Raw genomic sequence first — 57,671 nt, 5'->3', positions numbered from 1 at the left:
CAGCAATAAAAAGTGACAAGCTTATTCAATACCGCTATTTTTTAACAAACACACCAAATGAGCGTCGTATTGCAAATGGAGCAGAAGGGTTAACAATTACGTCTACTACATACAATCACTTCAAAACAATTGATAACCAAGCACAATCAAGCACACATATTTATTATCCTAATGCGCATTCATCTGGCGAAATTTATCAATTAGATTTAGCTTCACTTACAGCAACACCATTAGCTATTGATCGTATAGATGCAACAACAGGAACAGGTCGAATCGTATATTACGAGCAAACTTCTGGTGACTCTGCAAATATTGAAACTGTAGGAAAATACCTTTACTTTATAAATGATAGTCAAGGAAAGTATTTATATCGTTATGATCTTGATTCATCAAAAAAACCTGAATTAGTGTTGAAGGAGCAGTTGCAGTCGATTAAGTTAGGTACAAATATTTTAACTTATACCCCAGTAGAGGGCTCTCCTGGCTTCTTACCATTGGCACGTATGAATGATTTAAACGAAGAGAAAGCAAATAAAGTTATTATTGAAATTCAAAAATTGATAGACACAGCAAATCAAACAACACCTTCGTTTAAAAATGCTGTAATGGTTGCACGCCAACATTATATGGAGTTAACTGAACAACAGCAATTACTAGTGACCAATTATTTTGAACTGCAAAAAATTGAGAAATCATTTTCGCTAGGAGATGTAAATAGCTCTGTAATTATTGATCTTATTAATGATTTAGATGAGATGAGTGCAGAGTATGTAAAAAAAGTAGATGATGCCTTAAGTGGTTATAACACTCTTAATAATAAAAGCGCTGTTTATAATTACCCTATACTTCAAGAGGCAGTAAAAAAAGTAGAGGCAGCTCGTAAACTGAAAAAGGATTTAGATACGAAAGTAGAAGGCGTGAAAAACGGTGATCCATTTGAGGAAATTCCAGAATTTATTGTATTTGTTGAAGATTTTTTAAAGAAATATGATGGCTACTTACCATCAATTCGTTTTGGTATTCAAGGGTTAGGAGATATTGAGGCGTACCGCCAACGTACAGAGGAACTTCGTGGAGAGGCCCAGGATTTCATTCATGCAGTAAAAATAATAGATGAAAGTGCCACAGACTTTCTAACAAGTATGAAGGATATCCAAATCCAGTACGATGATCTTTTAATCAGTCAAAAACACCTCATGAGCAGCACAGACGGAAATATAGTTAGAGATAAGCTAGCTTTAATGCAATCTATGAATAATCAAATCGAGCGCTTTAATCTATTAATGGATGATCTTACGACTTCCGAGCAGGTAACTGAAGAATTGGTTGAAAAAGTACGAGAAGCAAAAAAAGTCTATGATGAAATGAAGCAATCCCAAAAAGCCGCTATTTCAGTAGAAAATACTAATAAATTTACAACGCTTATAAACCGTTTAAACGGGCTTTCTGAAGACACAGCATTAAATGCATTAATAACGTCCATAACAAATCTTGATTTTGCCAATATGGGTTCATTAGACAGTTTGGTTAGTCAAATAACTTCCGCAGATTCAGTTAGTGTAGTGGCTACAAAATTAAATATTACAGTTGAACAAGTACTTGCTTTATTATCAGCAGAGGTTAGAGAGAAATTACTTGAATACCGTAAATTAAAAAACTTAGCTACTACGCTTGGTCAGCCACTATTAAAAGATATGGCAGCACTTCATAACGGATCTATGGCAGTGGTTATTCAAGAAATAAGACAGCGATATACGGATTTACTAGCTACAGATAACAGATTTGAGATGTTCTTTACCGAAGAACTAAAAAATTTAGTTGAACAAGAAGCGCGGATAATGGAAGATGGGTATGCTAAAGATGCTCAGACAGTTATCAATAAAATTAAGGAATTAACTGAACAGTCTTCCTATATGGAGGTGCAATCTGTTTATCAGGAGTATCAAGCCCTAACGGCAGAGGCTAAGAATCTTGTAAATAACAAAGAGGACTTAATTGCTTTATGGGAAAAGGTATCAAATGACGAAGCAGTCTTCCAAAAAGCTATTGATGATGTGAATAAAGCAATTGAAGCATTAAATAACCAATCCACTAAAGAGGACATTGAAAAGGTTCGGGAAGCTTATAATAGTCTTTCACAGGACCAACAAGAAAAAATTAACAATTACGGTAAACTTGATATCCTTTTATTCGCTTTAGAGGAGTTAGAAGTAGAACTTACAAACAAAGCAGCATCTGAAAGAGTAATCGAAATGATTCAAGTCCTAAATAATGAATCAACATCTGGAGAGATTAAAGCTGCTCGGGCTGCTTATGAAGCATTAACTGAAGAGGGTAAAAAGTTAATAAATGAACGAGTTTTACAAAATTTAGTGTATTTCGAGTCTTTATTAGCAACCCAAACAGAACAAGCCGAAAAAGAAGCAAAAACAGTAATGGATCGTATCAACCGTATCGACAAAACAAAATATACAGAAGCACAAATCAAAAGTATTCGTATGGCGTACAATGCGCTAAGCGATCTTGCAAAATCACTTGTCACAAACTTGTATCTATTAATTGATGCTGAAAACCAGGTAATTTATCAGAATACAGTTGTGAAGCAGGCTAAGCTTGATGCAAATGCATTTGATTTATATATGGATACGATTACCCGCAATTCAACAACGCAGGAAATTGCAAGAGCGCGTTCGCTATATAATAATTTAGCAGCCGAAGCGAAAAGACATGTCACAACTTTAGAAAAGCTTGTACGTCTTGAAACTATGTGGAATGACCCACAATATCTTGAACTTGTATACACATATTATCCAGATTATGTCCATGCAGTAAAACCAGGTGCGATTGTGGTCGAAAAACCAACATATGACCCACTCTACATTCCAGATGATTCTATCCGAACACCAAGTTCCATGGCAACAAAAGTTCCTAAAACAGCGAATTGGACACAATATGAAACAATGACGTATCAAAATGGTCGCTATACAACGCAAATTACGTCAACACAAGTGAAAAATATAGCCGATCGCAATATGCGCCTAAAAGCTGGCGATGTTGAAATTATTATTCCGACATCAGAAATTCAAGCATCTACTGCTGCAATAGGAGTAGCTTTAAATATTACTAATAATCAGTTAAACATTCAATTTACAGAAGGTAATCATGCAAAAACCTTCTCAAGCTATGTTGAAATTCGTGTTCCGATAAGCACATTAAAGGCGAACGCTTCTCAAATAATTGAGCGTGTTACAGCAACTGGTACGTCTCCTGCCTCATTTAAAGTAGATGGTTCGAATTTCATCATTCGTACAACATCGGGTGGTACTTTTAAGTCGACTACAAGCGATATTCGATATACAGATATTCAAAACACCGCACAAGGTAATGCAATTCGTGAATTGGCCAAGCGCGGTATTACATTCAATACGACAAACCGTCTTGTTGAAAGCTATAAACAAGTAAACAAGCTGGATGCTATGACAATGATTGCTTCGGCACTTGATTTATCAGGCAACTCAAAATCAGAATATCTAGACTTAGAAAATACAAAGCAATCACAGCTCGCACAAGGATTATTAGAGGCGGGAATTATGAGTGGAGCTACATCTTCACGCTTTAACCCAACTGCCCCTATTACAAAGCAGGAAGCTGCCATTATTATTGCAAACATATACCGCTATTTAAATCAAGATTTATCAAAGGGGTATAATGATTTAACATCAAATTATCGTGATATAGCAAACCTATCATTTGAAGCACGTCAAAGCATCTCTATTTTAGAGCAATTCGGTGTAGTGGATGGAACGGGTGCATTCAATCCAACACAAACACTATCACGTGGTGAATTTGCTGAGCTATTTTATAAAGCATTAAGCGCAATTGATTACTTATAAAAAGGAAACGTCTCTAATTTAAATTAGGGACGTTTTTAATTGGATTTTAATAGCCCTTTAACCTATCCTCATAAAAATGAGCTATAATAAAATACTAAAGTAACTAGACACAGAAGGAGTGCTCTCATGGTCTATTTATCGATGATTTTCTTCAAGATTGTCGCACCTATTTTAGTATTGCTTATCATCGGCGCTATCTTACAGCGCAAGTTTCAATTTAATTTAAAAGCATTATCACACCTTATTACATACTGCTTCATGCCCGCGGCCGTTTTTATCAATATATATGAAACTTCTATTGAAATGAGTGTTCTCGGGCAAATTACGATTTTCATTATTTTATTTATTGGCTCTCAAATGCTGCTTAGTCAGCTACTGGCAAGGCTATTAAAGCTCGATAAAAAAGAGTCTGCTGTTTTCAAAAATAGTGTGGTTCTTATTAACTCAGGTAACTACGGAATTCCAGTCGCTCAGATGATTTTTGCGACACAGCCAATCGGAGTAGCGATACAAGTCATTCTCGTAATTTTTCAAAATATGACGACGTATACTTACGGACTGTATAATCTAATTTCTTCTACAAAGTCAGGATTGGCAATTGTACGGGACTTTTTGAAAATGCCCATAGTGCACGCACTTATACTAGGTGCTGCATTGAATTATTTTAGTGTACCCATCCCAGAGACGTTCAGCATACCGCTCGAACATATTGCAGATGGCTTTGTAGCAGTGGCCCTTATTACGTTAGGAGCACAGCTTTCAACGATTGAAATGCGTACAATGTTCAATAAAACAATTTTTGTCAGCTGCTTCACAAGGTTAGTCATCGGCCCAGCCGTAGCATTACTCATTATTTTCGCATTAGGCTTAGACGGTGTTGTTGCACAGTCGCTCTTTATCGCCAGTGCGTTTCCGACATCCCGGAACAGTTCCAGCTTAGCGCTTGAATATGATATTGAGTCGGCAACAGCTGCGCAGACAGTCTTATTTTCAACCATTATTAGCTGTTTAACGGTAACCATTGTTATTTATATATCAACTATTTTATTTGTATAAAATTGTCCATGAAGAGAGATTTCTTTTCATGGTTTTTTTTATGGGTTGTGTGGGGGATGGATGTTCTAAAATGTGACCTGAATGTTCTAATAAAATGAAAGAAGTGCTAATAAAATTGTGACTTTCTAATATATCATTCAAGTCTTCTAAAATGAATGTTTAAGGTGCTAATATCCCCGTCGAAAGTGCTAAAATCACCCTCAAAGCTTCTAAAAAATCAAAAAATCTTCTAATAACTAAAAGCAGCTCAAAAAAACCGCAAGTATCTGAATAAGATACTTGCGGCCGTAAGCGATTATAGTTTGGATATCAATAACGCTTTCGTAATCTAGTAAAACTAAATCAATGAAAAGCTTTTGAATTTAGGACTCTGAGCAAGAAGCTAAATTCATAATTAACTATGCGAATGCATAACGTATGGATTAGACAGGTCCATACCATCTAATGAAAGACCCATTGCCTTCGCTACACCTTCACCATAAGCTGGATCAGCTAAGTAGCAGTGTAAAATGTGGCGGCGTTTGATGAATTCTTCAACACCGTTCATTTCAGCAGCAGTTGTTTCGAATAGACGTTGTTGTTGTTCCGGCGTTTGAAGACGGAATAACTTACCTGGTTGCTCGAAGTAGTTGTTGTCATCTTCACGGAAGTCGTAGATATCAGCTGGACCATCAAGAGCTAATGCAGGATCTTTGTATTGTGATTGACCTTGTAATGCACCGTAGCTATTTGGATAGTAAGTAATAGCTGCACCACGGTTTCCATCAGCACGACCTACGCCATCGCGGTGGTAAACCATGAATGGGCATTTTGGTGTGTTTACTGGAATTTGGTGGTGGTTAACGCCTAAACGGTAACGAGTTGCATCTTGGTATGCGAATAAACGAGCTTGTAACATGCGGTCTGGTGAGAATGAAATACCAGGTACTACGTTTGATGGAGCGAATGCAGCCTGCTCAACATCAGCAAAGTAGTTTTCCGGGTTACGGTTTAATTCGAATTCCCCAACTTCTATTAGTGGGTACTCAGATTTGTACCAAACTTTTGTTAAGTCGAATGGGTTGTCCTTAGAATTGCGTGCTTGCTCTTCTGTCATCACTTGGATGTACATTTTCCATTTCGGGAAATCGCCTTTTTCGATTGACTCGAATAGGTCACGCTGTGAAGATTCGCGGTCTTTACCGATAATTTCAGCAGCTTCTGCACCTGTTAAGTTTTCGATACCTTGTTGAGAACGGAAGTGGAATTTCACGTATACGCGTTCGCCACCTTCGTTAATCATTGAGTAAGTATGAGAACCGAATCCGTGCATTTTGCGGTAACCGTTTGGAATACCACGGTCAGACATTACGATTGTTACTTGGTGTAATGCTTCTGGTAATGAAGTCCAGAAATCCCAGTTTGAGTTACCGTTGTGCATGTTTGTTTTTGGATCACGCTTAACAACGTGGTTTAAGTCTGGGAAGTGTAAAGGATCACGGAAGAAGAATACAGGTGTGTTGTTACCAACCATATCCCAGTTACCTTCTTCAGTGTAGAATTTTAATGCAAAACCGCGAATATCACGTTCAGCATCAGCCGCACCACGCTCACCTGCTACAGTTGAGAATCGTGCGAACATTTCTGTTTTCTTACCAACTTCAGAGAAAATTTTTGCTTTTGTATATTTTGTGATGTCATGAGTTACAGTGAATGTACCGAATGCACCAGAACCTTTTGCGTGCATACGACGCTCAGGAATTACTTCACGGTTAAAGTTTGCTAATTTCTCAATTAGAAATACATCTTGTAATAAAATTGGACCACGACGACCAGCTGTTTGTGAATCATCGTTTGATACTACTGGAGCACCAGTAATTGTTGTTAAACGTTCGTTTGTCATGTGTAGTTCCCCCTAAAATGAATTTGAAAACTGCTTCTTTTATAATATAACAAATGTAAATCATAATTTCTACTAGATTATAATAATTCTTTTTAAGGAATCTTTATATTAAAATATTAATTATCCCTAAAGTAGGTACAGGGCACTTTTATTTGAAAATTCTAACTATAAATCTATATTTAAATTATAACGTACTTATAGGAAAAAATTACAAATATTGCATCATAATTCTCGTCAATATTGGCGTGATTTCACTTTAATGACAAAATTGAGGGTGGTTGTTAGTTTTTTTCTTATATAATGGGTGATAGTACAATTGGAAAGGAAAAGGTTATGCAACTCACGTTAACATTTATTATTTTGGCAGTTACAATCCTTTTATTTACGACAAATAGAATTCGTGCGGATCTAGTAGCAATGATGGCGTTATTGTCATTTGTTATTTTAAATATTTTGACTCCGGCTGAAGCACTCGCAGGTTTTTCAAATTCTGTAGTAATTATGATTGCAGGACTATTTGTTGTAGGTGCAGGGATTTTAAGAACCGGTCTTGCAGGAATGGCGGGGAACCTTCTATTGAAATGGTCCGGTGATAATGAGCTTCGTCTCTTTGTATTATTGCTCGTCATTGTAGCAATTGTAGGGGCATTTATGAGTAATACAGGGACAGTGGCGCTCATGCTACCGATTGTTGTCTCAATTGCGATTAGCATCAAGGTTAGTCCATCAAAGTTTTTAATGCCGCTTTCCTATATCGCAAGTATGTCGGGGTTAATGACACTCATTGCTTCGCCGACCAATTTAATAGCTTCCCAAACACTTGTGGACCATGGATTTGAAAAACTAGGCTTCTTTACAATCACACCAATTGGCATTATCGCGACAATTACCGTTATTATTTATTTAGTTCTCGTCCGCAATAAATTGCTACCAAATGAAAAAAGCCGTTCGCAATCAAGTGCAGGGTATAAATTATCTCCACAGAAAATTGCACAGGAATATGATCTACATGACAAGTTATTCCGGGTTGTAGTAAGTGAACAGTCAACAATCTTGGAGCAAAAACTGGTCGATTTAAAGCTCCCTGCAACCTATCAAATTTACATTATGAAAATTAAGCGCGGTGCTGCACAAGAAGGTATTAATTTACGCCCGATGACTTATCAAGAGCTAGCTGGTCCGACGAGTGTCATACATGCTGGCGATGAGCTTTATGTTCAAGGTTTATCGGATGATGTTGAGCGTTTTGCTCATGATTTTGCGTTAACCATTCAGCCTATTGAAGACAATGCCGAAGATCTCGTGTCAAAAAAAATAGGAGTAGCCGAAGTTTTATTGACGCCGCAATCTCGTTTAATTGGGGAAACAGTAAGTAAAATAGGTTTTCGTGAAAAGTATAATTTAAATATTTTAGGGATTAATCGGAAGGGTGACTACTTACTTAACAATATGGCGGATCAAAAGCTGCGGTTCGGGGATGCGATTTTAGTGCAGGGGACATGGGATGAGATTGAGCTCCTATCCCGTGAAACGCATGATGTTGTTATAGTAGGGCAGCCACGTGAGCAGGCAGGAACGATTGCCGCAAATGGTAAAGCACCTATTGCCGGAGCGATTATGTTGCTTATGATTGCATTGATGGTTTTTGAAGTGTTTGATGCCGTTATTGCAGTACTAATAGGCGCTGTCCTCATGATAATAACTGGCTGTCTACGCAATATGGATGATGCGTACAGTAAGATGAACTTCGAAAGTATCGTACTTGTTGCGGCGATGCTGCCAATGGCGACCGCACTTGAAAAAACAGGCGGGATGACTATATTGGCCGAAGGGATTATTAATGTTCTAGGTGATTTCGGTCCCTACGGTGTACTAATGGGTATTTATTTACTAACTGTTGTTTTTGGACAATTTGTCAGCAATACGGCCACTGCTGTATTGTTTTCTCCTATTGCCATTGCAGCAGCACTTGCCATGGATGCAAATCCGTATACATTCATGATTGCTGTGGCAACTGCTGCAAGTATGGCGTTTGCTACACCAATTGCCTCCCCAACGAACTCACTCGTTTTAACGGCGGGCGGCTATAAATTTATGGATTTTGTTCGAATCGGTGTACCTTTGCAGGTCATTATGTTTATTGTCATGATGATTGCCGTGCCTTTGCTGTTTCCGTTTTGACGGGTATAAAGTGATAAACAAGCTAAATAAATTTATTAACAGGCTGTGTTAAAAGGTAAATGGACTTTTAACTCAGCCCTTTTATTTGTAATAAATAGCGAAATAGATTCCGCCGTACACTTTCTTCATCTCGGTATTATGGATTTACGTTTCCATCCGTTTTCCTAACCTGCACCCGATAGCGGTAGGGCGTTAAATGATAATATTCACGAAATACTTTTGTGAAATAATTACTGTCCGTAAAGCCGACCATTTCTGCAACTGTTCCAATCTCCACGTTAGTCTCTATTAATAATTTTTCTGCCTGTTGGATTCGGTGCTGCTGCATAAACTTTCGAAACGGAATACCTCGTTTTTTTGAGAATATATTGCTTAAGTAGTTGGCACTTATATTTAACTCATTTGCAACGACTTGTAATGTGAGTTCAGGGTTTTTATAGTTGCGTTCAATCATTTCAACGGCTATTTCTGTATAATCCGCAATCTGTTGTTGTTGCATATTTTTTCTTGCTTCGATTAATAGCTGCGTAAACAAAATAAATTCCTGCACAATCGCATATAAAATCGGATGTTCTAAAATAAAATGGAACAACGCGCGATACTGTTCTTCCAATTTTGCCTGCTGTTGAAGGTGGTACTTCATCATGAACCGGCGAATTTGCGCTAAAATACTCGTTAAATGAATTCGGACATCATCCTGGTGATAATAGGATGAAGGATGTGTGAGTTTATATAAAAAAGCTTTGATCGCTTTCAAATCTCCATTTTCAAGACTGGTAATCCACAGATGCTGCTCCTCTGGTGTCAGTAGGGGTTCAAGCCTTTTCACATATAGCGTTTGCGAGCTTCTGAAAATATGGGAGTACCCTTTATAAAAACGCTGGGTTAATGTTTTTTTACATGCCCGGTACATCTTCAGAAGGGTTGTTTCCTTGCCATCATAAACAGCAATATTCAGCGCATCCCCACTGAATTTCTCCCATTCCTGGCTCATAATTCTAAGTTGTTTCAATAGCATGGGAAAATCATCCGTTTCAGTGATGCAAATAACCCGTTTCTGTAGCGGAAGGGCAATGAGATTCTGAAAAATGGGCAATTCAATTAGCCACTCGTATAGCATTAAATTGTCTTCGTAGTCGGCACATTCAATTAAAAAGAATCCCCGCCCCTTTAAAGTGAAAATATCCGGCTTATTTAAATATAAATCCGAATACAATGATGTTTCGATTGGAAAGGCACTGCTTGTAAGGGTCTTTTGCTTTGGTAAAGGAATTTGCAATAGGGTGGACTTTAGCTGCTCCAATGGAATTGGCTTCACAAAGAGGTCAATAGCCTTTAAGCGAATGGCCTTCATTGCTTGCTGGAAAATAGGCTCTGCTGTGACCCCGATAATGGGAATCTTCTGTTTACGCAAAAACTGTTCGACAGAAGATGACGCCAGTTCCATTTCCATTAAAAGTACATCTGGCTGAATACGTTGAAAATCCTCAATTATTTTACTGCTATCCATCATTCGAATTACTTCAATATCGCTCATAAAGTAGTTTTTTAAATACCATTCAATTCCTTTAATTTCTTCCATATCCCGCTCTACAATTAAAATTTTCACTGAACAAATCACCTTGCCTTATATAAATGCTATTTCTTATATAAATTCTACTTTTAAATTAGATTAATTTTATTTTATTTAAATTTTACTATAATGTAGTTTTTTATTCTATTTATTCAGAATATAAAGAGATTTATAGTTTGTATAACAAAGGGGTGGTGAAATGACAAAGTATCAACAAGAGCAGGAAATTCCAAAAACAAATCAGTTTGAATTAGGCATTTTTACTAAAATGATTATTTGTAGTTTAATCGGTATTTTCAGCTTTTTCGTGTCATTTGAATGGAATGGGAAATCATCGATATTAGTCGACCATGTAGTTAGTGCGCTTACTGCATATGCTCCTACACTGGTAAATGGATATGTGTTGATTCTTTTAGTGCTCGGCGCATTTTATCCATTTGTTACGAAAAAGTGGAAAACATCAAAAGTGAATATGGTGCTATCAGTTTTTAAACTAGGCGGATTAGTGGCAGGTGTCATGCTGATTTTTGGTTTTGGTCCTGCATGGTTATTTAACCCGGATATCGGTCCATTTTTATTAGAGAAACTTATTAAGCCAGTTGGTTTGGTCATTCCAATAGGATCAATTTTTTTAGCATTACTCGTTTGCTATGGTTTGCTTGAATTTATAGGGGTGTTCATGCAACCAATCATGAAGCCTGTTTTTAAAACACCGGGGAGGTCAGCGGTTGATGCGGTAGCTTCGTTTGTTGGTAGCTATTCAGTTGGCTTAATATTGACGAACCGTGTATATAGAGAAGGAAAGTATACAGCAAGAGAATCAGCCATCATTGCAACAGGGTTCTCAACGGTATCGGCTACATTTATGGTAATAGTGGCAAAAACATTGGATTTAATGGAATACTGGAACTTATTTTTCTGGGTGACATTAGTCGTGACATTCGTTGTAACAGCGATTACGGCGCGGATTTATCCACTAAATAAGATTAAGGATGAGTATTATGAAGGTTCTACTCCCCAGCCCGAAAAGATTGTAAAGAAGGATCGTCTTCAAGTGGCATGGGCGGAAGCAGTTGAAGCTACAAAGCAGAATCCTTCCTTACCGAAAAATTTATATATTCATTTAAAGGATGGCTTTATCATGGCGATGGGTGTCATACCGTCGATTTTATCAATCGGGTTATTAGGTATGGTACTGGCGATTTATACACCCTTATTTGATTGGTTGGCATACATCTTTGCGCCATTTACGTATTTACTGCAAATTCCAGACCCTATGCTGACGGCTAAAGCATTGTCCTTATCGATTGCCGAAATGTTTTTACCGGCAATGATTGTTACAGAAGCTGCAATGATAACGAAATTTATCGTGGCAGTTGTATCGATTTCGGCTATTTTATTCTTCTCAGCGGTAATTCCGGTTATTTTATCGACAGACATTCCGCTAACAATTCGCCAAATGATCATTATTTGGTTTGAGCGAGTTGTATTAACACTAATTTTAGTAACACCAATAGCATTTTTCTTCTTCTAAATAATATTAAAAATAAAGGGAGCGATTTTTTATGGTATTCAAAACAAATATTCGCGCACCACGTGGTTCGGAACTTTCATGTAAAGGGTGGACACAAGAAGCGGCAATGCGCATGCTTATGAACAATTTGGATCCGGAAGTGGCAGAGAATCCAGATGAGCTTGTAGTTTATGGTGGTATCGGAAAGGCAGCGCGTGATTGGGAAAGCTATGATAAATTAATCGCAACATTAAAGGAATTAGAAAATGATGAGACGATGATTGTGCAATCAGGAAAACCGGTTGCTGTTTTCAAAACACATGAAAATGCCCCGCGAGTATTGATTGCAAATTCCAACTTAGTTCCTGGATGGGCAAACTGGGACCACTTTTATGAATTGGAAGAACGCAATTTAATGATGTATGGACAGATGACAGCAGGATCTTGGATTTATATCGGGGCACAAGGAATTTTACAAGGAACGTACTTAAGTTTTGTTGAAGCGGGAAAAAAGAAGTTTGGAACAGCCGACCTTCGTGGTAAGTGGATATTAACTGGAGGTATGGGCGGCATGAGTGGTGCCCAGCCGCTAGCAGGAAAAATGGCGGGTGCGGTAATTTTAGTTGTTGAGGTAGATCGTGCACGTATCGAACGCAAAATAAACGAAGGCTACTGTGATTACCTTGTCGAGTCAGTGGATGAGGCAATGGAGCTAGTGAACAAATTAACTGCTGCTAACGAGCCTGCATCAATCGGTTTAGTAGGAAACTGTGCGGACGTGAACCGTGAACTGTTAAACCGTGGCATCATTCCGGATTTTGTGACAGACCAAACATCTGCTCATGACCCGGTAAATGGCTATGTTCCCAACGGCATGACTTTAGCTGAAGCGCTGCAATTACGTAAAACGGATGTCAAAACATATGAGCGTCGTGCAAAGGAAACAATGGCAGAACATGTACGGACAATGCTTGAATTCCAACAAGCGGGTGCAGAGACATTTGATTACGGTAATAATATCCGTGCCTATGCAAAGGAAATGGGTGTGGAAAATGCATTTGATTTCCCAGGGTTTGTACCAGCCTATATTCGTCCGTTATTCTGTGAAGGAAAAGGACCGTTCCGATGGGCGGCATTGTCAGGCGATCCTGAAGATATTTATAAAACAGATGCATTAGCAAAGGAAATGTTCGCAGAAGATGCGGCATTAGTAAACTGGATTAATATGGCGCAAAAAATGGTGAAATGGCAGGGCTTGCCGGCACGAATTTGCTGGTTAGGCTATGGAAATCGCCACCGCTTTGCACTACGCGTTAACGAAATGGTGGCCAACGGTGAATTAAAAGCACCAATCGTATTTGGCCGTGACCATTTAGATTCAGGCTCTGTGGCATCGCCAAACCGCGAAACAGAAGGTATGAAGGATGGATCGGATGCAGTATCCGACTGGCCATTGCTGAATGCATTAGTCAATACAGCAGGTGGCGCAAGCTGGGTAAGCTTACATCATGGTGGAGGCGTAGGTATGGGCTATTCACAGCATTCAGGTCAAGTATTGGTAGCAGACGGAACACAGCTCGCAGCAGATAAAATTAACCGCGTGCTTATTTCAGACCCGGGAATGGGTGTTGTACGTCATGCGGATGCAGGATATGACATTGCAATCAGCACAGCAAAACAAAAAGGTATTAACATGCCGATGCTAAAAGGATGATGAACTTTGGCTATTTTAATAAACAATGCAAATGAAGTATTAACATTGGCGAGCGAGGTAAAATTGCCTCGCCGCCGTGAACAGATGAGCGAGCTAGGTTTAAAAAAAGAAGTGAGTATTCTAATTGAGGGCGATCGTATCGCAATGATTGCCCCTCTTGAAGAGATTAAGAACGAGTTTCCGCATTTGGTAAATAACGCAGATGTCATTGATGCGCGCGGCAAAATTGTCATGCCAGGCCTAGTCGACTGCCACACACATTTAGTGCATGGTGGAACAAGGGAGCATGAACTCAATATGCGCCTTGCCGGCAAATCATATATGGATATTATGAATGCCGGGGGCGGTATTCATTACACGACGACAAAAACGCGTGAAGCGTCCTTTGACGAACTATATGATAAAACATATGAGCATTTAAATAATTTTTTACGTCATGGTATTACGACGGTGGAGGCTAAATCAGGTTACGGATTAGACATGGAGACCGAACTGAAGCAACTGTATGTAACGAAAAAAATACAGGAAAATCATCAAGTGGATGTTGTTTCGACCTTTATGGGTGCTCATGCCGTTCCAAAAGAATATAAGGGTAATGAGGATGAATTTGTGAAAATAATTATTGAGCAAATGATTCCAAAGGTGGCTGAGCTTGGACTTGCTGAATTTAATGATGTATTTTGCGAGAAAGGCGTATTCACGCCTGCACAGTCTCGCCTAATTTTAGAAGCAGGGAAAGCTTATGGGCTAACACCGAAAATTCACGCAGATGAAATTGAACCATACGAAGGAGCCGAGCTTGCTGCGGAAGTTGGTGCCATTTCAGCGGAACATTTACTTGTTGCATCTGATGAAGGGATTGCTGCTATGGCAAAAGCAGGAACGATTGCAGTGCTATTACCGGGAACAGCCTTTTTCTTGCGTGCCCCTTATGCAAGAGGGCGTCTGATGGTGGATAGCGGAGTGCCGGTAGCGATTTCCACAGACTTTAATCCGGGTTCATCTCCCACAATTAGCCTACCATTTATTCAAAATCTGGCATGTATGAACATGGGGATGACGATGGAAGAAGTGCTTTGTGCAACTACAATTAATGCGGCTCATGCAATTAATCGAGCTGATAATGTTGGGACGCTTGAAAAAGGGAAGCTGGCAGATGTCCTTATTTTGGACGTGCCAAACTATAAGCAACTTCAATATTTCTATGGTATGAATCATACGGATACCGTTATTAAAGCAGGGAAAGTAGTCGTGAAAGGTGGCAGCTTACTGTGAAATCGTTATTAGTAAGCCCAGCCACTACTTGGAATCGTACTGAGCATGAAGATATGAAGGTGAAGGACTGGATTGAACCAAGCTACGGGGAATGTTCAGATGATTATGATGTAGTCATAACAGGCGTTCCGTTATCTCGTTCTTCGATTAGTGCATCTGCAGCTTCGGAGTATCCCGATTATTTCCGTAAAAGCTGGAATTATTTCACGACATATTCAATTGATGAAAACGTTGACTTCCGAGCGCTCCGTGTTGCCGATTTAGGCGATGTAAAATTGCACGGGACAAATATTTTGCAGTGTCATGAAAATATTGAACAGGCGATGACGGATGTAATGGAAGGTTGCCCGAATAGCTTTTACGTGCAAATCGGCGGCGATCACTCGATTACAGCACCCATTGTCCGAGCATTTGCAAAGCATTCAGGGAAGCGTATTGGCATTTTGCAATTTGATACCCACCTTGATTTACGTGCAACGGATTCTGATGGCCCGACAAATGGTACACCGATTCGCCAGCTACTAGATGCGGGTGTTGTGCGTGGTGAAGATGTTTACAATATCGGACTGCACGGCTTTTACAATGCCTCAAGCCTTATCCGTGCTGCTGATCACTATGGGGTAAACCGTATTACATTAAAGGATTTCCGGCGTCATGGAGCGGCTACAGTTATAACGGATGTCATGCAGCAGCTTGCTGAAAAAGTGGATCTTGTTTACGTGACTGTCGATATGGATGTACTCGATATTGCATACGCACCCGGAGTACCTGCTTCAACACCAGGCGGAATGCGAACAGATGAGCTTTTTGATTTGCTGCATGAAGTAGGGAAGTACGAGATCGTCCGCGGTATGGACTTCGTATGTTTAGATCCGCACCGAGATACAAGTGAACTCCAAACAGTAAAAGCGGGAGCCTATGCATTTTTAACGATGATGGTCTCGCGGTTTGTGCATTTGAAATGAAGATTAACCGAATTTCCTTTCATAGATGGGGAAATTCGGTTTTTTGTATCCGCTGAACCGGAACAACTTTGGTTTTCTAATAAGTATGAGGAGTTTCTAAAAAACCTCTGAAACTTCTAATATCGCTCGATTTCTTAAATAAAAAAGCGTCCCAAATAGGAACGCTTCATTTCATGTATTTTGTACAACGCCACTTCGGATATGCTTTGTAACTTTCTTTTCAATTTTTGCCGAAAGAACTTCGATTAAAATGGAAATGACCCAATAAATAACCGCCGCCGCGATAAAGGCTTCCAAAAATTTTAAATTGCTTGCCGCAATAATATTGGCTGTACCTGTTATTTCAGTCACAGAAATTAAAAAGGCGATCGATGTGGCATGTAAAAATGCAGTACATATATTTGTTAAATTAGGGATCGCCGCAACAATTGCCTGTGGAAAAATGATACGTCTAAATGTTTGGCTCATCGTCATTCCAATGGATTGGGCTGCTTCAATCTGCCCCTTTGAAACACTTAAAATACCACTACGTATAATTTCAGATAAAAATGCTCCTGCATTTAAAGTTAACGCAATTAATACGAACACATAAAGAGGGATGCCATTAAGGGATACGTTGAGCACTTCCTGGGCCAAATTTGTAAAACCGAAATAAATAATGAAAATATGCATAATTACTGGGGTTCCACGGTAAAAGGAAACATAGAAGTTTGCACATGCTTTTATAATTTTTAAATCACTCATGCGAATAAAGGCAACGATTAGACCAATTACAAACCCTAAAATAATTGGGGTAAAGGCTAAAAACAATGTAAAAGGAATGACTTTGCTGAGTTCTTTTAGCGCATACATAATAAAATTGAAATCCAACTGCATCGTATTCCCCCTATATTGCCTCTTTTACAAGATAGCGATTTAAATAACGTTCAATAAATTTATAGCCGTACTCCAGCAGCAGAACAATAACATAATAAATAATAGCGAGTGCTACATATACTTCGAGCGCATTCATCGTAGCTGTAATGAGTGTATCGCCTCGCCCCATCATATCCATTACTCCGATTGAGAAGGCAAGCGAGGTATCTTTTAATGAGCTAATGGACGTGCTCGCAATGTTTGGGAAAGCTACGCGCAATGCTTGTGGAAACACAATACGCGAGAAAGTTTGCCAACTTGTCATACCGATTGATTGAGCAGCTTCAGCTTGCCCGTAATCAACCGATTGAATTGCTGCACGGAATATTTCTGCAAAAGCTGCTGCATTGCTGAGTGTATATGTAATAACGACAAAGATGAAAGCATCCATTCGCGTAATATCAATCCCGACCATCCCTACAATAAACGGTAGCCCATAAAAAATTAAAAATAATTGAATTAAAATTGGTGTCCCACGAATAAATGAAATATAAAGTGTAGCGATTTGTTTAAGGATAGGGATTTTATAAAGGCGTGGAACGGCAATGATGATGCCCAGAATGAGCCCAAAGAAAATCGATAACACTAATATTTCGATTGTTATGTGTAAATAGCTTAGTAGTTTTGGAATGGCTTCAAATACATAGCCAATATCGAAGAAGCTCGACATGCATCATTACCTCCTTTTTATAGTTCAACCGAGAAGTCGGCACCAAGCCATTTTTCACTTAATTCCTTAACAGTACCATCGTCAATCAACTCGACTAATACTTCATCGATATCTGCAGCTAATTGTTCATCTTGCTTATTTAGCATGAAGAAGATTTCAGAGAAGATTAGTGGCTCGCCAACTAATTTCAACTGTGCATCAGATTCACGGTTAAATATTTCCACTGAGAAGGGGAACTGGAAAATCGCCTGAATGCGATCTGTTTTTAATTGATTTAAAATATCCGGTGTAGATGTAATGTACGTTAGCTTAGTATCCATGTTGTTTTTCGCTACGTAATCTTCAACAAAGAGTGCCGCATTACTTGTTGGTGCAAGACCAACTGTTTTCCCGTTTAAATCATCAATTGATTGAATATCAGTATTTTTTTCATTAACAACGACATGAGTAGGTACTGCATTATATGGCTGTGAATTGAATAGGAACTTTTCCTCACGCTCAGGGTTTTTAGCCATATTATGTGCGATTACATCAATTTTCTTCGTCTCTAAACTAAGAAGTAAATTCGAGAAATCCATTACCTCAAAATCAAATTCATATTGTGGCAGGCGCTGATCGATTTCCTTTAACAATTCGATATCATATCCAGTTAAATTGCCATCCTCATCATAAAAACAAATATTAATAAACTGGGACCCAGTACCGATAACAACCTTTTTTGCATCCTCATTGTTATTTGCATTCGTTGAAGCTACATCCGAATCACTGCCACATGCTGATAGTAATGCTCCGGCCAATAAAATAGCAGATAGTAATCGTTTTTTCATTATGCTTTCACCTCTTCATATGCTTTCAATGCTTTTTCTAAATGCTCAATTCCAAGCTCTGTAACCCCTACATATGAATTATCCTGACCGATTTCAACAACCGGTACATAGCGAATACCATATTTAATATCTAAAATATCCCGGTAGGAATCATTATTTGTCACATCGACTACGCGATAGTCAATTTGGTTTTGCTGTAAATACGTTTTTACTTCCTCACAATAAGAACAACCATCTTTAGACCAAACAATTACTTGTGTCATTTCTTTTTCCTCCTATTTATACCGTCACTGCCGCAAGCAAATGTTTTGGACTAAGTAGCTCATAAGATGTGCGACGTGCTTCGTGATTTTTAATGGGTGTATGAAAAATGAATTCTGTTACACCTAATGCATAATATTGATCAAGTGTTTCTTTAATTTGTTCGGGTGTACCGCTTAAAATGTTTGCTTCATACCGTTTGACCTCATACGATTCACCGGATTGCTGCCCGAATTCTTCTGCAGCTTCTTTTGTATGAAGTGTGAGTGTACGGCCACTTGCTAAATGCACTTTATAAATTTCATGACCTTCTGCATAAGCGTGTGCAGTTGCCTCATTCTTCGCTGCAATAACAGCAAATGCGACGCCGAATTTCCCGTTTGGAGAATGCTTTTTATATGCAGCAATTGCATCAATAAGCACTTGCTTATCGCTATTAATAAATTGGGCAAACACATAAGTAAACCCTAACTGACCAGCATATTCGGCACTTGCAACACTACCACCCAGTAAAATGATCTCTGGAGCGACTTCACTAGTTGGCGTTACTTCCAGCTTTGCAAAAGGATCGTCCTCAGGAAGCTTGTTTTCAATAAAACCCTTTAGTAAACGTAGACGTTCATTGAAATCGTTACTTGCTTCAGCTACGCCATATTGTAAAGCTGCCGTAGCTAAAGGAAGTCCACCTGGTGCTTTCCCAACACCGAGGTCCACACGATCTCCTGCCAAGTTCGTTAAAACTTGAAAGTTCTCGGCCACTTTATAAGGGCTATAGTGAGAAAGCATTACACCACCAGAACCTACCCGAATCTTATTTGTTTTAGCAAGAATATAACTGACGAGCACTTCTGGAGAGGAGCTCGCTACTTCATGTGAATGATGATGTTCAGAAACCCAAAATCGTTTATACCCTAGCTGTTCTGCAAGCTGGGCAAGCTCTACTGTTCGTTGAAGGGTTAGCGCGTTTGAAGCGTCTTCTATAACAGGAGCCTGATCTAAAATAGATAAGTGATAACCCATTTTTTTCTCTCCTTAAATATCAAATGTAAGCTCTGGCGTTAACCGTTTTAAAAATTGTTTTGTCCGCTCATGTTTTGGCGTATTAAAAATGATCTGAGGTTCTGCTTCTTCCAACACAACGCCACCATCCATAAACACAATACGGCTTGATACTTCTCGGGCAAAATTCATTTCATGTGTGACAATAATCATCGTAATACCTGATTTTGCGATTTTCCGAATGACATCCAGCACTTCACCGACAAGCTCCGGATCTAAAGCAGAAGTCGGCTCATCAAATAAAATGACCTCGGGATTTAACGCCAATGCTCTCGCAATACCGACTCGCTGCTGTTGACCCCCTGATAACTCGCTTGGGTAAGCATCCGCTTTATGTTCAAGACCTACTTTTTTTAATAGCTCTAATGCAATTTCTTTTGCTTCCTTCACAGGTTTCTTTTGAACAACGAGCAAGCCTTCAGTTATATTTTGCAAAACCGTTTTATGCTGAAAGAGGTTATAGCTCTGGAAAACCATCGCTGTCTTTTTGCGTAATGCAATAATGTCCTTTTTAGCTGCAGTTTTCACATTGAGCGATAGATTATCAATTGTGATAGTTCCTTCATTTGCCTTTTCCAAAAAGTTGATGCAACGGAGTAACGTTGTTTTTCCTGAGCCACTTGGACCAAGAATTGAAATAATATCTCCCTTGTTTACTTCAAGGTCAATCCCTTTTAAAACGTCCATTTTGCCAAAGCTTTTATGAATATTTTCTAGCTTGATCATTTGGTGGCTCCTCCTTAAGTTATTTAATAAGCTGCTTCGAATAACGGTTTTCTTTAATTGGTAATCCTAAGTTCTCACGTAAAGTCGAAGCAGGGTAGTCTTCACGGTAATAACCCTTTTCTTGTAGAATTGGTACAACTTTTTCAACGAAATCTTCCAATGTATGTGGTGCAACCGTTGTAATAATAAAGCCGTCTGCAGCATCTGCATCAATCCAGCGAATGATCTCATCTGCAATATGCTCCGGTGTACCAATGAAATTCGAGCGCGGTGTAGCTTCACGAAGTGCGACTTCACGCAATGTTAGTTTTTCTTCTTTTGCATATTGCTTAATGCGATCCGTAAACGCCTGGAAACTGTTTCGTCCTAGGTCACCAAGTTCAGGGAACGGGGCATCAATATTATATTGACTGAAGTCATGATGATCGAAATAGCGACCTAAATAGGCAAGTGCTTTTTCATCCGATACAAGCTCGGCAACTTCCCAATAACGCTTTTCCGCCTCTTCGGCTGTATCTCCAACAATAGGGGAGATGCCCGGGAACAGCTTCAGCTCCGTATTACGCCCTACATTTAAAGAAGCATCTGCTAGTTTTTGTTTGAATTGCTGGCTTTCTTCAAGTGATTTAGGTGCTGAAAATACGGCATCTGCATCACGTGCTGCAAGCTCAATTCCTGCAGGAGATGAACCAGCCTGGAAAATAACAGGTTGACCTTGGATAGAACGCTGAATATTCAAAGGACCACGAACGTTGAAGTATTTCCCTTTGTAGTCAAGCACATGAAGCTTTTCTTTATCGAAAAACAAATCCTTTTCAATATCTGTAATAAAAGCATCGTCTTCCCAAGAATCCCAGAGTCCTTTTACAACATCCAAATATTCCTTCGCAATCTCATATCGCTCAGGATGTGATGGGTGATCCTCAATTTTTTTATTGAAATTTAGTGCCGTACTTTCAAGTGGAGTAGTTACGACATTCCATCCAGCACGCCCGTTACTAATCAAATCAAGTGATGCAAGCTGTCGAGCGACATTGAAAGGTTCACTGTAGGAAGTTGAAATTGTTCCAACTAAACCAACCTGATTTGTAACTGCAGCAAGCGCTGATAAGATAGTTACCGGTTCAAAACGATTTAAGAAATGTGGAATAGATTTTTCATTTATAAAAAGCCCATCTGCGATAAAGACAACATCAAACTTTCCTCGTTCTGCAATTTGAGCTTGTTGTGTATAAAATTGTAGGTCAACACTTTGCTTTGGATTTACTTCAGGATGTCGCCAGCTTGAAATATGGCCTCCTACACCATGTATCATTGCACCGAAATGTACCTGTTTCTTCACCATGACGCCATCTCCTTTAATTCCTATTGAATTACTTGTATTTGATGAATGAATCGTAACATTATTCAGATAATTATTACAAGGGGGTACTGATAGAAAAATTCTATCAGTAAATAGGAACATACTGGTGCATGGAGGGATTTTTAGGCCAATAAAAAACACCATTTAAAAAATGATGTTTAAAAGTTAAAGTTTCTGAATTTCTATTTGGCTTTTACGGTAAAGTGAAACAATTTCTCGGGCGTAAGGTAAAAAGTGCTTTCCTTCTTTTGATAAGGTTAAACTACGTCCAGAACGAATAAACAATTTCACATTTAGACTTTCTTCAAGTGATTTGATACGTGCCGAAATAGTAGGTTGTGAAAGAAACAATACATTCGCAGCTTTATGGACACTTTTGTACTCCACCACGTATATAAAAGACTCAATATGATCTATATTCAAATTTACCCGCCCCTTTTATAAAGTCTATAAGAATAGTGGGTTTATTGGCAAGGGTATAATTGAGTATTCTGAACTTTATGCCGAGTTCGGCTATGCTTTCTAATAAATGCTTCATAGTAAAAACCTCTGAAACTTTCTAATATCAGTGCTCGAACTTCTAAAATGTGCTTCGAACCTTCTAATATCAGCCAAAAAGTTCTAATATCGCTCAATTACTTAGAATAAATTGAACAGGTAAAATTTTCCTCACCATTAAAGTTTAACGAAACTTATTATCTTCTCAGCACGTAAATACTACCAATTGTTTCATAAAAAGGGGGTGGTATCTTGAAACGTAAATTTATTTCCGCATTACTAGGTGCGTTACTTCTATTTATTCTTTATATTCTAGCTCAACTTATATTTGGTCTTATTCAAACTTTTTTATACCGGCCTCAATTCGCGCCAGATGATTTCGTTTTACAATCTGAAGTTGCATTCGGTTTCATTATACAGGTGTCGCCTATCATGTTAATCGGAATCTATATGCTAGTAACACTTATATTATTTGCTCTATTGATGTTGAAAAAAGAAAGGCGTGAACAGAATTGATCGAAGTTACCGGGAAATTTACGAACGCAAAAATATATACTAATACACCACAAGAAACAGCGATCCAGCAAATTAATGAGCTCGTCAATCAATCGTTTATGGAAGGAACGAAAGTACGTATTATGCCTGATTATCATGCGGGTAAAGGTTGCGTAATCGGTACAACGATACAGCTGAAGAAACATGTCGTACCGAATTTGGTCGGGGTAGATGTTGGATGTGGTGTACTCGTTTCTGAAATTGGTTCAGGGGCAGTGGACTTTAACAAGCTCGATGCAACGATTAGACATTTCGTTCCAAGTGGCAATGAAATTCATGATGATACTCCAGAAAGTCACGAGCTTTTTGCAAACGAAAACTTTATTGCACGCGGCTTACAAAATGATTATACGAACCGATCTCTTGGCACATTAGGCGGGGGTAATCACTTTATTGAGCTGGCAAAAGATAATGAAGGTATCTATTATTTACTTATTCATACAGGTTCTCGCTATGTCGGGGCAAAAGTAGCAAACTGGCATCAAAAGCGCGCATTTGAATCGTTACAGCGCGAAGATTTAACAGAAAAAATTAAAGCTTTAAAAGAAGCGGGACAGTACAAAGAAATTCAAAAAATGATAGAAGCGTATAAGAAGGAAAACCCCTTCGTCCCAAAAGATTTAGCTTATCTGGAAGGGGATCAATTCGATGATTACATTGCCGACATGAAATTGGCACAGCGTTTTGCAAATGAAAACCGTATTCATATTGCGAAAACGATCGCTGAGCATATGAAGTGGGATTTTGCAGAGCAGTTTGATTCTGTACACAATTATATAGATACTGATGCAATGATTTTGCGTAAAGGAGCTGTGCGTGCTGCAAAGGATGAAAAGCTCGTCATCCCAATGAATATGCGAGATGGCTCGTTAATTTGTATCGGTAAAGGCAATGCTGATTGGAATGAATCTGCCCCACATGGAGCAGGTCGTATTTATTCAAGAACTGCAGCGATGAAAAATTTATCAATGGATGATTTCAAGGAAACGATGAAAGGCATTTGGACAACCTCTGTCAGTGAGGAAACATTGGATGAAGCACCAATGGCCTACAAGCCGATGCAGGAAATCGTGGAGCAAATCGGTGAAACGGTGACAATACAGAAGCGTGTAACACCTGTTTATAATTTCAAAGCGAGTGATAAATGGAAGAGATAATGGGCTGGGCATTAAGCCGTACTCTATTAAATAGATAACTTCAAAAAAAGACAATTTAGCCACTTGGTGCCGCTTATTATTCAGCGCTAAGCGGCTGATTCATTTTCGGAAGCATCCTGCTAAGCTCATTAGCATAAATTGCAGTGGGGTTGTTGAATTATTAGAATTGAGGGAAAATTCTTATGCTATAATCATCTAAAGTAATAATTGCCAAAAATAGGGGTAATAGCATATGGAAAGAAGCTCATTAAATTTTCGTTTTTTCAAGTATAATACCATTCTGGCTGTAATGATTTTAGTAATAAGTTTAGCTTCATCTTATTTTGTTATTGGGGAAATCGTAGAAAAGGAAATTGGTGAGCGTGCACTCGGTGCTGCACAAGTCGCTTCGGAGCACCCAGTAATTATAGAGGGACTGAAGCAACCTTCAACAACTGAGGAAATTCAAAAAATTGCTCTGCAAATTCAACAGAGTATTAATGCCGAATATGTGGTTGTTGGAGATGAGAATGAAGTTAGGTATGCTCATCCAGTAAAAGAACGAATCGGTGAAAAAATGGTCGGGGACGATAATGCCAAAGCGCTTAGTGATGGGGAAGCTTACATTTCAAATGCGGAGGGGACATTAGGTAAAGCGTTGCGCGGCAAGGCCCCCGTAAAGGATGAGAATGGGGAGATCATTGGTGTCGTTTCAGTCGGCTTTTTATTTTCCGATATCTTTTCGGCGAATATCGTTTATTCCAAGTATTTGATAATAATATTTGCCATTACGATTGTTTTATCAATTATTCTTTCTAAGTATTTCTCCAATAAAACAAAAGCACAATTATTGGATTACGAACCTCAGGAAATCGTTAAAATATTGTCCGAGCGAAATGCTATATTAGAATCGATTCGAGAAGGAATTATCATGGTTGATCGAGAGGGCACCGTTACATTGATTAATCACTCTGCGAAAGCAATTTTAAGGAGCGGGGAATCTGAAATAGGCAAGAATATTAGTGAAGTTATTCCGAATACCCACTTAATCAAAGTGATGGATTCCGGTCATGAACAATTAGATCGAATGATGACCATTAATGGCGTTAAAACATTAGTAAACCGTGTTCCGATTGTTAATAAGGGCGAAGTAACCGGTGCTGTGTCAAGTTTCAGGCCATTTGAGGAAATAGATTTAGTGGCAAATGAGCTGTCACAAGTAAAGCAATATATAGAATCGTTACGAGCTCAAACACATGAATACAATAACTTTTTATATACAATTTCAGGGTTGATTCAACTGAAGGAGTATGATGAAGCTCTCTACTTGATTCATTCTGAGAGGCTTGGGAATCACGCATTAATCTCATTTTTAAACGAAAAAATTCAAGATACGTTTATTTGTGGTCTAATCATTGGTTTTTATAATAGAGCAAAGGAATTGAAGGTTACGTTATTACTAGATGAAGATAGTTTTTGCGGGAAATTAGGACAGCATATTGAAAAGCATCTACTAATTTCGATTTTGGGGAATTTAGTAACGAATGCCTTTGAAGCAGTGGAGCATTTAGATGAAGAAGAACGTATTGTGCGAATTTATATTTACGAAGATGAAAAAGAGGTCGTTTGTGAAATTGAAGATTCAGGGAATGGTATCGATCAACAAGTAATCAACAGTATATTTGAAAAAAAGCAATCAACAAAAGACAAAGAACTTCGGGGTTATGGCTTGTATATTGTCAATGAAAACCTTAAAAAACTAAATGGTTCAATTGCAATTGAAAGTGGAGAATTGGGTGGGGCACTATTCATTTTTTCAATTCCAAAAGAGGGGTGAGTCCGTATGGGGAATACAATTGAAGTATTGATCGTTGAAGATGATATGCGGATTGCTCAAATACATGAAAAGTTTTTAGAGCAAATTGAAGGTTTTAAAACGATAGGAATGTCCCATACAATTGAAGAAGCAAAAATTTGGCTGGATACAATAAAACCAGATTTGATTTTGCTGGATATTTACTTTGCCGATAATTTGGGGACAGAACTAATTGATTATATTAGGAAGAAGGATATGGATACCGATATTATTTTAATCACGGCAGCAGCGGAGGTTGAAATTGTAAAGAAGGCATATGCGAGCGGTGTTATTGATTTTTTATTAAAACCTTTAACATTACAGCGTTTTAACGAATGCCTTCTCAAATACAAAGAGAAAAAAACAATATTGAACTCAACCGATCGCTTACAGGCTGAGGATATAAAAAAACTGTGGAATAACCTTACATACGCTGGTGAACTGGAAAAGGGAAGCAACCCTAAAGGCATTGATTCTGTTACAAAAGAAAAAGTGGTAACCTATATTCAAAATTGCGATGAAGGAATTACTGCTGAAAAGCTGGGCAATGAAATAGGGATAAGCAGAACAACGGCAAGGCGTTATTTGGAGCATCTAATGCATGAAAAAGTAATCTTTGTTGAACATATTTACGGTTACGTTGGCAGACCCGAGCGCAGATACTTTATAAAAAAATAAACGAACTGGAGTATGTCGTATTGTTGACATGCTCTTTTTTTATGTCGTGAACAATATGAACAATATGGACTCTATGAAAATAAAAGATAATAGTTACGTTATATATAAAAAAGACAAAATATCCTTTTTAATTAAGATAACGCTTACATAACGCGTGAAACAGAAGGGGGACTATTTTTATGACAATGAAAAAAAAGCTACTAACTTTATTTTCAGCAGCAGCGTTAACACTTACATTAGCAGCTTGTAATGATAGTGAGGAGACATCATCAGGCGACAAAGACTATCCAACAAGTAACTTAACAATCGTAGCACCATCAGGGGCTGGCGGGGGATGGGATTTAACATCTCGTTCGATTGCAAAAGTTATGAATGAAACAAAATTAATCGAAAAACCAATAACAGTAGAAAACAAACCAGGTGGTGGTGGTGCCGTATTCATGGCAACATACGCAACAAAAGAAGCTAAAAACGATTATATGTTAATGGTAAAATCACCACCAATTTTAATTAATAACTTAAAGGCAGAAGGGAACAGCCCTTACGGATATAAAGATACAACACCCTTAGCTCAGTTAACGAAGGATTTTGGTGCTATCGTTGTTCGTGCTGACTCTCCTTACGAATCGTTAACTGATTTATTAGACGCTGTTAAAGCAGATCCAACAGCGCTTACAATGGCTGGCGGTTCTGCTCCAGGTTCAATGGATCATTTAGTTACAATCTTACCTGCATTCGAGTACGGCATTGATCCAAAAGCAGTAAAATACGTTTCTTATGATGGCGGCGGAGAAGCGATGGCAGCATTATTAGGGAATAACGCGGATGCGATCGGAACAGATATTTCAACTGTAACGGCTTATGTAAAAAGCGGAGACGTTCGAGTTTTAGCAGTTACAGCACCAGAGAAATTAACTATTGAAGGCTTAGAAGAAATTCCAACATTATATGATTTAGGCATTGAATCAGAGTTTACTATTTGGCGTGGTATTTTTGGACCGAAAGATATGTCCGATACAGCTAAGGAATATTGGGTTGAAAAGTTAACAGAGTTAAATGAAAAAGAGGAGTGGAAGGCAGAATTAGATCGTAACGGCTGGGCACAAGACTTCCGTGCAGGTGATGATTTCACAAAATTCCTTGAAGAACAAGAAGGTACAATTACTGAAATTTTAACAGCTTTAGGTATGAAAAAATAATTTTACATGATGTGGGCATTTATTTGCCTACATTTCTTTTCCTTCCTTTAGCGGGAATCCAAACTCCGGTTTAATGAATATAAAGCCCTGGCGGATGTCACGGATTCGATAGAGGAGTACTTAAAAGTATCTTATAGTACGACAGCGACTGATTGGTCCACATCATATGGGCCTAAAATGGAATCTAGCCTCAATTACTCCGAGGTGTAGTTGATAGGAGGTGTACAACGAATGAATTTAAAATTTGACCGTGTTGCGAGTATTGTATTTTTAGTGCTAGGAATACTAATTATTATCGAATCCCAAAAAATTTCTGAAAGTGCGTACGGCTCTCAAATTGGCCCGAGTACATTTCCTTTTGTATTAGGGATTGTTTTAATTGGATTAAGTATTTTACTATTTTTCGAAACAATTCGTCATCAGGCGATGTACAAAATCGTTCAAGAGAAAGAAGGGGGCAAATCCTCTAACTTTAAGCGATTCCTAATTATTTTCATTTCAGCGGTTGCTTATGCATTTTTGCTCGAAAAACTAGGTTACTTAATTACAACCTTTGCATTTTTATTAATCTCTTTTCAAACCCTTGAACGAGGAAAATGGGTTAGCTCTATCATAGTGGCAGCAGCATTTTCGGCAATTATTTACTTCGGCTTCGTCAATGTGTTAGGCGGATCATTACCTAAATTCCCACTCTAAATAGAAAGGAGGAGCTGATTTGTCAACGATACAGTACTTATTAGATGGATTTGCGATTGCTTTTCAATGGCATAATATTTTATTCGCATTATTAGGTGTAATTATTGGGACAGCTGTAGGTGTGTTGCCGGGAATTGGCCCGATGAGTGGGGTCGCTCTATTAATTCCTGTTACGGCTACATTAACATCAGGGTTACCAATAGAGATGGCTGCAACTAGTTCAATCATCTTACTAGCGGGAGTATATTATGGTGCAATGTATGGTGGATCTACAACATCTATTTTATTAAATACGCCAGGTGAATCTTCTTCAGTTGTTACGACGTTAGACGGGTATCAAATGGCAAGGCAAGGAAGGGCTGGAGCAGCCTTATCCATTGCGGCAATCGGCTCGTTTATTGCAGGCATTATTGCATTAATCGGATTGGTTTTATTGGCTAGGCCATTATCTAAAGTAGCAATAAATTTTGGTCCTGCAGAATATTTTTCGCTTATGCTATTAGGATTGGCAGCGGTAAGCGGTTTAGCAGGTAAATCAATTACGAAGGCATTAATAATGACGGTTCTCGGTTTATTATTAGGAACGATTGGAATAGATGCCGTTTCTGGAATTGCACGATTTACATATGACCAGCCAGTTTTATTTAGTGGAATTGAGTTCTTAACAGTCGCTGTAGGTTTATTTGCATTAGGTGAAGTTTTTAAAACTATTTTTGAGAAGGATGGGGCCGATGAACCTATCGCAAAAATTGATCGTATTTTACCCACGAAAAAGGATTTAAAAGACAGTGCAGCACCAATCGCACGTGGCTCATTCCTTGGCTTCTTCTTAGGGGTACTACCAGGTGCGGGAGCGACACTTGCTTCATTCTTTGCGTATATTACAGAAAAGAAGATTAGCAAAAATCCAGAATCTTTCGGTAAAGGAAATATTGCCGGAGTTGCTTCTCCGGAATCTGCAAATAATGCAGCATCGGGTGGTGCGATGATTCCACTACTAACATTAGGTATCCCGGGATCAGGGACGACAGCTATTTTAATGGGTGCGTTCATCATGTACAACATTCAGCCGGGTCCATTATTGTTTGAGGAACACCCAGACGTAGCGTGGGGCCTAATTGCCAGTATGTTCCTTGGAAACTTAATGCTGCTTATATTAAACATGCCACTGGTTCGTGTTTTCGCAAAAATTATTCAAACACCGAAAAGATTTTTGTTACCTATCATTATTGCTATTTCAATCTTCGGTGTATACGCAGTTCAATATACGACATTTGATTTATTCTTATTATTAGGTTGCGGGATTGCAGGCTATTTCTTTGCAAAAAATGATTTTCCTGTTGCTCCTTTAGTTTTAGCGCTTGTATTAGGTCCAATGATTGAGAATAACATGCGTCGCGCTTTAACGATTTCAAATGGGGAATTCAGTATTTTCATAGCAAAACCACTCTCATTAATCTTTTTAGTTATTGCCGTTTTATGGATATTAATTCCGATTCTCATGAAGTTGCGCGGTAAAAATGTAATTATTAATGAAGAAGGATGAGCTATAGCTACTAGAGTATATTTCGTGTTTAAATAAAAAGTTGCCGTCCGAATTTGGGCGGCTATTTTATTTTAAATAACTCGTAATGAAGACCCTGCTCGCTTAGCTCCTGTTGTTGAGCGGATAAAATAGATTTTAATAATCCTACACTCGACATTATGAACACTTTTAGTCATGTATGAAAAATACATGTTTTAATCAGTTGTTGTTTCATTGAGTTTCCTTATTTTAAGGGCCAAAATGAAGGAATAGGGAGATGAACTGATGACAACTACAACGAAGGAATTACAAGAACGAATTGAATTTCTCACTTTATATAAACAAGAAACGAAGCAATCGGATGACTGGCTAAAGTTACGTATAGAGGAAGCTAAGCATCCGGCATTTATTTTAACGACCGAGGAACTTACTTATGGTGCGCGAGTTGCATGGCGCAACAGTAATAAGTGTATCGGCCGGCTTTTTTGGAATAGCTTAACCGTTTTTGATCAGCGTCAATTGCTAAATGAATACGAAATATACGAAGCACTTGTAAAGCATATTGAATTTGCCACAAACAACGGTAAGATTCGGCCAGCAATCACTTTATTTGACCCGAATCGTGTACGGATTTGGAATCATCAGCTCATTCGCTATGCAGGATATGAAACAGATGAAGGAGTAATTGGGGATTCCACGTCTATAAAGTTTACGAAAACTTGCGAAAGTCTCGGCTGGAAAGGTGCAAAAACAAATTATGATGTATTACCGCTTGTAGTTCAAGTAGATGACCGCGAGCCAATATTCTTTGATTTACCAAAAGAAATAGTGCTTGAGGTGCCTATTACACATCCAGACTATGATTTTTCTAGGCTAAACATGCAATGGTATGCAGTCCCAATCATTTCGAGCATGCGTTTTAATATTGCAGGAGAAGACTACCAAGCTGCGCCATTCAATGGATGGTATATGGGTACAGAAATTGGAGCACGTAATTTGGCTGATACGGACCGTTATAATTTCTTGCCGAAAATCGCCGAGGCAATGGATTTGGATACAGCACTAAATGTCTCTCTTTGGAAAGACCGGGCACTCGTAGAATTAAATATCGCGGTACTCCATTCTTATAAAACTGCTGGAGTGAGTATAGTTGATCATCATACGGCAGCACAGCAGTTTCAACTTTTTAGCCAGCAAGAAAAAACAAGCGGCCGTGATGTAACAGGAAACTGGGTATGGCTCATCCCACCATTATCACCGGCGACAACGGACATTTATCACGAGCCGATTGCGAATACGATCAAAAAGCCAAATTACTTTTATCAATTGCAGCCATATTAATGGGACGGCACTACAAAAAAGGGTTATGTTCAAAATCAAATTGACTCTGAACACAACCCTTCTATCTTTTATTTAAGATGATTTGAATTAATTCATCACGATCGATTAAATAAACGTCATTAATGTCTGCAAGTTTTTCGGCCTGCCGGGTAAAATGACTGTTTGTTACAACCCATGCTTCTGTTGCCTCATACATTTTCACCGCACCGATAATCTCCTGTACAGCCTTTACACCGACCGTGCTGGAATACCGTTTTGCCTGCACGGCAATGATGTCTTTCCCATCCTTCAAAATGAGGTCCGCACCATAATCGCCACTCGTTGCAGTATAGCTCACTTTAAAACCGCGGCGTTTAAACAATTCTCCTAAAAACTTTTCGAAATCTTCACCGCTCATTTGGTCGACTTCTCGAATACCGGATTTCCGTAACTTTCTTATTTTTCGTGTTTTCAGCCAAATTATAAAACCGATATAGAGTACGAAATAAGTGATAATTCCAATACCCATACCTTCTAAAGTTTTCGTTGCATTAAAACCAACTGCAGCAGCTAAGGTAATGAAAAATAACGGAATAATCGGCAGCCTTTTTTTATTTCGTCTTCTTTTTTTACGCAATAGTTCAGTACTCCTTTTATTTACTCACCTTATTATAGCATAAAAGGGTACATACGTTTGGCTAGATTGTTTGATTCTTTGCGCTTATAAATGAAGCAAAAAATAACAAAACTGAAATCAAAATAAATAACAGAAGAGGCATGGACCAACTATTCGTCAAATCATGTACATAACCGAATAGAACAGGCCCGACAGCTGCGACTAAATAGCCAATTGATTGCGCAAAGCCGGAGAGCTCGGCTGCATCGTAAGCAGTTTCTGTACGTAGTGAAAACAGCATCAATACTAAACCAAATGAAGCTCCGCCTGCAAAACCTAAAAAGATCATCCATAAAATCGCAAGGCTTGTCCATTCCATCAACACACCAGTAAAGCCAATTAAGTAGCAAATCGTAAAGAAAATGACGATTGGACGCTGTGAAATGAGCTTCCCTGCAATAATTGGAATAACAAACGTCATCGGAATTTGTGCAAATTGCATAACAGAAACCATCCAACCGGCCGCGGTAGCATCCAAACCTTGGCTAACAAAAATTTCTGGCAGCCATGCAGAAGAGCAGTAAAATAAAAAAGATTGAAAGCCCATTGCTCCTGCAACTGCCCAAGCGAGCGGTGATTTCCACATCTGCGTTTTCATTGTCTGTGATGTCGACATATGCAAGTCCACTTTTGGTGTTCGCAAAATCGGTATCCATATAACTAATGTCAGAACACCTAAAACAATCGAAAAGCCTAAAGCCATTTGCCAGCCTGCATTTGTGGCAATCGGAAAACTAAAGCCAGCTGCAAGTCCGGAAGAAATATTCATCGATACGGAATACACCCCTGTTAACAAGCCGATATGCAGCGGGAATTTCCATTTGAAATAACTCGGAATAAGAACATTTCCAAAAGCGATGGCAATCCCTATAAGAATTGTTCCTCCAATCAGAAGTGTTGTTTCACCTACTGAACGTAGTAATATTCCGATACAAAGTAAAATTACTGAATAAAATAAAGTCCATTCCATACCCCATTTACGTGCTATGCGTGGTGCAAAAGGAGAAACAATAGCAAACGCGACTAACGGAATAGTTGTTAAAAATCCTGCAAGAACGTTTGAGATGCCGAGGCCATCCCGAATAAAAGAAATGATTGGACCTACTACAGTAATTGGTGTACGTAAAGTAGTAGCGAATAGGAATACAGCAACCATAAAAAAGAGAAGTGGTTTATTCGATAGTATTTTTTTGCTGTTTTGGTTTATTTTTTGTTCATTCATGAATGAGGCTCCTTTTCCTGCAACAACGCCGTTGAATAGTGAGAATAATCTTAAAAAACTGAAAAATATCAACGCGTTGCCATCAAAAAAATATTATGTTAGACTAATAATCATTATTTCAATTAAATATATTACCTCATGTAAATGTATGGGGTAGAGGTCGCAATCATTAAAATTAGTATAGCGGAGATTGAGAAGAATCTGTGAAGCTTTATGAAAGGAATGATTGCCGAAGTGTTATTTTTCTTCTTAAATATAACGCTGGGGCTGTCTCCGATAAGGAACAGAACTGTCACATGTGTAAGCATGTGTTGAGCTATCTTTCAAGTTTGATGAGGTGTAATTATAACCATCACAAAAACTTGTGGTGGTTTTTCTTTTTACACTTCACCGAACAAAACAAAAAGGGAGTTTTATAATCATGAGTGAAATTAAAATAGATCAGCTCGGCAATAAAAACGAGCTGAAAAGAGGATTAAAAAGCCGCCATGTTACGATGATTTCGTTAGGTGGAACGATTGGTACAGGACTATTTTTAGCATCAGGTGGTGCCATTGCACAGGCAGGTCCTGGTGGGGCATTGCTCGCATATGCATTAATCGGGGTTATGGTATATTTCCTAATGACGTCATTAGGTGAAATGGCTGCTTATATGCCGACATCAGGTTCGTTTAGTACGTATGCAACGAAATTTGTAGACCCGGCATTAGGATTTGCGCTTGGTTGGAACTATTGGTACAACTGGGCAATTACGATTGCGGCGGAAATTGCTGCCGTTTCATTAATTATGAAATATTGGTTCCCGGACAGCTCGTCGATTGTATGGACGCTTTTATTTATAGCGGTCGTATTAACGTTTAACTTGTTATCTGTAAAAGCTTTTGGTGAAGCAGAATATTGGTTCGCGATGATTAAAGTTGCAACGGTTATTGTATTTATCATTGTCAGCTTTTTAATGATTTTCGGAATTTTAGGTGGGAATGACCCGGTGGGCTTCACGAACTTTTTTGCAGGAGATGCACCATTTAACGGGGGCTTCCTGGCACTATTCGGTATTTTCTTGGCAGCTGGTTTCTCATTCCAAGGTACGGAAATGCTTGGTGTAACAGCAGGTGAAACAGACGACCCAGGAAAAAACATTCCAAAGGCGGTAAAATCAGTGTTTTGGCGTATTTTACTGTTTTACATTTTCGCTATTGGCGCAATTGGATTACTTATTCCATATACAGATTCACGCCTTTTATCAGAAGATATTGCGACAAGTCCATTTACATTAGTATTTGAAAACTTAGGTGTCGCATTTGCAGCATCTGTTATGAATGCGATTATTTTAACAGCAATGCTTTCTGCAGGGAACTCAGGTCTTTATGCAGCAAGTCGTATGCTTTATCAATTAGCAGTAGATGGCAAAGCACCAAAACTGTTTATGAAAGTAACGACGCGCGGCATTCCGATGTATGCCTTACTTGCTACATTAGCAGTAGGTTCACTAGCATTTTTAGCTTCATTCTTTGGCGATGGTGTCGTATATATTTGGTTATTGAACGCTTCAGGTATGTCCGGCTTTATTGCATGGCTCGGTATTGCGATTAGTCATTATCGCTTCCGTCGCGCATATGTCGCACAAGGAAAGTCATTAAGTGATTTACCATATGTATCAAAATTCTTCCCATTCGGCCCGCTGTTTGCCTTTGCATTATGTATGATTGTTGTACTTGGTCAAAACTATATGGCCTTTATGGGCGGGACAATTGACTGGTATGGCGTTGTTGTTTCATACATCGGCTTACCGTTATTTGCTTCATTATGGATTTTCTATAAGGTAAAACATAAAACAAAAATCGTTCCTTTAATGGACTGTGATTTATCAAATAAATAAGATTAAAACGTAATGTTAGCATCAGCTTTCATTGCGTTTTTTTTGTGGAGTGAATGGAGCTTGTGCTGTTTAATTTAATTAGTTTTGAAAGTGGACATTAAGGAGAACGAAGTGACGAATATGTAAGGGAGAGTGTCTATTAAGTGAAACAGAGTGTCTAAAATGTTCATGTAGGTGGCGAATATATGTATTTAAGTGTCTATTATCGCAAATGTAGCGGTGAAAATAATTTTGCTCTCGATTATGAAATGCCCTTTAGCCTAACTTTTATACTTTAAAAGGAAGGAATGGTATTATAGAAGAAATGAAAAATCTCTATAGTTATAAGGAAGTGTTAGGAATGCCTATTTCAACAGGTTTATATAAGAAAATGCATCAATGGTTAATGGGCGAAGATGGAAAAATTGTAGCGTTTCGTCCGTTTTTAACAAATGGAAATCCCTACAAATCACGAATTTTCCTAATCAGCACAAACGCAGTACCCTTTTTTAAAGTAGAAGATAGAAGTGAACAGATTTTTGCAGAGTCATTAGTAAATAGAGAGCTTTTAAAAGAGCTTTATTTGAGTGAAATAAAGGGAGCCCCTCGTGAATTTAAAGGTTCTTTACAATTTGAGGCATGGCTAAAAAAGCATTATAACGAATCGCTTATTTATACTTCTTTAAATACGTATCAAATAGAATTGACAGATCATGCAAAAAATGCAAAAAAAGAAGATGCCGCTAATTTTGAACGCGGGCAAACAATTTTCAAAGAAGTAATGGAAGAGTTTCAGCCGGAAATCATTATTTTACAAGGGTCAGCTACCTTCAATCAATTTAAAACTCTATATGCAGAGAATATTGTTATTTTCAATGAAGATGAGATGAAAGTGCAAGTTCTGGAGGAAATGGGTGCAATTGCTGAGGTGAGTTATGGTAATGGAAAGAAGACCCTCGTTTTTGTAACACGTAGTATGAGCTATTTTGGCTCTGAGGGGAAAAATTTCGAACGATTCAAAGAAAATTTAGCCAAGAATTTATTGGTAAAAGCCTAAAGCCGAACATTCACTTCGGTATTATCACTTTTTTGTTCAAATTTCCGAAAAATAAGAATAGTTTTACTTTTGTGAGATTATTGCAATATAAGATTTACATGATTATAATTGGGACATTCAATATTAAACTTAATAACTTTACTCATATAATCGCAAGGATAAGGCTTGCAAGTTTCTACCGATTTACCGTAAATGAATCGACTATGAGTGAAGCATGTTAACGAATGACCCGTCCAATATTTATTTGTGCACCTCATTTGTTATTACTTTTGAACTGTATTCGGAAGTCTTGCTCCACTCATTGTAGGGAGCAGGTCTGCCGATTTTTTTTATCCAAAAATAGAGGGGGAATTGTATATGAAACTTTTAAAAGAAAAAATTGAACAAGAGGGCGAAGTTCTTTCAGACGTGGTACTAAAAGTAGATTCATTTCTAAACCACCAAATCGACCCGTTTTTAATGAAGGAAATTGGCGATGAATTTGCAAAGCGTTATTCTGACCAAATAATAACGAAAGTACTGACAATTGAATCATCAGGAATTGCTCCAGCAACATTTTTGGGTTTAACGCTTGGTGCACCAGTTGTATTTGCACGTAAACGCAAATCACTTACGTTAACGGATAATTTGTATACATCAAAAGTTCATTCTTTTACAAAAAACGAGACAAACGAAATCTCGGTATCGCAGAAGTTCATAACAGCTGATGATAATGTTGTTATTATTGATGACTTCTTAGCTAATGGTGAAGCGCTAAAAGGTTTAATTGATATTGTAAATCAAGCAGGCGCTACAATTATTGGTGCGGGAATTGTAATAGAAAAAGGCTTCCAACAGGGTGGCAAAGCATTACGTGAACAAGGATTACGCATTGAATCTTTGGCAAATATTAAGTCGCTGGCAAATGGCAAAGTAGAATTCTACGATTAAGCATTAAAACAATACAGTTCAAATCATGTAATTAACATATTAAGAGTGCATCTATAATTGGAGGAAAACTTTTTATGAATAACACAAAAGCAACGATGCTTGGTATTCAGCATCTGCTGGCAATGTATGCAGGAGCGATTTTAGTACCGTTAATTATCGGTGGGGCATTAGGGTTCAGTTCGGCACAAATGACATATTTAGTAGCAATCGATATTTTCATGTGCGGTGTGGCAACACTTCTGCAAGTTTGGAAGGGTAAAGTTATCGGAATCGGTTTACCGGTTGTACTCGGTTGTACATTTACAGCAGTAAGTCCGATTATTGCAATCGGTTCTGGCGGCAGTTTAGGCGATGTTTATGGAGCGATTATCGCATCGGGTATTATTATCGTATTAATCGGTGGTCTTTTCGGTAAATTAATTCCGTTTTTCCCTCCTGTTGTAACAGGTTCTGTCGTAACAATTATCGGGATTAGCCTAATACCGGTAGCAATCAATAATATGGCTGGTGGTCAAGGCGCAGCTGACTTTGCATCAGGTTCAAACGTAGCCTTAGCATTTATTACGTTACTAATCATTTTAGTGATTTATAGATTCACAGTTGGCTTCGTTCGTGCCATTGCGATTTTACTAGGAATGGTGACAGGAACAATTATCGGTATTTTTATGGGCAAAGTCGATTTCGCACCAGTAGCCGATGCTTCTTGGTTACACATTATGCAGCCATTTTACTTAGCAACACCGACATTTAACGCTTCTGCCATTTTAACAATGACATTAGTAGCAATGGTATCATTAGTAGAATCAACAGGTGTTTATTATGCTTTAAGTGATATTACTAAAAAAGATTTAACTTCAAAAGATTTATCTAAAGGGTACCGTGCAGAAGGATTAGCATCGATTATCGGTGGTATTTTCAACGCCTTCCCGTACACAACATTCTCGCAAAACGTAGGATTAATTCAAATGTCAGGCGTACGCGACCGCAAAGTAATCTTCATTACAGGCGGTATGCTAGTTGCACTTGGATTCCTGCCAAAACTTGCGGCATTAACAACAATCATCCCAACACCTGTACTTGGTGCATCAATGCTTGCAATGTTCGGTATGGTGATCACACAAGGTGTTAAAATGCTAGCACCAGAAATCCAAAAATCAATGGAAAACGCAATGGTCGCAGCACTTGGTGTTGGTTTAGGGATTGGTGTTGCAACTGTACCAGGTATCTTCGAAAACCTTCCATCATGGATGTCGATTTTGACTTCTAATGGGATTGTTGCGGGGTCTGTAACGGCGATTTTCTTAAATGTGTTGTTTAATATGATTGGGCCGAAGCGAAGAGATCCAATGCATGTGATGGAATAGAGTAAAGAGATTATTCTAAAATAAAGCACCTATTACAATATTAAATTGGATAGGTGCTTTTTTGAATTTTATTGTAAGTAGAAGTCTTATTTGCGTTCTACTATTTCATGTGCACTAAGAGATTGAATATATTCTTCTTCTTCGTTACGTAGAAGCTCTGTATAAGTTGAAGGTTTATGACCTGGTGCAAGAAAGAAATCTATTAGTTAATTTCTCTCTACAAATTTAGGAGGATCGACTTTATAAATTAACTCTTCCTCTCTGTTTAATTCAATATAAGTGTTAATTACATCTTCGTTATAATGAATTTGTAATCGTGAATGGTAATCATAGCATTTCTTTTGGTTGCTTTTAGTAGGGAAATTACAACGAGAATCACCGACTAACTGATTTGAACTTCTAGTGGTAATATCATCCTGTATTGTCTCTTTGAAAACGTACAAACCATTATAGTTGTTGTAACTAGTAGCATCACTACGAGAAGGGGCGGTCTCTTGCGTATTACCTCTAGTAGCATGTAATGTTATTCTACTTCCATATACCCCGCCATGAATCTTCATATTAGAACCTGAACCATAAATTTCAAGCTCCTTTCCAGAGTAGAAAAAGCCATATATTTCGCTAGGTTTATCGTGTAGGCTCGATGTAGAGTTATTAGATAACTTTACTTTTCCTCTAGAAAAAATAACTAACGTTCCATTTGCAGTTTCATTCTTTTCATTTTTGTAAGGAAGACTGTTAATAGTTGAATATTGAATGTCCACAGGTTCATAATAAACCCAACCGTTTCTAGTATATCCGTCGGGATTATTCACATAAATTAAAGCGTTTGTTTTTAAATTTGATTCATGGATCTTTAATCTGCCATTTACAAAAATACTTCCAGAGAGTTCAACATTCCCATCGATTATCAAATCTCCTTCTACGTATAATGTATTTTTTATTTTTACTTTTGTTGTACTCTTATTTTGACTAGTTATTTTTAAACTTGCGGAAGTCGCTAACTGATCAAATTCATAATCTCCATTTAGCTCAAAGGTGCTATTCTTATCTTCGGGATCGTATTTATTACAGGAGGATTTGTTACAAGTGCTATAATAGTGAACTAAAAAACTTCTATTTTTATAGACACCGTTTGGTATACTGTATTCATTTTTATTTGTTAGAATATCATTAGCTGAATTTCTAGTGAAGATGTAAGTATTTTTTTTAGCAGACACATCTACTGTATTAATATTAGAATCAGTAGTCACAACTGTTGGTACTTTATCAAAAATAGTCGTATCAAAAAGTTTTGAAATATCGCTTTCCATTGTTAAATAAGAGGTATTCAAATTATGAATACCTGTGTATAGAGAACTAGCATTACTTGAGTCTTTTACATGGTAAAAATTACTATTCCTACTAACTACTATTCTTGGATTACTCCGTGAACTAGTGGACTTGATGCTGGGTTTTAAGCTGTCAACCCAATAATGGCTTCCTTTAATAATATGTGCTTTGTTATACGTAGTTAAATTACCTTTATATCTTAAATCGCCTGTGATTTGCACAGCTCCATTTAAATGAATGTTCCCATTGGAAGTTAATGTATATTTGAGTTGTTCAGGTATGTGATCTGCTCCTATTTCAAGAAAAGTAATTAATTGTTTGTTTTTACCATCTACTTCGCCGAAGCTGATTATTTCTAACTTTTTCTTTAAGTCATTTAATCCATTTGCATCATTCACTTCATGAACGGATTTGATACAAGCTAACGATGTATCATTTTGACTGTTACTTGTTGTAATTTTTAGCCCCTTAATTAGGATACCTTTTGAGTCAAAAGTACATTTATATCTTAAATTATTTTGATTAAATTTTTCTAACTCGCCTATAAAGTCATCTCTGGATTTTCCCTCTTTTGTGAATTCCGCTAAATGTGTATTAATTTCATTAAGTATAAAATCTAACCCTTTTTCTGCTAGATTTAGTGCCTGTGTATCGTCTTCACGAGTACTGTTTTTGGCGGTGCCGCTCATTGTTAGAGTCATTAAAGATAGTCCAAGAACTGTGAATAAAATAAGTATGCCTAATGTTAACAATAACGCATAACCATTTGAGTTTCGAATTGTTTTCCTGATTACATTAATCATCCTCTTCATCTTCTCTCTCTAGATCATTTATAGAACGTACTTCCGATCTGAATGTTTTTTTGACATTTTTGTTTTTATTTTTAAGTGTCAATGTAATATGGTAAGATCGGTCGCTATTTGTTCCTTCAATAATCTTAATATTTGTTTCATCCCATATAACTTCAAGTGTACTATTATTAAGTGTTATTTTTTTGCCTTTGATTACAATATTATTATCCTTAAAACCTGTCTCTGATGATGTTCCCACTATAGGAGGAATTTTAGGTTTAATATAATAATTATGATTAGAGGTATTTTCAGTAAATATAATTTCTGAATCTTTAGAAATATATATTTCTTTAATTAAATTAGCCATTACTAAATCTGCCTCATCTCGAAGGATTGTATCTGAATTAATCTTTGCATAAGTTTTTATGGAGCTTAAAAGAATTGTAGTTGCAAATATCGCTATAAGACTAAAAATAACAATCGCCGCCAGAAGTTCTACTAAAGATAATCCTTTTTGATTATTCATATCTAATGTACCCCTCTACAGTGCTTTTTGAATTCCTATACTTTACCGTTATTACGATATTAATAAGCTTTCTGTTTTTTTCCTCGGAAGTTTGTGTTGCTTTGATGTTTAAGCGGTAATTATCACCGTCAGAGTATAGTTTCTTCTCGATGTCAGATATTGTTTCAAAATTATATAGCTTTGTTGAATCTATAGAGGGGAGGTATTCTGCGAAGGGCATTAGTTTAAGGCGTTCAAGCTCTGCTTCTGCCATATTAATCGCAACAAGTTTTTCATTATTATAAGCAGCTGTTTTATTCGATTGAATAAACAGTTGTGAAAAACTAAGAAGCACAATTGTGATAATTACTATAGAACTAACTACTTCTATTAAGGTGAAACCTTCCTCCTTTTTTAAGACCTTCATTTTAAAGTCCCCCCTTGTTTTAGAAACACATCTAAAGAAAAATGTAGAAAAATAGCGAAAAAGAACTTATTTTATCGGATTTTGTTAGGTAAAATGAATTAAAGATAAAAAAGTTTTTCTGGTTTTATAAAATATATAGTCAAAAAGTAATCGTTTGTGTATTATGATAGATAATAACATAAAGTTTAATTATGGTAAAACTTAAATATTTTTGGATATATTTAAGTACTATTGCTCATTTTAAGTGAAATAGGTTGGGGAATTAGTAACTTGAGCTTAGTATTGCCTTAATTTGAGGAAATAAAGATAGTATAGTTGATAGTTTACTGATAATTGGAATTAATAGATTTTGATATAAAAGGAATTTAGTGGGGTGAATATATGAAAATAGTCTTTAGGTCAATTGCACTTCTTGTGTTAATAGTAGCGTTACTAGCTATTTGGGTACCACATTTTATAGCAAGTTCCAATGCAACCCCTACTGGTAATTCAGGGGGTTCCACAATTGGTGGAATGGAAGTAGGGGATTTAAAGGGCGATGAATTAAAAGCAGGATTACAGAATGCTGTAAATGACTGGTATACCAAAAACCTAATTGTTACAGGCGGAGGGACTTCAATTGAAGTCAGTTCTCCCACCTTGCAATTTGATATTGAAGCCACAGTTAATAGCTTTGAAGATAATTACCGCAAACCATGGTATGCATTTTGGGCAGATGAGGCAGCAGTTCATCTTCCTTTGAATATTCTTCCAAGTGATATTGTTAAAAATGAGATTAGTAATATTTCTGCATGGGACGCAGATTTAACTTATGAAAAAGTACAGTTGAATGCTTCCTATTTAAAAACGGATGAAGTTAAAGCTGTTGTAAATGATTTTTCGATACTGGAAATAGATCGTATTTCGCTGTTGGTTGAAACTATACCTGAAGGTGCGATGGGTATGAATGAGCTTGTCCTTGAATTGCAGGACATTGTAATCGAACCGCAAATGCCATTTTCAATGTTGGAGAACTTAGGAGAAACAATTAATCTTGCAAACCGTGAGGCAATTAATTTTATCGCATCAAATATTTATAACGCTGCACTTAATATTAATGCTGAAATTTTGGAACGTCATTCGCAAAATGAACGCCCTTCCTATTTAAAGCCTGGGTTAGAGGCAAAGGTAGATGTTTTAACGAACGAGGATTTAAAATTTATTAATACATCCACTAATCCGGTTGTATTAAAGCTTTCGATGAATGATGGAAAGCTGCAAACAGAAGTATATACACCTGCAAAGGAAATAGAGATTTCTGTATCGGTATCAAACGATGAAGAAATTCAACCACGTACAATTACACGCTACTCGGAGGACTTGGCAATTGGACAAACAGAACAATTGCAAGATGGTGTAGAGGGATTACGTATTTCGGTTTATCGAACAGTGTATGGAGAGCAGCAACTTGTGAGCCGTGATTATTATCCACCGGTAAACCGTGTCATTGTTAAATCGTCTCAGCAACCGGTAATACAAGATTCAGTAGTTGATGTGAACAACGCAACAGATGATTCAATCGATTTAGATGGTGACGGCTTCCCAGATGAAGATGGAAGTGGAGGAAACCCACCAATTAATAATCAGCAAAACACAAATTCAAATGAATTAAGTAGTGAATCACGAATTGAAGAAGGGTCAAAGGATAATCTTCCACCAGGCAGCTATTACGATAAAGGTGGAAATTTAATAACTCCGTAGAATAGGAGGATAACAACATGAAGGCAAATGCGAGAAAACGTTTAGGGGACTTATTGGTAGAAGCTGGAGTAATTAATGATCAGCAGTTGAATTATGCGCTACAAAATAAAAGCCGTGATGAAAAGCTGGGCGATTTTTTAATAAAAGAAAACGTGCTCACCGAACAGCAGCTGATTGAGGTATTGGAGTTCCAGTTAGGTATTCCTCATATCACATTAAATAAATATGCGATCGACCCAGAACTATTACAGCTTGTCCCAAGAGAATTGGCGAAGCGTGCCAATATTATGCCGGTACGTCGCGATAGAAATAAGCTATTAATCGCGATGTCAGACCCAATGGATTATTTTGCGATAGAAGAAGTCCGGATGGCGACAGGTTGTCAAATCGAAACTAGTATTGCAGCAAAAGATGATTTATACAGAACAATTACAAAATACTATGATTTGCAGGCTTCGATGGACGCAGCATTGTCCGAAATGGCAGCAAATACAACAGAAGTCCAGCAGGAGATTACTGATGAAGATTCGCCGATTGTCCGTCTAGTCAATCAGATTATTGCCAATGGGGTAGCCCAACGTGCTTCTGATATTCACTTTGATCCTCAGGAAACTGAATTTAAAGTGCGCTACCGTGTTGATGGTGTGTTAAAAACAGAGCGATCTCTGCCAAAACATATGCAAAATATGATGACCGCTCGTGTGAAAATTATAGGTGGACTTAATATTACAGAAAATCGAATCCCACAAGATGGCCGAATTAAAGTTAATATCGAGTTTAAAAGCATTGATATTCGACTTTCTACATTGCCGACTGTATACGGTGAAAAAATTGTTATGCGTATTTTGGATGTAAACAATGCCGCAACAGATATTGCACACCTAGGTTTTACTGAAAAAAATGAAGTCTTGTTCAAAAAGATGATTGAAAAACCAAACGGAATTGTACTAATAACAGGCCCAACTGGTTCAGGCAAATCTTCTACATTATATGCAGCACTTTCAAATCTAAATGATGAGGAAGTTAATATTATTACGGTGGAAGATCCGGTCGAGTATCAGCTAAACGGCATAAATCAAATTCAGGTGAAAGAAGAAGTTGGGCTAACATTTGCAGCAGGTTTACGTTCGATTTTACGTCAAGACCCGGACATTATTATGATTGGGGAAATTCGGGACTTAGAAACAGCACAGATTTCGATTCGTGCTTCACTGACAGGTCATCTTGTATTAAGTACACTGCATACAAATAGTGCAATCGAATCTGTTTCGCGTCTGCAGGATATGGGCATCGAGCCATTCTTGATTTCGTCTTCGCTTGTGGGAATTTTAGCCCAGCGACTTGTACGTCAAATTTGTCGAGATTGTAGTGGAGAAGTTGAGCCTACAAGCAGGGAAAAGGAAATCTTCGCAAATAATGGATTCAGTGCTGAAAAGGTACGAAAAGGTAGAGGCTGTTCGGCTTGTGGAAATACCGGTTACCGTGGACGACTTGCCATTCATGAACTATTACCGATTGATCGAGAGCTAAAGGATTTAATTCTGAATCGGGCAAGCGGGAATGAAATTGGGGACTATATGAAAAAAGCAGGCTACTACACATTGTTGCAAGATGGTCTGCAAAAAGTTATAAATGGCGTCACAACTACTGAAGAGGTATTGCGAGTTGCAACAATTGACTAGTGAGGGGATGCAGATGACACTAAAAATTCAAGACTTATTGCAGCATGCATATGATGAAAAAGCGTCTGACTTACATGTAACAATCGGAATTCCTCCCGTCTACCGTGTAAACGGTCAATTGAAGCAGTATGGCGATATTATCGTTACGGAAGAAATGGTTAACGAAATGGTACAAGATCTTCTACCAGACTATAAAGTGGCGGAATTTGAGGAGAAGGGCGAAACGGATTTTAACTATTCCTTAAAAGGCCTATGTCGTTTCCGTGTAAATACGTATCATCAACGAAATGCAGGGGTAATTGCAGCACGTTTAATTTCGAGCAAGATCCCTACAATTGAATCGCTGAATTTGCCAAAAGTAGTGTATGATTTAGCCGAAAAACCTCAAGGGCTTATTTTAGTAACAGGTCCAACAGGCTCAGGGAAGTCTACTACATTAGCGGCGATGATTGATTATATTAATGAAACAAAATCGAAGCATATTATTACACTCGAAGATCCGATTGAATATTTGCATTCTCATAAAAAGTCAGTGGTTAATCAAAGGGAAATCGGTGTCGATACAGCCTCGTTCGCAAATGGATTGCGTGCATCACTTCGCCAAGATCCGGATATTATTCTAGTCGGTGAGATGCGAGATTTAGAGACAATTTCTACAGCAATTACTGCAGCGGAAACAGGACACCTAGTATTTGCAACACTTCATACATCAAGTGCACCGACGACAATTGACCGAATTATCGATGTTTTTCCGCCACATCAGCAAGGGCAAATTCGTATCCAATTAGCGAATGTATTACAGGGAATTATTTCACAGCGACTGTTCATTCGGAAAGATAAAGAAGGACGTGTTGTAGCAACTGAAATTTTAGTAAGTGTTCCGGCTGTAACAAACTTAATACGAAATGAAAAAATACATCAAATACCAAGTGTCATGCAAACAAGCCGTGCGCTAGGAATGCACACATTGGAAACATCAATACAGGCACTGGTTTCTTCCGGTGAAGTTTCGGTGGAGGAAGTGCGTACTTATTTGAATGTAGGTGATTACAGTTGACTGTATTTAAATATGTAGGGCGAACAAAGATGGGAGTCACCCAAAAAGGAACGATTGATGCAGCAAATAAGGCCACAGCAATTACGAAGCTTCGGGAAAAGGGGATTAATCCTCGTGAAATAGAAGAATCGAAAAGCATATTGCACATGGATATTAGCCTTGGAAGCGGAAAAATTAAAACGCAGGATTTTGTAATTTATTGCCGTCAGTTTGCCACATTAATTCGTGCCGGAGTATCCCTCGTTGAAGCAACAAATATTTTAGCAAAACAGGCGACAAGTAAGCCGTTGAAGAAAGCTTTGGAGAAGGTCGAAGAAGATGTACGAGCAGGTATTCCCTTCTCGGATGCAGTTCAAAAGCATCCAAAAGTGTTCCCTGAGCTATTCGTCAATATGATGAAATCAGGTGAAGCAACGGGGAATATCGATGACACATTAGAACGGTTAGCAAATTCATATGAAAAGTCGTTTCGATTAATGAAAAAAGTGCAATCAACATTAACGTATCCAGCAATGTTATTAGTATTAATCGTGGTAGTCGTGTTTTTCATGTTAATTTTTATTGTACCAACATTTGTCGAATCGTTTGAATCGATGGATGCAGAACTTCCTATGTTAACAGTATTAACGGTAGCGTTAGGGGAATGGTTAAGGCAATATTGGTGGTTGCCAGTTGGTGCTGTTGTCATAGGTGTGGTGGTTTTCCAATATCTATACAGGAACAATGAGCAATTTCATTACACTGTACATTATATGCTTCTGAAGATGCCAATATTTGGACAGCTTTTACAAAAAACAGCGATTGCGAGATTAACGCGTAATTTATCGTCATTATTTAGCAGTGCAGTTCCAATTTTACAGGCATTGACAATTTCCCAAAAAGTTTCCGGTAACCCTGTTGTAGGAAAAGTAGTACTAGATGCTCGAGCTAGCCTTGAAAAAGGAAGTACATTAACAGAACCATTTGAAAAAAGCTGGATATTCCCGCCTATGGTGACGAGTATGACGAGAATAGGGGAATCCACTGGGTCACTTGATTATATGCTTGAGAAAGTTGCTGACTTTTATGAAGAGGAAGTTGACCGCAATGTTGATACATTAAAATCTATGATAGAACCGTTAATGATTGTGATCTTGGCTGGAGCGGTGGGTATTATCGTAGCGGCAATATTCTTGCCAATGTTCAGTTTATATGAACAAATGTAAAAAACGGAATATAAATGGACGTTTTGCAAGGGGGCATCTAAGCAATACAAAGCGTCAGTGCAGAAATATACCAAATATAAAACTAAAATAAGAGGAGGGTTTAATATGTTTAACACATTAAAAAAACGTATTAAAAACGAAAAAGGTTTATCTTTAGTAGAACTTTTAGCAGTAATCGTAATCTTAGCTATTGTAGCTGCAATTGCCATTCCAGCGATTGGTAACATCGTTGAGAATTCACGCTATAATGGTGTGAAGGCCGATGCCGTGAATGTATTAAGTGGAGCACAAATATATTTTACTGATAATCCTGAAAAAGCTGATGTTACAATCACCGCATTAAAAACTGGGGGTTATTTAGAAAATGCAGGATCATTTGAGAAAAATGCCTCTACAATAACTATTACTAAAGCTACAGCTGGAAATAAAATTGTGAGTGCAACAATTGAATTTTCAGGTACTAAAAAGGCTGTTTTTACTAATGCAACAATCCCATTAATTAATGGTGATAAGCAAAAGGGAAGCGCAATTACGGACAGTTGGACTGTTGGGAATACTGTTACTAATCCATAATCACCCCCCAAAGAACACCCAACCCAACAACGATTGGGTGTTCCATTGGGCGATGATTTCGCTAGTATAATAGCTTTGAAGATGAGCTTGCCCTAAAAATAGAGGCAAAGTATAAAGGGGAGGGTCCCTAAATGTTTACAATGAAAAGAAAATCACATGCATCTATTCTCTTAAATGACTACGTGATCCGTGCACTTGTCTCCAAAGGGCCAACACTTGATCAACCTGTTATTTATGAAACGCCATTACCTAGAAATGCCGTCCACGAGGGCGCCATTATGGACGAGATGGCGATATATGAATTAATAAAGGAAAATATCCCGAACTGGGGTGGCAAGAAGCAAAATGTCCGTTTCCTCGTACCGGATACGTCTGTATTATTAAAAACTTTTGAGCATCCTGCAGATGTAAGCGGCAAAAAACTAAAGGAATTTGTGCAGATGGAGCTCGGGAACTCTATTCATTTGCCGTTCCAGGAACCGCTTATTGATGTTCATGATTCAGTGGAAGGCGATGGGAAAGCGGTGTTGTTTGCTGCACCTCCTGATGAAGTTGGGAAAATGATTGGTCTATTATTAGATAATCATTTAAATCCACAAATAGCCGATATTCGAGCATTATGTAATTTGCGTTTGCTAGAGCATATTGAGTTTATTGATTCAAATCGTACATATTTAGTGACTGATTGGTCCATTAATGAATTTTCTATTTGTATTTTTTCAAATGGAGAGGTCGAGTTTTTACGTTTCCAGACAGTTGATACAGACCCGGATAAATGGGAGCAAGATATTCTTGAAAACGATGAAGTTGAGTTTCATTATACGGGTGATTTGGATGATTTTCGTAGAGCGACTACAGACCAAGTGTTGGAAATCGACCGTATGATGAACTTCTTTAAATTCTCGCTCCACAAAGGGGAAAAAGTTGTCGATGAAATCATTGTGATGGGAGATCATCCATTACTTCATCTTATAGAGGCACTGTTACGCGACAATTTACCGACACCGATAAGTATTGTGGATGATGCTGTTATAGAAGAGCACTTTCCAAACTGCAAAGCAAAGCATGCGACATTGTTAGGCCTTGCTCTAAAGGAGGTTAACGAATGATTCCAGATATTAACCTCATGCCCAAAATTGAAAAGGGTGAGGCTAGTTTAAATTTCGCATTTTATTTGGTTGGCATATTATCTTTGGTAACACTTGGACTTATGGCATGGACATTTTTCAGTGTGAAAAGTGAAATCGCAAGTGCAATACCGGAGCGGGATTCATTAATTTTAACGCGCGATCAATTGAGTGCAGAAGTCGCCTCATTTGAAACGATGAATAAAGGCTCATTAGAAGAATCAGTAGCTTTTGTGGAAAGAGTATCATTCCCAGTTTCTCCGGTTATTAAGGAAACACGAAATTTATTGCCTTTAAATACATATTTGCGAGCTTATGTATTTTCTGAAACAGGTGTACAAGTGACGGTTGATTTTGAAACGTTAAATGCAATTTCAACATATGTGAGTAATCTTGAAAAAAGCCCGTACTTCAATGATGTTCAGCTAGGCACGATTCAAAACTTTGATGTAAATCCTTCCGGAGAAGAGTTAAGTGCAGAGCAGCAATTTAGCGAAGTACCACGGTATAGTGTAGAGCTTATGTTATTAGTAAATCAATTACATGTAGCTGCTGGAGGTGACGAGTAGTGAATTCCATCTCAAGTAGTAAAAATGGGACACTTTTATTAGTGATTGCTTTAGCGATGGCATTGTTATTTGCTGTTTATTACTATGTCGTCAAACCAAAACAGGATGAGGAACTGGCGATCCATAGTGAAATGAGCAGTTTGAAAACGGAAATTTCGACATTGGAGGAAACAATCGCATTTCACCATACACAGCTATCTCAAACAAGTGCAAATGAATTTGTACTACGCAAGAAAGTGCCGGCTAACCGAGAAATCGATGCGTTGATTCTTTCAATTGAGGAAATTGAATACTTAACAGGCTCTCGTATTCAAAGTATTGATTTCAACAACTATGATGCTCTCGTATCGAGCTCAGGCTTACAGGATCCAACGGCCAACTCTAGAACAGAAGAAGGACAAGCTACGGAACCAGTGGAACAAACAGAGTCCATTGAAACGGAAGCTACTGAATCCGTGGAACAAGTTGAAGATACAGATGCACCGGAGGAATTGCCTGTTTCTACAATAGCAGTAGAAACATTACCACCTTCATTAAAGTTAATAACATTCAATATAAATGTGGCATCACCAAATGATGTTAGCTTGATGCAGTTTATAGAAGAAATAGAAAAGAAAGACCGTGTAATGCGAATGGATCTTATTGATTATGAACTTCCAGGTGAAGAAGACCAATTTACAGAAGAGGCATCCGAAATCGTTACAGCCAACATTCAAATTACAACATTCTACTACGAATAATAATTAAGCAGGTAAAAGTAAGGAGCGTTCAACATGGACATAATGTATACAATTTTTGCGGGGATTTTTGGACTTGTTTTAGGTTCTTTTTACAACGTAGTAGGTTTACGTATTCCGAAAAAGGAATCAATCGTTACACCACCTTCCCATTGTGTAAAGTGTAATCGCCGTTTACGCGCTTTTGAACTCATACCTGTTTTTTCCTATGTATTTTTACGAGGTAAATGTCGGACATGCGGGGTAAAAGTATCTCCAATCTATGCATTTACTGAGCTAGTAACAGGCCTTTTACTCGCATTTGCAACATGGCAGCTTGGTATTACATGGGAACTTGCAGTAGCGCTCCTATTTATTTCTCTATTGGTTATTATCAATGTTTCGGATATTGCATACATGCTCATTCCGGATAAAATTTTACTATTTTTCCTGCCCTTATTAATTGTCGGAAGAATTCTTTCTCCACTGGAGCCTTGGTGGGATAGCATTGTTGGGGCAGTGCTAGGGTTTTCGCTGTTATTATTAATTGCCATCATTTCAAAAGGCGGGATGGGTGGCGGAGATATAAAGCTGTTTTTATTAATCGGTCTTGTATTGGGAACTTACAATACGTTGTTAACATTATTTTTAGCGTCTATTATTGGGACGATTGTTGGAATCGTTATTTTAAAAGTCCGACGTAAGGGGCGCAAAACTCCGGTTCCATTTGGACCATCCATTGCAATTGCTTCGATTGTCGTGTACTTTTACGGAGAGCAAATCATCGATTTGTATTTAAATTTGCTTTTATAAATTAAAAAGAAGGGGTGCTCTAATACGATTTTTAGAGCATCCCTTTAAATATGACTTAATAATCTATTATAATTTTCTCAAATGGGTGATTCGTCAGTAGCTCATGTGTTGCTAGTTCTACCGCTTTATCCACAGAATCTGCTAAAACTAATATGCGGTATTTGCCAAAGTCTTTATAATAGGCATCTGCTTCAACATATTTAGTGTTTTCGTTCTGTATATTCCTGAGAATATTTACGACGATTTCATAACCATCCTTTATAAATTCGATTTTTTTCAATAAAAAACAACCTCCTCAACATTAGTTTATTACCTGATGAAAGTAATTGACTAAACTTGTTGGAAGGTTGTGTAGGATAGTTAAAAATTATTCAGCATTTGGGTAAATCATCGTTTTTGGATCGACATAACGGTCAAATTCTTCTTCAGTTAAAAGACCAGTTGCAATCGCTGCTTCCTTTAATGTTGAGCCTTCTTTATGAGCTGTTTTAGCAATTTTGGCTGCATTTTCATAGCCAATATACGGATTTAATGCCGTGACAAGCATTAACGAATTTTTCAAGTTCGCTTCCAATACTTCCATATTCGGCTCAATGCCAATTGCACAGTTGTCATTGAATGATTTCATCGAATCTGCCAATAAGCGTGCTGATTGCAGGAAGTTATAAATGATAACGGGTTTAAATACATTCAGCTCGAAATTACCTTGTGATGCTGCAAAGGCAATTGTTGCATCATTACCTACAACTTGCGTCACGACCATTGTCATCGCTTCACTTTGAGTTGGGTTTACTTTACCTGGCATAATGGATGAACCCGGTTCGTTTTCTGGAATGGTAATTTCACCGATACCAGAGCGTGGACCACTTGCCAGCCAGCGAACATCATTGGCGATTTTCATTAAATCTGCAGCCAATGCTTTTAGCGCACCGTGAGCTGTAACGATTTCATCATGACTTGTCAGTGCATGGAATTTGTTTTCAGCAGTTGTAAAATGAATGCCTGTTAACTTGCTGATTTCAGCTGCTGTATGTGCACCGAATTCTGGATGAGCATTAATACCGGTACCAACTGCAGTACCCCCAATTGCCAGTTCCTTCATGAATTGTGTGTTTACCATAATCATTTTTTCACATTTTAAAAGCATATGGTGCCAGCCGCCGATTTCCTGACCGAGCGTTAATGGTGTTGCATCCTGTAAGTGGGTACGGCCGATTTTAATAATATCGTTGAATGCGATTGCTTTTTCTTTTAATGTTGCCTGTAGTAATTTTAAGCGCGGCATTAAGTAGCCTTCCACAATTTCGACTGCTGCAATATGTAGTGCAGTAGGGAAAGTATCATTTGAACTTTGTGACTTATTCACGTCATCATTTGGATGGATTTTTTCTTCAGAACCACTGGTAGCTAATTTTTTATTTGCTAAATAGGCGATTGTTTCGTTTACATTCATGTTTGTCTGTGTTCCGCTGCCTGTTTGCCAAACAACAAGAGGGAAGTGATCATCCCATTTGCCTGTCAGAATTTCGTCTGCAGCTTCGACAATAGCCTTTGTTTTTACATCAGACAGCTTGCCTAATTTATTATTTGCGAGTGCCGCTGCCTTTTTTAAAATTGTCATGGCGCGGATAACTTCAATGGGCATTCTTTCGGTACCAATTTGGAAATTTTCTTTACTGCGTTGTGTTTGCGCACCCCAAATTTTATCTGCCGGTACACGAATTTCACCTAAAGTGTCTTTTTCAATACGGAATTCCAATTAAATCATCTCCTTTAATATATGTATACCCAAATTTAGATGAAAAAATGGCAAATCGTGTGAGGGGATTTGCCATTTTTTCAGGAGAAAAGATAAAGATCCTTTCAAAATATGAGTAAAGTGATTAATGAGTTTCGAATCTGAACTGGGGGGAACAGTATCGAAAATATGCTTTAACTAACTTGTCTGCCTTACAATGATAATGATAATCTTTATCAATTAGATTGTCAATAGATTGCTTCATTAATTTTTAGAAAAATTATTTAATTCGGATAAATGTAAAACAACGTCTAAAGCATCAATTAGGCTCGATACTTTAGACGTTGCTATGTGTGTTATACATTTAGGAGTCAGCCCCTTATAGTAGTTAAACAATTTTTACATAAAAATCTTGTCCGTTCGTTAACTCTGGAATTTCCGTATTTCTTTCGCGCTTGTAATAGTCTGAAATAGCACTTGCGAGTCCGGCATAGCCATTTAATAAAGTACCTTGCTTAATTTCTTTTGCGAGATTATGGAATTCGAAATAAATATGTGCATCGTAATCTAATTTACTTAATATCTTTTCTATATCTCCAAGGGGGATATTTATACCTCTCATATAACGACATTCACGCTTATATGTATGGTGTGGGATATTTACTGGTGTTGTTTCGTTAATCATTGATAATTGATTCATAATGTTGCGCCTCCTTGAAATTCGATATAAAAGTTCCTTTAATATATTATACCGCAAAAGAGAGTTTTATAATCTGAATCTTTAATCAATTTAGAAAATTAATAGAATCTTTACCAATCATCACCTTGCTGCATTTCCTCGGCCACCATCTGCAAATCGTAGGCATTGATCATGAACAATTCATATTCATCATGCTGTTCTTTATACTTTTGAATGAGTCGGAGCACATATTTAGGGGAGCCTTCGTTTTCTTCATCATAAACGAGCAATGTCGCATCGGTATTATCAATGATGAATTTATCCTTTTCGATAAACTGCCAAGGTGCTTCATATGGACGCTTCGTCACGCTAGTCACAAAATCAGCATTATTTACCATTTGCATATAGGCTGCTTGTTTATGCTCATTCCAGTTTTTCTCTTGCTCTAAAAAAGGGGTTATAATTGAGTATTTGAGTGTGGCATATTCTTTTTTTAGTTCCAGTACAACCTCGGCCGCCCATGTTTCAACACCTGGCTGTCCGCTGATTACAACCCATTCCAGTCCATCCTCTATAAGTGTTCGTAATTGGTTTTCCAATGCAGCTTTAATAATAGGGACACCTGGATGCTTGTCGTTAAAAATGCCAAGCTCATGTGGACGGTACCCGGTAATATAAAGTGATTTCATTATAAATCGCTCCTTAGAAAAAAATAAAAATGGGGCACTATGCATTCACAGTGCCCTTAAAACCTATTTATTCACTGAATACAGCTTTAATTTGCTCGATGGCCCAGTCTAAATCTTCTTTTGAAATGATTAAAGGTGGGGCGAAACGGATCACTGTGTCATGTGTTTCTTTGCACAGCACTTTTCGTTCTGCAAGCATTTCGCAATATGGACGAGCCGATTCATGAAGCTCCACACCAATGAAGAGACCGCGCCCCCGTACTTCCCTTATCACCGCATTGTCAATTGCCTGTAGTTGCTCTTTAAAGTAATTGCCAAGCTCCAGTGAACGCTCCGTCAATTTTTCATCCAACAGAACATCGATTGCAGCTATGGAAACTGCACATGCTAATGGATTTCCACCGAATGTTGAGCCGTGCGAGCCAGGATTGAATACGCCAAGAATATCATCATTCGCAACAACTGCAGAAATTGGATAAACACCACCGCCTAGGGCTTTACCTAAAATATATACATCTGGAATAACGTCTTCCCATTCACAAGCAAAAAGTTTTCCCGTACGTGATAAACCAGTTTGAATTTCATCTGCTATAAACAGAACATTATTTGCTTTACATAATTCATAGGCAGCTTTTAAAAAGCCTTCCGTCGGGATGATGATACCTGCTTCACCCTGAATCGGCTCTATAATAAATGCTACTGTATCGGGAGTAATGGTAGCTCTCAAAGCTTCAATATCACCGTATGGAACTAAAGTAAAGCCTTCCAGCATAGGACCGAAGCCGCGTTTATACTCTTCCTCTGAGGATAACGATACAGCACCCATCGTACGGCCGTGGAAATTGCCGTTACAGCCAATAATTTTGGCCTGATTTACAGGGATATCTTTTACTTCATAACCCCAGCGACGAGCCATTTTAATCGCTGTTTCAACGGCCTCAGCCCCAGTGTTCATCGGGAGCACCATATTTTTTCCCGTAAGTTGGCACATTTTCTCGTACCATTCTCCTAAAGTCGCGCTATGGAATGCACGGGAAGTTAATGTTACCGCATCTGCCTGATCCTTTAACGCTTGAATAATTTTAGGGTGACGATGTCCTTGGTTTAAGGCTGAATACGCCGAAAGCATATCTAGGTAGCGATTTCCTTCAGGGTCTGTTACCCATGCACCTTCTGCTTTTTCGATAACGATAGGCAGCGGATGGTAATTATGCGCCCCGAATTTTTCTGTAGTTGAAATAAGTTGTTCTGATTTTGTTGTCATGATGAAATCCTCCTTAAGCAAATTTTACTTTTTAAACAGAGAAATCAATTACATAAGACGAAAAATCTACATATACGATGCAGGTTTCTTCCATATTAATGTTAACAGAATACCAAAGAAGATGACAACAGTTGCAAAGTAATATGGGTAGTTAACATCAATATCAAATAGCATGCCGCCTAAAATAGGACCGAAAATATTCGCTAAACTCGTAAACATAGAGTTCATTCCGCCAACGAAACCTTGCTCGTTGCCCGCAATTTTTGATAAATAGCTTGTTACCGCAGGGCGGAATAAATCAAATCCGACAAATACGATACAAGTAACGAGTAAAATCGCAAAATACGAGCTGACAACGGTCATTAAAAACACTAAAATTCCCGATAATATTAAGCTATAGCGAATCAGTTTAATTTCGCCCCATTTTTGTGCTAAACGGTCGAACAATGCGACTTGTGCCACAGCTCCAACAATTGCGCCACCTGTAATGATGACGGCGATATCTGTAGGGGTAAAACCAAATTTATGATCAACGAATAGGCTGAAGAACGATTCAAATGCCGCAAGTCCAAATGATGCGACAAAAATTAATATAAAGGCAATTAAGTACATTGGCTCCAAAATACGTTTAAATCCAGATGTTTGATTCGGTGCATTTTCAGTGTTTGCTTCATTGCGCTCTGGTTCGCGCAGTAAAATAATCGATAGAATGGCAGCAGTTGTACCGAGCGCTCCCGCAAAGTAGAAGGGCACACGAGTACCGAAATCTGCTAAAAATCCGCCGATGCCAGGACCAATAATAAACCCTGTGCTAATCGCTGCACTCATATATCCAAGTGCTTTCGGACGTGTTTCCATCGTAGTAATATCAGCGATAAAGGCTGTAACAGCAGGCATAATAAATGCGGCACTAATCCCGCCTAATACACGGGAAATAAATAATACTTCGATTGTTTTCCCTAACCCGAATAAAAATTCCGAAATACCGAAAATAAACAATCCAAGGACAATCATAATTTTACGTCCATATTTATCAACTGCTTTACCAGCGAGGGGTGAAACAATAAGTTGTGCAATAGCAAACGCTGCAGTTAAATATCCGACAACGGTTCCGCTTATTTGCAGTTCATTCATTAATGTTGGGAGTACTGGAATAACTAAACCGATTCCTAAAAAAGCGATGAATAAGTTTAATAACAGTAGCCCTAACGTTACTTTATATTCTCTCATAGTTGTTGCTCCTTATTTAGTTGAAATGACTCTAGCAATATAATCCGCACTATTTAACATAAACCCTATAGTAGCTATAGAGTCAATAAAACGGATTTAAATTATTGTGAAAAACTAATTACTTAATTTTTACTTTTAATTCCACAATAAATTCGTCTGCTTTATTAGGGGAGTAATTAATGGGCATAAAAATTTCATAAACGATGGGTACGACATTTAATGCGTTTTCTTCTATATAGTGATATAACTTTTGGTAATGAACGAGGTACGTATCCTGTTCGAAAATAAAAGCAATACATACATAACGACCTGCAGGAATTGTTTTAACTTCCATATCAGCGGTTAAGTGTGTAATATACCGGTCTGTAATAAGCGGAGTAAATATATGACTATAATGTAGCTCATCTAAGCTATTATATGGCTGATAAGGATAAATACATCCGTATCGGTTACTCAACAGACTATTTTCGACTTCCAGTGTTTTGATTAGTAAACTGTAGTATGTGTTCGGTATATAGTATGGTGTTAGCTCGTTTGTATGGATCGATAAAATACGGTTTGTTTCTTCATTTTTAAAATAAACCGTATCAAGCATATCAATCGCAAGCTGCTCCTCCATCTGTTTTTTTGTTTTATATAAGGATTGCTTAATTTCATACATACGATTAATCTGTTTTTCAATTACGTGTTCCTGCTGCTGTAAAAAGGATAATAACTCTGCAGGGGTAAATGCTTGTGCCGCTTTAATTTCTTCTAAAGAAACTCCAATATATTTCAGTGATTTAATAATGTCCAAATAGTATAGTTGTGCGTCTTTGTAGTACCGGTAATTTGTTTTAGGATCGACATGTGAAGGTTTGAATAAACCGATTTGATCATAGTAACGGAGTGTTTGTATTGATATATTTGCCAATTTCGATACTTCTCCAATTGAGTAAAGTTTTTCTTCCATAATAAGCCTCCGAAATACGTTATTAACGGTATCGTAGCATTAATGTTGGGTTGGGTAAATTAGTAGGGAGCATTCCTGTTAGAAGGATTTTCGGGGACTTGAAAACAAAAAAGCCCTCCTGTATGATGCTTGAGTATCAA

50 protein-coding genes and 2 riboswitches (1 of these 52 running past the window's edge) are annotated in these 57,671 nt (G+C 37.9%); of the genes, 28 read left to right on the top strand and 22 right to left on the bottom strand.

Annotation, left to right across the window (positions count from 1 at the left end; all coding sequences use genetic code 11):
• Together H9632_RS18925 and H9632_RS16020 are read left to right on the top strand one after the other, a co-directional pair.
• On the top strand, nucleotides 1–3,893 hold the 3' portion of the coding sequence (locus H9632_RS18925; protein WP_225223884.1) for an S-layer homology domain-containing protein. The gene continues 814 nt to the left of window position 1, outside the view; 3,893 of the gene's 4,707 nt are visible here — the last part of the coding sequence; the start codon falls outside the window, past its left edge; its stop codon occupies nucleotides 3,891–3,893.
• Between the two features lie 126 nt (nucleotides 3,894–4,019).
• A complete protein-coding gene (locus tag H9632_RS16020; RefSeq protein WP_191705080.1) occupies nucleotides 4,020–4,949 on the top strand; it encodes an AEC family transporter in 930 nt (309 codons plus the stop codon).
• 394 nt (nucleotides 4,950–5,343) lie between these two features.
• On the opposite strand, the gene H9632_RS16015 is transcribed toward H9632_RS16020, so the two are convergent.
• The gene (locus H9632_RS16015; protein WP_191705079.1) at nucleotides 5,344–6,831 is read right to left on the bottom strand and encodes a catalase; all 1,488 of its coding nucleotides are present in this window, start codon (nucleotides 6,829–6,831) and stop codon (nucleotides 5,344–5,346) included.
• Between the two features lie 333 nt (nucleotides 6,832–7,164).
• Between H9632_RS16015 and H9632_RS16010 the strand changes: the two genes are divergently transcribed.
• A complete protein-coding gene (locus H9632_RS16010; RefSeq protein WP_191705078.1) occupies nucleotides 7,165–9,012 on the top strand; it encodes an SLC13 family permease in 1,848 nt (615 codons plus the stop codon).
• Between the two features lie 136 nt (nucleotides 9,013–9,148).
• On the opposite strand, the gene H9632_RS16005 is transcribed toward H9632_RS16010, so the two are convergent.
• Complete coding sequence (locus tag H9632_RS16005; RefSeq protein WP_191705077.1) at nucleotides 9,149–10,621, bottom strand: helix-turn-helix domain-containing protein; 1,473 nt, start codon at nucleotides 10,619–10,621, stop codon at nucleotides 9,149–9,151.
• A 163-nt stretch (nucleotides 10,622–10,784) separates the two neighbouring features.
• On the opposite strand from H9632_RS16005, the gene H9632_RS16000 reads away from it, so the two are divergent.
• The 4 genes from H9632_RS16000 to H9632_RS15985 are packed head-to-tail and all read left to right on the top strand — an operon-like array spanning nucleotide 10,785 to nucleotide 16,052.
• Nucleotides 10,785–12,119 carry a YjiH family protein gene (locus H9632_RS16000; RefSeq protein ID WP_191705076.1) on the top strand — a complete coding sequence of 445 codons (1,335 nt, stop codon included), beginning with the start codon at nucleotides 10,785–10,787 and terminating at the stop codon, nucleotides 12,117–12,119.
• A 31-nt stretch (nucleotides 12,120–12,150) separates the two neighbouring features.
• Nucleotides 12,151–13,812: a urocanate hydratase gene (gene hutU / locus H9632_RS15995; RefSeq protein ID WP_191705075.1), complete on the top strand. Its 1,662-nt coding sequence runs from the start codon at nucleotides 12,151–12,153 to the stop codon at nucleotides 13,810–13,812.
• A 6-nt stretch (nucleotides 13,813–13,818) separates the two neighbouring features.
• On the top strand, nucleotides 13,819–15,087 hold the full coding sequence (gene hutI / locus H9632_RS15990; RefSeq protein WP_191705074.1) for an imidazolonepropionase: 1,269 nt from the start codon (nucleotides 13,819–13,821) through the stop codon (nucleotides 15,085–15,087).
• Complete coding sequence (locus H9632_RS15985) at nucleotides 15,084–16,052, top strand: agmatinase family protein (protein ID WP_191705073.1); 969 nt, start codon at nucleotides 15,084–15,086, stop codon at nucleotides 16,050–16,052. Before hutI ends, H9632_RS15985 begins: the two co-directional genes overlap by 4 nt.
• Nucleotides 16,053–16,223: 171 nt before the next feature.
• Here the strand turns inward: H9632_RS15985 and H9632_RS15980 are convergent, their stop codons facing one another.
• The 8 genes from H9632_RS15980 to H9632_RS15945 all read right to left on the bottom strand — a co-directional run bounded on the left by H9632_RS15980 (nucleotide 16,224) and on the right by H9632_RS15945 (nucleotide 22,296).
• A complete protein-coding gene (locus H9632_RS15980; RefSeq protein ID WP_191705072.1) occupies nucleotides 16,224–16,928 on the bottom strand; it encodes an amino acid ABC transporter permease in 705 nt (234 codons plus the stop codon).
• A gap of 10 nt (nucleotides 16,929–16,938) precedes the next feature.
• A complete protein-coding gene (locus H9632_RS15975; RefSeq protein WP_191705071.1) occupies nucleotides 16,939–17,637 on the bottom strand; it encodes an amino acid ABC transporter permease in 699 nt (232 codons plus the stop codon).
• Nucleotides 17,638–17,654: 17 nt separating this feature from the next.
• Nucleotides 17,655–18,464 (bottom strand): transporter substrate-binding domain-containing protein, encoded by an 810-nt coding sequence (locus tag H9632_RS15970; protein WP_191705070.1) that lies wholly within the window; start codon nucleotides 18,462–18,464, stop codon nucleotides 17,655–17,657.
• Complete coding sequence (locus tag H9632_RS15965) at nucleotides 18,464–18,727, bottom strand: glutaredoxin family protein (RefSeq protein ID WP_191705069.1); 264 nt, start codon at nucleotides 18,725–18,727, stop codon at nucleotides 18,464–18,466. Before H9632_RS15965 ends, H9632_RS15970 begins: the two co-directional genes overlap by 1 nt.
• Nucleotides 18,728–18,743: 16 nt before the next feature.
• Nucleotides 18,744–19,745, bottom strand: a complete 1,002-nt coding sequence (locus H9632_RS15960; protein WP_191705068.1) for an LLM class flavin-dependent oxidoreductase — start codon at nucleotides 19,743–19,745, stop codon at nucleotides 18,744–18,746.
• Between the two features lie 12 nt (nucleotides 19,746–19,757).
• Entirely contained in the window at nucleotides 19,758–20,510 is a 753-nt protein-coding gene (locus H9632_RS15955) for an amino acid ABC transporter ATP-binding protein (protein WP_191705067.1), read from the bottom strand.
• Nucleotides 20,511–20,529: 19 nt separating this feature from the next.
• Nucleotides 20,530–21,855, bottom strand: coding sequence for an LLM class flavin-dependent oxidoreductase (locus H9632_RS15950; RefSeq protein WP_191705066.1), 1,326 nt, complete (start codon nucleotides 21,853–21,855; stop codon nucleotides 20,530–20,532).
• A 183-nt stretch (nucleotides 21,856–22,038) separates the two neighbouring features.
• A complete protein-coding gene (locus H9632_RS15945) occupies nucleotides 22,039–22,296 on the bottom strand; it encodes a LysR family transcriptional regulator (RefSeq protein WP_191705065.1) in 258 nt (85 codons plus the stop codon).
• 327 nt (nucleotides 22,297–22,623) lie between these two features.
• On the opposite strand from H9632_RS15945, the gene H9632_RS15940 reads away from it, so the two are divergent.
• From H9632_RS15940 to H9632_RS15905, 8 genes are all read left to right on the top strand, one after another.
• Nucleotides 22,624–22,887 carry a hypothetical protein gene (locus H9632_RS15940; RefSeq protein WP_191705064.1) on the top strand — a complete coding sequence of 88 codons (264 nt, stop codon included), beginning with the start codon at nucleotides 22,624–22,626 and terminating at the stop codon, nucleotides 22,885–22,887.
• Nucleotides 22,884–24,083, top strand: coding sequence for an RtcB family protein (locus H9632_RS15935; RefSeq protein ID WP_191705063.1), 1,200 nt, complete (start codon nucleotides 22,884–22,886; stop codon nucleotides 24,081–24,083). Before H9632_RS15940 ends, H9632_RS15935 begins: the two co-directional genes overlap by 4 nt.
• A gap of 232 nt (nucleotides 24,084–24,315) precedes the next feature.
• A complete protein-coding gene (locus tag H9632_RS15930; protein ID WP_191705062.1) occupies nucleotides 24,316–25,899 on the top strand; it encodes an ATP-binding protein in 1,584 nt (527 codons plus the stop codon).
• 6 nt (nucleotides 25,900–25,905) lie between these two features.
• Nucleotides 25,906–26,595, top strand: a complete 690-nt coding sequence (locus H9632_RS15925; RefSeq protein ID WP_191705061.1) for a response regulator — start codon at nucleotides 25,906–25,908, stop codon at nucleotides 26,593–26,595.
• 179 nt (nucleotides 26,596–26,774) lie between these two features.
• Entirely contained in the window at nucleotides 26,775–27,794 is a 1,020-nt protein-coding gene (locus H9632_RS15920; RefSeq protein ID WP_191705060.1) for a tripartite tricarboxylate transporter substrate binding protein, read from the top strand.
• 231 nt (nucleotides 27,795–28,025) lie between these two features.
• Complete coding sequence (locus tag H9632_RS15915) at nucleotides 28,026–28,490, top strand: tripartite tricarboxylate transporter TctB family protein (protein ID WP_191705059.1); 465 nt, start codon at nucleotides 28,026–28,028, stop codon at nucleotides 28,488–28,490.
• 19 nt (nucleotides 28,491–28,509) lie between these two features.
• Nucleotides 28,510–30,036 (top strand): tripartite tricarboxylate transporter permease, encoded by a 1,527-nt coding sequence (locus H9632_RS15910; protein ID WP_191705058.1) that lies wholly within the window; start codon nucleotides 28,510–28,512, stop codon nucleotides 30,034–30,036.
• 264 nt (nucleotides 30,037–30,300) lie between these two features.
• Nucleotides 30,301–31,356 (top strand): nitric oxide synthase oxygenase, encoded by a 1,056-nt coding sequence (locus H9632_RS15905; protein WP_191705057.1) that lies wholly within the window; start codon nucleotides 30,301–30,303, stop codon nucleotides 31,354–31,356.
• Between the two features lie 61 nt (nucleotides 31,357–31,417).
• Here the strand turns inward: H9632_RS15905 and H9632_RS15900 are convergent, their stop codons facing one another.
• Complete coding sequence (locus tag H9632_RS15900; RefSeq protein ID WP_191705056.1) at nucleotides 31,418–31,972, bottom strand: restriction endonuclease; 555 nt, start codon at nucleotides 31,970–31,972, stop codon at nucleotides 31,418–31,420.
• 61 nt (nucleotides 31,973–32,033) lie between these two features.
• Nucleotides 32,034–33,233, bottom strand: coding sequence for a CynX/NimT family MFS transporter (locus H9632_RS15895; protein ID WP_191705055.1), 1,200 nt, complete (start codon nucleotides 33,231–33,233; stop codon nucleotides 32,034–32,036).
• A 146-nt stretch (nucleotides 33,234–33,379) separates the two neighbouring features.
• Nucleotides 33,380–33,560, top strand: a riboswitch (Lysine riboswitch).
• 94 nt (nucleotides 33,561–33,654) lie between these two features.
• On the opposite strand from H9632_RS15895, the gene H9632_RS15890 reads away from it, so the two are divergent.
• The 4 genes from H9632_RS15890 to H9632_RS15875 all read left to right on the top strand — a co-directional run bounded on the left by H9632_RS15890 (nucleotide 33,655) and on the right by H9632_RS15875 (nucleotide 38,442).
• A complete protein-coding gene (locus H9632_RS15890; protein ID WP_191705054.1) occupies nucleotides 33,655–35,112 on the top strand; it encodes an amino acid permease in 1,458 nt (485 codons plus the stop codon).
• A gap of 340 nt (nucleotides 35,113–35,452) precedes the next feature.
• Entirely contained in the window at nucleotides 35,453–36,148 is a 696-nt protein-coding gene (locus H9632_RS15885; protein ID WP_191705053.1) for an RNA 2'-phosphotransferase, read from the top strand.
• Between the two features lie 122 nt (nucleotides 36,149–36,270).
• A riboswitch (purine riboswitch) is annotated at nucleotides 36,271–36,372 on the top strand.
• 133 nt (nucleotides 36,373–36,505) lie between these two features.
• On the top strand, nucleotides 36,506–37,078 hold the full coding sequence (locus H9632_RS15880; protein ID WP_191705052.1) for a xanthine phosphoribosyltransferase: 573 nt from the start codon (nucleotides 36,506–36,508) through the stop codon (nucleotides 37,076–37,078).
• A gap of 74 nt (nucleotides 37,079–37,152) precedes the next feature.
• Nucleotides 37,153–38,442, top strand: a complete 1,290-nt coding sequence (locus tag H9632_RS15875; RefSeq protein WP_191705051.1) for a nucleobase:cation symporter-2 family protein — start codon at nucleotides 37,153–37,155, stop codon at nucleotides 38,440–38,442.
• A 206-nt stretch (nucleotides 38,443–38,648) separates the two neighbouring features.
• Here the strand turns inward: H9632_RS15875 and H9632_RS15870 are convergent, their stop codons facing one another.
• The 3 genes from H9632_RS15870 to H9632_RS15860 are packed head-to-tail and all read right to left on the bottom strand — an operon-like array spanning nucleotide 38,649 to nucleotide 41,497.
• Nucleotides 38,649–40,577, bottom strand: coding sequence for a hypothetical protein (locus H9632_RS15870; protein ID WP_191705050.1), 1,929 nt, complete (start codon nucleotides 40,575–40,577; stop codon nucleotides 38,649–38,651).
• A complete protein-coding gene (locus H9632_RS15865; RefSeq protein WP_191705049.1) occupies nucleotides 40,570–41,091 on the bottom strand; it encodes a PilW family protein in 522 nt (173 codons plus the stop codon). Before H9632_RS15865 ends, H9632_RS15870 begins: the two co-directional genes overlap by 8 nt.
• Nucleotides 41,084–41,497, bottom strand: coding sequence for a type IV pilus modification PilV family protein (locus tag H9632_RS15860; protein ID WP_191705048.1), 414 nt, complete (start codon nucleotides 41,495–41,497; stop codon nucleotides 41,084–41,086). The genes H9632_RS15865 and H9632_RS15860 overlap by 8 nt, the downstream gene beginning before the upstream one ends.
• Before the next feature lie 381 nt (nucleotides 41,498–41,878).
• Here H9632_RS15860 and H9632_RS15855 point away from each other — a divergent pair, with 381 nt between their 5' ends.
• The 9 genes from H9632_RS15855 (at nucleotide 41,879) to H9632_RS15815 (ending at nucleotide 50,979) form a co-directional block, all read left to right on the top strand.
• The gene (locus tag H9632_RS15855) at nucleotides 41,879–43,237 is read left to right on the top strand and encodes a VanW family protein (RefSeq protein WP_191705047.1); all 1,359 of its coding nucleotides are present in this window, start codon (nucleotides 41,879–41,881) and stop codon (nucleotides 43,235–43,237) included.
• A gap of 17 nt (nucleotides 43,238–43,254) precedes the next feature.
• Nucleotides 43,255–44,919 (top strand): GspE/PulE family protein, encoded by a 1,665-nt coding sequence (locus tag H9632_RS15850; RefSeq protein WP_191705046.1) that lies wholly within the window; start codon nucleotides 43,255–43,257, stop codon nucleotides 44,917–44,919.
• 13 nt (nucleotides 44,920–44,932) lie between these two features.
• Nucleotides 44,933–45,976: a type IV pilus twitching motility protein PilT gene (locus H9632_RS15845; RefSeq protein ID WP_191705045.1), complete on the top strand. Its 1,044-nt coding sequence runs from the start codon at nucleotides 44,933–44,935 to the stop codon at nucleotides 45,974–45,976.
• Complete coding sequence (locus tag H9632_RS15840) at nucleotides 45,973–47,181, top strand: type II secretion system F family protein (protein WP_191705044.1); 1,209 nt, start codon at nucleotides 45,973–45,975, stop codon at nucleotides 47,179–47,181. Before H9632_RS15845 ends, H9632_RS15840 begins: the two co-directional genes overlap by 4 nt.
• A 105-nt stretch (nucleotides 47,182–47,286) precedes the next feature.
• Nucleotides 47,287–47,754: a prepilin-type N-terminal cleavage/methylation domain-containing protein gene (locus H9632_RS15835; protein WP_191705043.1), complete on the top strand. Its 468-nt coding sequence runs from the start codon at nucleotides 47,287–47,289 to the stop codon at nucleotides 47,752–47,754.
• A gap of 131 nt (nucleotides 47,755–47,885) precedes the next feature.
• Complete coding sequence (gene pilM, locus H9632_RS15830; RefSeq protein ID WP_191705042.1) at nucleotides 47,886–48,863, top strand: type IV pilus biogenesis protein PilM; 978 nt, start codon at nucleotides 47,886–47,888, stop codon at nucleotides 48,861–48,863.
• A complete protein-coding gene (locus H9632_RS15825) occupies nucleotides 48,860–49,450 on the top strand; it encodes a PilN domain-containing protein (RefSeq protein WP_191705041.1) in 591 nt (196 codons plus the stop codon). Before pilM ends, H9632_RS15825 begins: the two co-directional genes overlap by 4 nt.
• Nucleotides 49,450–50,190: a potassium transporter gene (locus H9632_RS15820; RefSeq protein ID WP_191705040.1), complete on the top strand. Its 741-nt coding sequence runs from the start codon at nucleotides 49,450–49,452 to the stop codon at nucleotides 50,188–50,190. The genes H9632_RS15825 and H9632_RS15820 overlap by 1 nt, the downstream gene beginning before the upstream one ends.
• Before the next feature lie 33 nt (nucleotides 50,191–50,223).
• Nucleotides 50,224–50,979 (top strand): prepilin peptidase, encoded by a 756-nt coding sequence (locus H9632_RS15815; protein ID WP_191705039.1) that lies wholly within the window; start codon nucleotides 50,224–50,226, stop codon nucleotides 50,977–50,979.
• A gap of 55 nt (nucleotides 50,980–51,034) precedes the next feature.
• Here H9632_RS15815 and H9632_RS15810 read toward each other — a convergent pair whose 3' ends face one another.
• From H9632_RS15810 to H9632_RS15780, 7 genes are all read right to left on the bottom strand, one after another.
• Entirely contained in the window at nucleotides 51,035–51,259 is a 225-nt protein-coding gene (locus H9632_RS15810; protein ID WP_191705038.1) for a hypothetical protein, read from the bottom strand.
• Nucleotides 51,260–51,346: 87 nt separating this feature from the next.
• The gene (gene fumC, locus H9632_RS15805; protein WP_191705037.1) at nucleotides 51,347–52,738 is read right to left on the bottom strand and encodes a class II fumarate hydratase; all 1,392 of its coding nucleotides are present in this window, start codon (nucleotides 52,736–52,738) and stop codon (nucleotides 51,347–51,349) included.
• 367 nt (nucleotides 52,739–53,105) lie between these two features.
• The gene (locus tag H9632_RS15800; RefSeq protein ID WP_191705036.1) at nucleotides 53,106–53,417 is read right to left on the bottom strand and encodes a hypothetical protein; all 312 of its coding nucleotides are present in this window, start codon (nucleotides 53,415–53,417) and stop codon (nucleotides 53,106–53,108) included.
• Nucleotides 53,418–53,527: 110 nt separating this feature from the next.
• The gene (locus H9632_RS15795) at nucleotides 53,528–54,085 is read right to left on the bottom strand and encodes a DUF1273 domain-containing protein (protein WP_191705035.1); all 558 of its coding nucleotides are present in this window, start codon (nucleotides 54,083–54,085) and stop codon (nucleotides 53,528–53,530) included.
• Between the two features lie 67 nt (nucleotides 54,086–54,152).
• Entirely contained in the window at nucleotides 54,153–55,349 is a 1,197-nt protein-coding gene (locus H9632_RS15790) for an ornithine--oxo-acid transaminase (RefSeq protein ID WP_191705034.1), read from the bottom strand.
• A gap of 66 nt (nucleotides 55,350–55,415) precedes the next feature.
• Complete coding sequence (locus H9632_RS15785; protein WP_191705033.1) at nucleotides 55,416–56,579, bottom strand: MFS transporter; 1,164 nt, start codon at nucleotides 56,577–56,579, stop codon at nucleotides 55,416–55,418.
• A 118-nt stretch (nucleotides 56,580–56,697) separates the two neighbouring features.
• Entirely contained in the window at nucleotides 56,698–57,531 is an 834-nt protein-coding gene (locus H9632_RS15780) for a MerR family transcriptional regulator (protein ID WP_191705032.1), read from the bottom strand.
• Nucleotides 57,532–57,671 lie beyond the last annotated feature (140 nt).

Source organism: Solibacillus merdavium, assembly GCF_014836935.1.
In the GTDB taxonomy this organism is placed as follows: Bacteria; Bacillota; Bacilli; order Bacillales_A; family Planococcaceae; genus Solibacillus; species Solibacillus ferritrahens.
The sequence above is the reverse complement of the archived record's forward strand: the minus strand, read 5'-3'. Positions and strand labels throughout refer to the sequence as shown.

Coding starts and splice junctions, on each gene's coding strand:
- H9632_RS16020 (WP_191705080.1), top strand. CDS start 4,020: ATGGTCTATTTATCGATGATTTTCTTCAAGATTGTCGCACCTATTTTA.
- H9632_RS16015 (WP_191705079.1), bottom strand. CDS start 6,831: ATGACAAACGAACGTTTAACAACAATTACTGGTGCTCCAGTAGTATCA.
- H9632_RS16010 (WP_191705078.1), top strand. CDS start 7,165: ATGCAACTCACGTTAACATTTATTATTTTGGCAGTTACAATCCTTTTA.
- H9632_RS16000 (WP_191705076.1), top strand. CDS start 10,785: ATGACAAAGTATCAACAAGAGCAGGAAATTCCAAAAACAAATCAGTTT.
- hutU (WP_191705075.1), top strand. CDS start 12,151: ATGGTATTCAAAACAAATATTCGCGCACCACGTGGTTCGGAACTTTCA.
- H9632_RS15980 (WP_191705072.1), bottom strand. CDS start 16,928: ATGCAGTTGGATTTCAATTTTATTATGTATGCGCTAAAAGAACTCAGC.
- H9632_RS15975 (WP_191705071.1), bottom strand. CDS start 17,637: ATGTCGAGCTTCTTCGATATTGGCTATGTATTTGAAGCCATTCCAAAA.
- H9632_RS15970 (WP_191705070.1), bottom strand. CDS start 18,464: ATGAAAAAACGATTACTATCTGCTATTTTATTGGCCGGAGCATTACTA.
- H9632_RS15965 (WP_191705069.1), bottom strand. CDS start 18,727: ATGACACAAGTAATTGTTTGGTCTAAAGATGGTTGTTCTTATTGTGAG.
- H9632_RS15960 (WP_191705068.1), bottom strand. CDS start 19,745: ATGGGTTATCACTTATCTATTTTAGATCAGGCTCCTGTTATAGAAGAC.
- H9632_RS15955 (WP_191705067.1), bottom strand. CDS start 20,510: ATGATCAAGCTAGAAAATATTCATAAAAGCTTTGGCAAAATGGACGTT.
- H9632_RS15950 (WP_191705066.1), bottom strand. CDS start 21,855: ATGGTGAAGAAACAGGTACATTTCGGTGCAATGATACATGGTGTAGGA.
- H9632_RS15930 (WP_191705062.1), top strand. CDS start 24,316: ATGGAAAGAAGCTCATTAAATTTTCGTTTTTTCAAGTATAATACCATT.
- H9632_RS15925 (WP_191705061.1), top strand. CDS start 25,906: ATGGGGAATACAATTGAAGTATTGATCGTTGAAGATGATATGCGGATT.
- H9632_RS15920 (WP_191705060.1), top strand. CDS start 26,775: ATGACAATGAAAAAAAAGCTACTAACTTTATTTTCAGCAGCAGCGTTA.
- H9632_RS15915 (WP_191705059.1), top strand. CDS start 28,026: ATGAATTTAAAATTTGACCGTGTTGCGAGTATTGTATTTTTAGTGCTA.
- H9632_RS15905 (WP_191705057.1), top strand. CDS start 30,301: ATGACAACTACAACGAAGGAATTACAAGAACGAATTGAATTTCTCACT.
- H9632_RS15895 (WP_191705055.1), bottom strand. CDS start 33,233: ATGAATGAACAAAAAATAAACCAAAACAGCAAAAAAATACTATCGAAT.
- H9632_RS15890 (WP_191705054.1), top strand. CDS start 33,655: ATGAGTGAAATTAAAATAGATCAGCTCGGCAATAAAAACGAGCTGAAA.
- H9632_RS15885 (WP_191705053.1), top strand. CDS start 35,453: ATGCCTATTTCAACAGGTTTATATAAGAAAATGCATCAATGGTTAATG.
- H9632_RS15880 (WP_191705052.1), top strand. CDS start 36,506: ATGAAACTTTTAAAAGAAAAAATTGAACAAGAGGGCGAAGTTCTTTCA.
- H9632_RS15875 (WP_191705051.1), top strand. CDS start 37,153: ATGAATAACACAAAAGCAACGATGCTTGGTATTCAGCATCTGCTGGCA.
- H9632_RS15870 (WP_191705050.1), bottom strand. CDS start 40,577: ATGATTAATGTAATCAGGAAAACAATTCGAAACTCAAATGGTTATGCG.
- H9632_RS15865 (WP_191705049.1), bottom strand. CDS start 41,091: ATGAATAATCAAAAAGGATTATCTTTAGTAGAACTTCTGGCGGCGATT.
- H9632_RS15860 (WP_191705048.1), bottom strand. CDS start 41,497: ATGAAGGTCTTAAAAAAGGAGGAAGGTTTCACCTTAATAGAAGTAGTT.
- H9632_RS15855 (WP_191705047.1), top strand. CDS start 41,879: ATGAAAATAGTCTTTAGGTCAATTGCACTTCTTGTGTTAATAGTAGCG.
- H9632_RS15850 (WP_191705046.1), top strand. CDS start 43,255: ATGAAGGCAAATGCGAGAAAACGTTTAGGGGACTTATTGGTAGAAGCT.
- H9632_RS15845 (WP_191705045.1), top strand. CDS start 44,933: ATGACACTAAAAATTCAAGACTTATTGCAGCATGCATATGATGAAAAA.
- H9632_RS15835 (WP_191705043.1), top strand. CDS start 47,287: ATGTTTAACACATTAAAAAAACGTATTAAAAACGAAAAAGGTTTATCT.
- pilM (WP_191705042.1), top strand. CDS start 47,886: ATGTTTACAATGAAAAGAAAATCACATGCATCTATTCTCTTAAATGAC.
- H9632_RS15825 (WP_191705041.1), top strand. CDS start 48,860: ATGATTCCAGATATTAACCTCATGCCCAAAATTGAAAAGGGTGAGGCT.
- H9632_RS15815 (WP_191705039.1), top strand. CDS start 50,224: ATGGACATAATGTATACAATTTTTGCGGGGATTTTTGGACTTGTTTTA.
- H9632_RS15800 (WP_191705036.1), bottom strand. CDS start 53,417: ATGAATCAATTATCAATGATTAACGAAACAACACCAGTAAATATCCCA.
- H9632_RS15795 (WP_191705035.1), bottom strand. CDS start 54,085: ATGAAATCACTTTATATTACCGGGTACCGTCCACATGAGCTTGGCATT.
- H9632_RS15790 (WP_191705034.1), bottom strand. CDS start 55,349: ATGACAACAAAATCAGAACAACTTATTTCAACTACAGAAAAATTCGGG.
- H9632_RS15785 (WP_191705033.1), bottom strand. CDS start 56,579: ATGAGAGAATATAAAGTAACGTTAGGGCTACTGTTATTAAACTTATTC.
- H9632_RS15780 (WP_191705032.1), bottom strand. CDS start 57,531: ATGGAAGAAAAACTTTACTCAATTGGAGAAGTATCGAAATTGGCAAAT.